The sequence below is a fragment of the Nonomuraea africana genome, assembly GCF_014873535.1.
GTDB lineage: Bacteria > Actinomycetota > Actinomycetes > Streptosporangiales > Streptosporangiaceae > Nonomuraea > Nonomuraea africana.
In genome coordinates, this window is sequence record NZ_JADBEF010000001.1 from 8514746 (window position 1) to 8571180 (window position 56435).

Consider the following 56435-nt stretch of genomic DNA (forward strand, 5'->3'; position numbering starts at 1 on the left):
TACGACTGGTCGGGCTTCACCACGCGGATCGACTGCGGCGAAGGGCTGCTCCGCAAGCCGGGCAACTGGGACCTGTGGGTCACGGTCGAGTCGCACGGGCTCAAGCGGGTGAACCGCGTGCCGGGACCCGTCCACGGCTATCTCGACGTGTGGATGGACAACGAGCTGCGGCTGCGCGTGCCACCGAAGGGCGGACAGCGCTTCCAGATCAGGGTGAACACCCCGGTGGCCCGGGTGGAGCGGGTCGTGGCGGGCGCGTCGGGATTCGAGCTGAGCTGCCGGATCGGGTCGCGCCCCGGCAGTACGGCCGAGGTCACCGTGCGCGGCGCCGGCGACCTGAGGTTCCCCGTCGAGCTGGACGCCGAGGGCGCCTTCGACGTCGTGATCCCCTACGAGTCGCTGCTGCGGCACCCGCGCGGCGACGCGCCGACCTGGGAGATCGTCGTGGCGGGCGGCGGCGCGAGCTCCCGCCTGGCCGGTTCCGACGGGCTGGCGGCGCGATGGATCGCGCCCTCAGGCGCCGAGCTGGCGCTGGAGTGCACCCGCCACGGCTTCCTGTACGCCACATGGCGTGACGCGCGCCCGGTCGTCGACGAGCTCGAATGGGACGAGGGGGGCGGCCTCGTCCTGTCCGGTGAGCACGCACGGGACGCACGCCCGTCGAGGTTGGTGGTCCGCCGCCGCCGTTCGACGGCGACCAGGTCGGTGCCGCTGGTATGGCGGGGCGCGCGCTTCCACGCGCGGCTGCCTGTGGCGGCGCTGCCGTCGCAGGGCGGCGAGCTCCCGCTGGCGACCGGGCTCTGGGACGTCCTCATGGAGGTCGAGGACGGAGCCGTCCCGCTCAGAGTGGGGCACGCGACGCTCGGCACGCTGTCGGAGTGGCACGTGGCCGGATCGCACACCTTCTCCGTGACCTCGCAGGAGGGAGACACGCTCGCGGTGCGCTCACGCGTGGCGCTGGGTCCCGGCGAGCGCGGCAAGTACGCCCAGCGCGTGCTGCGCGAGGGGACCGCGGCCCGGCCGCTGAAGCGCGACCTCGTGCTCTTCCACAGCTACGAGGGAAGGCAGTACTCCTGCAACCCCAGGGCCGTCTTCGAGGAACTGCGCCGCAGGGACGTGGGCGCCGAGCTGGTGTGGGTCTCCAGGGACGGCCAGTTCGCCCCGCCCGAGGGCGCCGAGGTCGTCATGAAGGGCTCCCGCCGCCATCACGAGGTCCGCAGCTCCGCGGGCCTCGTCGTCAGCAACTGGTCGCAGCGGGACCTCGAGGCTAAGCCGGACGGCCAGCTCTACCTGCAGACCTGGCACGGGACCCCGCTCAAGAAGCTTGGCTACGACCTGAAGGTCACGCCGTTCAGGCGGGCCGAGTCCTTCAGGTGGATCAAGAACGACGTGCCGCTGTGGGACTTCCTGGTCTCTCCCAGCGCCTTCGCCACGGGCATCATGCGCCGCGCCTACGACTACCGGGGCGAGGTCCTGGAGGTCGGCTATCCGCGCAACGACCTGTTCCGGGCGGCCGACCGCGACGAGCGGGCGGCGGCCGTGCGCAGAAGTCTCGGCATCGAGCCCGGCAAGAAGGTGGTGCTCTACGCGCCCACCTGGCGCGACGACCAGCACGTCAGCGCCGGCAAGCGGCTCTTCCACCTGGAGCTCGACCTGGAGCGCGCCAGGCAGGCGCTGGGGGAGGACCACGTCATTCTCGTGCGCGCCCACTATCTGGTGACCGACCGGCCCTCCTTCCCCAAGGGGAACTTCGCGATCGACGTCACGCACTACCCGGACATCGCCGAGCTGTACCTGATCTCCGACGTCCTGGTCACCGACTACTCCTCGGCGATGTTCGATTACGCCAACACGGGCCGGCCGATGATTTTCTTTGCCTACGATCTCCAAAACTACCGGGACGATGCGCGCGGCTTCTATCTCGACTTCGAGGCGACGGTTCCCGGGCCGATCCTGGAGGAGTCGGATCAGGTGATCGAGGCCATCGCCGGCCTGCCGGAGACCGCGGACGCCTTCGCCGGCAGGTACGCGTCGTTCCTGCGCACGTACTGCCCCCACGACGACGGAAAGGCCACGCGGAGGGTGGTCGATCGCATTCTCTCGACCGGAATCCTCTGATAGGCGATCTACCTTGGCTATGGTCCGTGCCCGGTTGGTCAAGAAGCGGCATGAACATTCTCCAGTAGTTCCAGAGAGTAATCGAAGAACAACGTTGTGTCGTCATGCTGGTACCCATGAGGACCTACTCGCTCGATGACGTCTACGCGACATGCAAGCGGAGAGACTCCTGGTGGACCGTGTACTTCGTCGACCCGGTCGCCTGCCGGGCCGCTTTGCTCGTCGGGAACCGAACGAACATCACGCCGAACGCGATCACGGTCTTCTCGCTGGTTCTCGGCATGGCGTCCGCAGGGTGCCTGGCGGCCGGTCAGCTCGCCGCGGGGGCGGTGCTGTTCTACCTGAGCTTCATGGTCGACTGTGTCGACGGCAAGATCGCCCGCCTCAAGGGCACGGGGACGCCGTTCGGCCTGTGGCTCGACTTCATGGGTGACCGGATCAGGGAGTTGTGCTGTGCCACCGGGCTGGCCTACGGACAGTACGCGGCGACGGGGAACGTCGACTTCATCGTGCTCGGCGTCGCCGTGGTCGTACTCGACCTTTTCAGGTACGTCAACGCGCCGCAGATGAAGCGGGTCAGGGATGCGATCAGGGAAGCCAACGCCGCCAGGACGCCGCCCCCGCCGGGACCACATGAGCCACTGCCGCACCAGTCGTTCTCGCACTCGCCGGTGCCGCACCAGCTGGGGGCGCTGACCGTGCGGTCGCACCCTGTGGCGGCACAACCTTCGCGGCCGCCGCGGTCCCGCAAGTCGCGGCGTCGGCTGCTGCGCAGGTTCAACAAGGCCCTCGCCAGGCGGAGGGTCAGAACGCACCTGATCAGCGGCATCGAGTTCCACGCGGCGGTCTTCGTCATCGCGCCGCTGCTGGGGCAGGCGGCACTCATCCCTGTCACGTCGGTCATAAGCGTCCTGTTCGTGGCCAACGAGATCTTCCTTATCTATCGGATGTGGCTCTTCACCCGCAGCTACAGCGCGGTCCCCAAGCCGGAGAAGAGCCGAGAGCACGCGCCAATCGGGGGTTCACCAAATGTCTGACAGGCCGGTATTCGTCGTTGGCTGTCCACGTTCGGGCACCACGCTGCTGCAGCTGATGCTTCACTCGCACTCGAGGATCGCGGTGCCGCCAGAGACCAGGTTCGTCGGGTCCGCATACAACAAGCGTCGCACCTTCGGCGACATGCGGCTGGCCAGCAGGCGTCTCGCGCTGGCCGAGTGGATGACTGGCGAGCGAACGAAGTTCCGTGAGCTGGGCGTTGACAAGGACGAGTTCATCAGGCAGGCGGTCGACGGGCCCGGCTCGCTCGGCTCGGTGATCGGCACCGCGTTCAAGATGTACGCCGACCGCTTCGGCAAGGCCAGGTGGGGCGACAAGCGCCCAAGTTACGTCAAGCAGGTGGACATACTGGTCAGGCTGTTCCCTGACGCGCAGTTCGTGCACCTGATCAGGGACGGCCGCGACTGCGTCTCCTCGCTGAAGGAGATGCCGTGGTTCACGCACGACTCCTTCCACGCGATGTCCATCTGGGCGGAGGCGATCGACGCCGGCCGGAGGCTGCGCAAGATCATGCCGGAGGACAGCTACTACGAGCTGCGCTACGAGGACCTGACCGATGACCCCGCGACGGAGCTGAAGAAGCTCTGTTACTTCCTCGAAGAGGACTTCGAGCCCGCGATGTGCTCACCGCATGAGGTGGCCAGCGTCGCCGTGCCCGTCCACAAGGTGTGGCACAGCAACACGCACGGCGAGGTCACCAAGGCACGGGTGGGCAGTTGGGCCAACCGGCTGGACGCCTGGGAGATCAGGCTGGCCGAGCAGGTGCTCGGTGAGAGGCTTGAGGACCTCGGCTACGAGCTCTCTGGCGCGCCGAAGCCGGCCAAGGAGCACCTGCTGACCTTCCAGAAGACCGTACAGAAGCGGCGCAGGGCGCGGCTGCGCAAGCACATGCGCGACCGTTTCATCAGGCTGCGCGAGCCCGGCCCGGTGGCGGCGCTGCTGACCTCTGGTCAGCGCGCGGTGGCCGGACTCCCGCAGCAGCGCATCGAGTCGGAGCTGCCTCAGCGCGTCATGTGAGCGAAGAGCTGTTCCCAGCGGTCGAGGACGTGTTCGAGCCCGAACGCCTCGGTCCTGGCCCGAGCGGCGGCGCCCAGGCGCCGCCGCTCGTCGGCCGACCGCATCAGCTCGCCGAGCCTGTCGGCGAAGGCGGCCACGTCACCGGGCGGGGCCAGCAGCCCGCCGGTGGCGCGCACCCCGCCCGATACGTCGAAGGCGACGGAGGGCAGCCCGTGCGCGGCCGCCTCCAGCATCACCAGCGGCAGTCCCTCGTGCTCGCTCGACAGCGCGAGGATCGACGCGGACCGGTACTCCCGCGTCATCGCGGCGGCGGGCAGCCGCCCCCTGAACACCACCCGGTCCCCGACGCCCTCCCGCGCGGCGTGCGAGCGCAGCCGCTCCTCCTCCGGGCCGTCGCCGATCAGGTGGAGCTCCCACGGTGCGGCCGAGGCCATGGCGAAGGCGCTGATCAGCCGGTCGAACCGCTTGACCCCCGCCAGTCTCCCCACGCCCAGTACCCGGGGAGCCTCCAGGGAGGAGACGGCGTCGGGCCAGAGCGTCAGCGGGTTCGGCAGGCTCCAGGTGTTGGGCAGCAGCGCGTGCTCCGAGAACAGCCACGCGTCGTCCTCGCTGAGGAAGACCGCCTGGTCGAGCGCGCCGTAGTGTCTCCTGATGGCGCCCAGGTGCGAGCACATGCGGGCGTGCTCGTAGGAGCCGTGATACTGCCCGATCAGCCGCATCCTGCCGGGCAGCCGCCCGGACAGACGCGTCACCACCCCGGGTGAGGTGAGGACGGCGAAGCCGGGCCCGATCCGCCCGAGCACCCTGTCCAGCCGGCGCTTCTCGAAGCGGGAGCGCCGCGCGGACCTGTTGATCACATGCCGCCGGTACAGCGGCCGCGAGACGTAGCGGAACGGGTCGGCCGCCCTGTGCAGGCCCACCACGTGCACGTCGTAGCCGCGGCCCGCCAGTCCCTGGGCGAGGGTGTGGGTGACCCGCTGGATCCCGCCGAGGGTGTCGGCGTCCATACACGCGAAGACCAGCGACCCCCTCACGGCACTCCCCGCAGGACGGGTCGCTCGGGGACGCCGGCGGCCAGCGGCGCGCCGAAGAAGTCCGCCACGACCTTCGCGGAGGCGTCGCCGCGCTCGTCCGCGCACCACAACGCGCGGAAGGCGGCGTACTTGCCGGCGAAGGAGGCGTGGACGGCAGGCAGGTTCCGCAGGCACTCGATCAGCTCGGCGTCGGTGGTGACGCAGGGGCCGGGCGCGATCGAGGGCAGGTCGGTGTTGACGCCGCGCTCGGTCAGCCGGTACTCGTCCCAGTCGTCGATGAAGAACAGCATCGGCTTGCCGGTCACCGCGTAGTCGCACATGACGGAGGAGTAGTCCGTCAGCAGCGCGTCGGAGAGCAGCATCAGGTCGTTGATCTCGGAGTACGACCCCACCGGCCGCACGAAGTGCCGAACGTGCTGGGGCACCCTGAAGCGTTCGACCGGATGGGTGCGCAGCAGCAGCACCCACTCGTCGGCCAGCGCCTCGGCCAGCGCCTCCAGGTCCACCCGCACCGAGATGCCCGAGCTCTTGGCGCCGTCGCGGTAGGTGGGGGCGTAGAGGAGGATCCGCCGGTCCGGCGGGATCTCCAGGCGCTCGCGCAGGCCGGACGGGGGGCTGCCGTGCACGAGCGCGTCGCAGCGCGGCGAGCCGTACCGCAGGACCGGGCCCGTGTAGCCGAGGGCGGGCACGAAGTAGCGGGAGAACTCGGCGCTGGGCGAGATCAGCGCGTCCCACCTGGCGACCGCCCTGCGCCACTGCTCGCGCGGGCCGGGGAAATCGGCGCGTAGGTCGGGGGCGTCGAAGCCGATCGACTTGATGCCCTGGCCGTGCCAGGTCTGCAGGTAGCGGGTGCCGCGTGGCTTGGGGTAGTCGAGGGGGAAGCCGTGGCTGTCGACCCAGATGCCGGCGCGGGCCATGGTCCAGACGTAGCGCCAGCTGCCCCGCCGTACCAGCGTGGCGTCCCTGGGGAAGGCGGCGCGTCCCCGCGCGACCGACCAGACCGCGCTCACCGGCAGCCCGCGTCGCCGTATCTCCTCGTAGACGGCGCGCGGACTGCCGGTGTATCCCTTACCGCAGTCGGCCTCGAACAGCGCGAGATCCTTGCGCGGCGGCACTACCCTGATCAACGCCTTGTACACGTTCAGCTTGATCCGCGGTGTGCTCAGCCGCCTGAACGCGGCGCGCTTGACCCTGGCCAGGACCGCCTTCGCGGTGGGCCTGGGGCTCAGCCGCAGCACCCCCGCCGTGCCCTCGGCGGTGACCCGCACGTGGCCCAGCTCGATCGCTTCCATGGTGGGGTCGGCCAGCAACTGGTCGGTGGTGGTCAGCCCGTCGGGCCTGGTGAACGCGATGCGCGGATGGCAGCGGCCGCGCAGCCGCGCCAGGTCGACGGTGACCTCGCTCTCGTAGCCGCCGTCGGGCGAGGGTCGTACCTCCATCGGCACGCTGAGACCGCCGCACCTGAGGGCGGCGGTCCACTCGCTCAGCACGCCGAAAGGGTCGTAGGTGCGCACCGCCAGCCGCAGGCGCGTGCCCGCGCCGGTGATCGCGACCACCTCGTGCCGCAACCTGGAGGCGGTGTAGGGCAGCTCCGCCATGCGCAACCTGGTGATGTCCGTGCCGGGGGCGGCCGTGCTGCCCCAGTAGGTGCGCCCCTCGCACATGATCGCCTCGCGCGGGGGCGCCATGGGCCCGTTCAGCGACCTGGCCGCCACCCGGAGGTCCTCGATCCGGTCCGAGCGGATCAGGTGGCAGCACACCTTGACCATCGGGTCGATCCGCTCCATCACCTCCTCGGGAATCCGCTCCAGGTACGGCCGGACGACCGAGGCGAACTCCTTGGCCCAGAGCAGGTCGCGCGAGGGCATCGGGTTGAGGTAGACCCGCAGGTCCTGGCGCAGGAAGCGGCGCTGCCTGTGGGGGACGAGGTCGGCCAGCCCGTGCGCGCGCAGGATGTCGTCGCTCCGCTTCGCCGCCTCCACCCGGTGGCGGACGTTGACCATCTCCTTGATGCTCAGCGAGATCGAGCCGGCCGCGGGCTCCCTGTGCCAGTGGTAGACCACCCACGGCACCACCGCGAACCGCCGGGCCACGGCGTACATGCCGGCGGCGAAGACGTGGTCCTCGTAGAGGATGTCCTCGGGGAAGCGCAGCGCGTTGCGGCGCAGGAAGCGCACGTCGAACAGCTTGTTGGTGCAGAAGCAGTCGAGGAAGAGCTCGGGCTCCTCGCGGATCCCCTCGACCACCCTGCGCTTCCTGAACAGCTGCGGGTAGTAACGCTGCTGCCGCCCGCTCGGTTCGAACACCCTGGAGATCTGCCCCGAGACGAAGTCGGCCCCCGTCCGCTCGATCTCGGTCAGCAGGCTCTTGCACGCATGCCTGGGCAGGGTGTCGTCACTGTCCAGGAACAGGATGTACGGCGACAGCGCCGCGTCGAGCCCGTCGTTGCGCGGCGCGCCGCACCCACCGGAGTTCACCTCCCGCCGCACGTAGCGCACGCGGGGATCGGCGCGTATGAGCTCCCCGGCGACCCTCGGGGTGTCGTCGGTGCTCGCGTCGTCGCAGATGATCACTTCGAGGTCGCGCAGCGTCTGGCCGAGCACGGAACGGACGGCCCTGGGCAGGCGGTCTGCGTCGTTGTAGACGATCACGACAACGGTGCACTCCGGCATGCCTGTTCTCCCCCGAGATCTCGACACTCGAAGGCAGACATTCCCTCAGGAGTGATGATGTGTCCCGACTTGAGTGGCTTTTTACCGGATGATTCGCCTGATCAGCCACACAAGGAACAGAAGACCAGCAATCGCGCCGGCGATCGGGGCCACCCGTTTGAGCAGCGGTGTGCCGGCGATCTCCAGGAGGTCGAGCGCCTCCTCGTCGGGCGTCCGCGAGGTGCGCAGGGTGCCGCTCGGCCTGACGTCCTCCTCCTCGTCGAGTTCGGGCACCGCGGCGAGATGGCGCTCCTCGGACTGGCTCTCGCCCAGCAGCCCCGCCAGATTCTCGGCGAACCTGTCGATGAGCTTGCCGCCCACCTCGGCCATGACGCCCCTGCCGAACTGCGCGGGCCTGCCCGTGACGTTGAACGCCGTCTCCACGCTCACGGCGGTCGCGTCGTCGGCGGGGAGCAGGCGCGCCGTGACCGTCGCGCTGGCCGTGCCCGAGCCGCGGGCCTCCTTGCCCGAGGCGTTGAGGGTGAGGGTGTAGGCGTCCTTGTCGACGTCCTCGAACCGGGCCGTGCCCTTGTAGGTGACGGTGATCGGGCCGACCTTCACCTTCATCCGGCCGGTGAACTCCTCCCCTTCGACGATGTCGAGCGTCGCCCCCGGCAGGCACGGGGCCACCCGCTCGACGTCGAGCAGCGCCGCCCACGCCTGCTCGATCGGGACAGGGACGGTGAACTCGTGCTCGAACCGCATCGCCATTGATCCGCTCCTTCCACCTGTCTGTGGTCTCAGCGTCGTCCTTGGGACACCCGCTGGCTACCCCGTGTTGTGGGCGTCCCCGAAGGGACGCCCACACGACGTCAGGGCCGGCCGGCCGCGGCGGTCACCGCCCTGTGGGTCAGCACCTGGGCCAGGTGCCTGCGGTAGTCGGGCTGGGCGTGCAGATCGGCGGTGGGCGAGGTGCCCTCTGCCGCCTCGGCGCATGCCTGCCGCGCCGCCTCGCCGAGTTCGGCCCCCTGCAGCGCGGCCTCGGTCGCGTGCGCCCGCAGGGGAGTCGGGCCCATGTTGGTGAGCCCGATCCTGGCCTCCTGGATCGTGCCGTTGTCGCGGCGGACCGCCGCCGCCACACCGACGATCGCCCAGGACTGCGCGGTGCGATGGAACTTCTCGTAGTGGAAGCCCCAGCCGGGTCCGAGCTTGGGCACCCGCACTCCCACCAGGATCTCCCCCGGCTCCAGTGCCGTCTCCAGGTAGTCGACGAAGAAGTCGGCCGCGGGGATCTGCCTGGTGGAGGTGACCATCACGCAGTCCAGCGCGAGTGCCACGGCGGGCAGGTCCCCCGCGGGGTCGGCGTGCGACAGCGAGCCGCCGAAGGTGCCGCGGTGCCGTACGGCGGGGTCGGCGACGGTGGCGGCGGCCAGGGCCACGAGCGGGCAGCCGGAGGTGACCATCGGCGAGCGCAGGACCTCGTCGAGGGTGGCCGTCGCGCCGATGAAGACGTGGTCGCCCTCGTCGCGGATGCCGGTCAGCTCGCCGAGGCGGCTGACGTCGACCAGCAGCGAGGGGTAGGCCAGGCGCAGGCGCAGCAGCGGCAGCAGGGACTGGCCGCCGGCCAGCACCTTCGCCTCCTCGTCGGCGGCCAGCGCCTCGCCGGCCTCCTGCAGCGAGCCTGGCCTGAGGTAGTCGAACTGGGCCGGGATCATCGGATGGCCCTCCAGATCCGTTCGGGCGTGCAGGGCATCTGGATGTCGTGGACGCCGTGCGGGCGCAGGGCGTCCACGATGGCGTTGACGACGGCCGGGGTGGAGGCGATGGTGCCCGCCTCCCCGACGCCCTTGACGCCGAGCGGGTTCGAGGTCGCGGGCGTCTCCGTCCTGTCGGTGACGAAGTCGGGCAGATCGGCGGCCGAGGGAAGCAGGTAGTCGGCCATCGTCGTCGTGAGCAGGTTGCCCTCGGCGTCGTGGACGGCCTCCTCGTACAGGGCCTGCGCGATGCCCTGGGCGAGTCCGCCGTGCACCTGGCCCTCGACGATCAGCGGGTTGACGACGTGGCCGACGTCGTCCACCGCGACATACTTGCGGATCCTCGCCATGCCCGTCTCGGTGTCGACCTCGATCGCGCACAGGTGGGTGCCGTGCGGGAAGGAGAAGTTCTCCGGATCGAACGTGGCGTCGGCGTCGAGCCTCGGCTCCACCCCTTCGGGCAGGTCGTGCGCGGCGAAGGCGGCCAGCGCCAGCTCCTGGATCGTCTTGCTCGACCCGGTCCCCTTGACCCTGAACGTGCCCTCGACGAACTCGAGATCGTCCGGCGAGCACTCCAGCATGTGCGCGGCCAGCTTCCTCGCCTTCTCCTTCACCTTCTCGCACGCCTGCAGGACGGCCATGCCGCCGACGACCAGCGAGCGCGAGCCGTAGGTGTCCATGCCCTTGTGCGAGATCGCGGTGTCGCCGTGGACGACCGCGATGTCGTCGAACGGCACGCCCAGCGCGTCGGCCACGATCTGGCTCCACGCGGTCTCGTGGCCCTGCCCGTGCGGCGACGTGCCGGTGACGACCTCGACCTTGCCCGTGGGCAGCATGCGCACCGAGCCGTGCTCCCAGCCGCCCGCGCCGTAGCTGAGCGAGCCGAGCACCCTGCTGGGCGCGAGGCCGCACATCTCGGTGTAGGTGCTGACGCCGATGCCGAGCTGGACGGGTTCGCCCCTGTCGCGCCGGTCGGACTGCTCGGCGCGCAGCTTGTCGTAGCCGAACAGTGACAGCGCCTTCTCCGTGGCCGCCTCGTAGTTGCCCGAGTCGTAGGTGAGCCCCGCGACCGTGGTGTACGGGAACTCCTCGTGCCTGATCCAGTTGCGCCTGCGCACCTCGATCGGGTCGAGGTTCAGCTCGGCCGCGAGCTCGTCCATGACGCGCTCGATGGCGTAGGTCGCCTCGGGACGGCCGGCGCCCCGGTAGGCGTCGGTCGGCATCTTGGTGGTGAAGACGCCCGTGCAGTCGAAGCTGTAGGCGTCCATCTTGTAGATGCCGTTGAACATGAAGGCCCCGAGCAGCGGCACGCCCGGCGTGACCAGCATGAGGTAGGCGCCCATGTCGGCGAGCAGTTCGACCTTCAGGCCCCTGATGCGCCCGTCGGCCTCGGCCGCCAGCGCGATGTGCTGGATCTGGTCGCGGCCGTGGTGCACGGTCAGGTTGCCCTCCGAGCGCGACTCGGTCCACTTGACCGGCTTGCCGAGCCTTCTGGTGAGCAGCAGGCAGAGCACCTCCTCGGCGGTGACCTGCAGCTTCGAGCCGAACCCGCCGCCCACATCGGGGGCGATCACACGCAGCCGGTGCTCGGGGATGCCGGTGGTCAGCGCCAGCATCACGCGCAGCACGTGCGGGATCTGCGTCGAGGACCACAGCGTGAAGCTCTCGCCGTCGGTCGTGGCGGTGACCGCCCTCGGCTCCATCGCGGTCGGGATCAGGCGCTGCTGAACGTAGGTGCGGTCGATGAGCACCGGCGCGTCCCTGAAGGCTGCCTCGATGTCCCCCTGGGCGAAGTTCCAGGTGAAGGCCCGGTTGCCGCTCTCGTGCACCTTCGGGCTGGCCTCGGTGAGCGCCTCGGTCATGTCCAGGACGGGAGGCAGCGGCTCGTAGTCGACGTCGATCGCGTCCAGCGCGTCGGCCGCCAGGTAGCGGTCGGTGGCGACCACGCAGGCGACCGCCTCACCGGGGTAGCGCACCTCGCTCACGGCCATCGGCGGGTGGTCGGGGATGACGATGTCGTCGCTCACCGGCCACGCGCACGGCAGGCTGCCCTGCTCGTCGGCGACGTCCTGGCCGCTGAAGACGGCCACCACGCCCGGCATGTCGCGCGCGGCCGAGACGTCGACGCCTGCGATGCGCGCGTGCGCCATCGGGCTGCGCTTGAAGGCGACGTGTAGCAGCCCGGGGAGCTGGATGTTGTCGGTCCAGGTGGTGCGCCCGGTCAGCAGCCTGGAGTCCTCCTTGCGCCGGCGGGCCTTGCCGACCTCGCGCTTGCCCTCGGGCTCGGACACCTGCCCGCTCTCGGCGATCTGCTGGGCCACCAGGCCCGCGTCGAGTTCTTCGGTCATGGCGTCGTCACCGCCTGCCCCATGCTCTGCGCCCCCCGCCGTACCGCTCTGACGATGTTGCAGTAGCCCGTGCATCTGCAGAGGTTGCCCTCCAGGCCCTTCCTGATGGCCTCCTCGGACGGGTCAGGATCCTCCCTGAGCAGGTCGATCGCGGCCATGACCATGCCGGGCGTGCAGTAGCCGCACTGGAGCGCGTGCTCCTCGTGGAAGGCGCGCTGCATGGGGTGCATGTCCCCGTTGGCCGACAGGCCCTCGACCGTGACGACGTCGCTGCCGTCGGCCTGTACGGCCAGCACGGAGCAGCTCTTCACGCTCTTCCCATCGAGCATGACCGTGCAGGCGCCGCAGTTGCTGGTGTCGCATCCTACGGGGGTGCCGGTCTTGCCCAGCCGATCTCGGAGAAGGTGGACGAGAAGGAGCCTGGGCTCCACGTCCTCCTCGTAGCGGATTCCGTCGACGGTGACGGCGATTCGTGGCATACGTCCTCCCTCGATAGCGGGGATAATTGGAACGTACGCCTACGAAACGGCCGGTCACAAGCGCCTGATGGACCTCGCGACGACGGCGGTCACGCCCGCGAGTCCCAGCCCGCCGACGACCAGCGCCGACAGCAGCAGCGCGTCACGGATCACGCCGGTCACCAGCAGGATGCCGAGCACGACGAACAGGATGCCGCTGAGCAGGGCCATCCAGTCGGTCCTGTGCAGCAGCCGCTGCTGCTGCTGGGTGTTCACCTCACGCGCCAACGCGCACCCCCAGGTCGCCGACGCCGCCCTTGAGGTTCAGCACGATCGTGGGGACCGCGCCCTCGGGCCGGACCTCCGGCTCGAGCACCTTGTTCACCACGAGGTCGGTGCCGCCCTCCACCGACTGGCCGATGGAGATGTCGCCCACCCTCGAGGTCGCGTGCACCTCGACCCGCGCCGTCGGCGGCACGATGACCACGAGCTCGCCGACCGAGAGCCTGGCCTTGAAGGAGACTTTTCCTCCTGGCGGGAGCTCCAGCTCTGTCAGATCGAGCGTGCCGTCGCCGATGCCCACCTCGTAGGTACGGTCGGCCTCGGCCACGCTCGTCGGGGTCCACGTGTAGGTGCCGATCTGTTTCGGCAGGTGGCCGAACATCAGGCCCGCCGCGATGACCAGGGCCAGGACGGTGCCCAGCGCGACGAGCCCGGCCCCCCTGCCGAACCAGGTGGCCACCAGCAGCCCTGCGCCGACGGTGATGAGCATGGCACCACCCACGGCGGTGAGGCTGGGGGTGGCGGATCCAGAGGTGGCTTGGGCCGCCACGACGATCCCTCCAACGATCATTGCGAGCAGGACGGTGACGGCGCCGGTGAACGACCTGCGTCGCCTGGGGCGCGGAGTGGGGACCTGCTCGCCGTAGTGGCTCAGGTCGTAGGGCGAGTACCCGGCCCGCCGGCGGGGGTCGAGCGGCCGGTAGGGGCCGTGCGGCGCGAACGGCGCGCCGGAGGAGTAGGCGGGCGGCGCGGGCTGGGGCCGGAACGGCGGCGCCTGGTTCACCATCGTGGGCGCCTCGTTCTCCTTCGTGGGCGCCTCGGCGGCCTCGGGCATCTTCGACACCTCGGGAGCCTCGGGAGGCGCGGGAGTTCTGAAGGCGGCCGTCTCGGCGGCGGGCTGCTCCGCGCCCGCGGCGGCGGGGCCCGGCACCCGGGGCTCCAGGTGGGGCTCTGGGTGGGGCCCGGGGTAAGGCTCGTGGTGGACGGCGGGCGGCTCGTGCCGTACGGGAGCCGCCTCCCTGCGGACGGCGGGCGGCTGGGGCCGGACCGGCATCGGGTCGGGGACTACCGCCTCCGGCGCGATGGGCTCGGTTCTCCTGTTGAGCCGCTCCGGCAGCGAGCGGGCGAGCGCCGGCAGGTCGACCCCGCGGGCGTGCGCGGTCAGCAGCGTGATCGCCATCAGCGTGGCGACCACCAGCGTGGGCGTGCCGAGCCACACCGTGACCACATTGATGATGAGGCCGAAGCCCGCGACGCCGGTCAGCAGCGCGAACACGGTCTCGGCGTCGAAGTCGCGCCTGGTCCACGTCTCGACGTGGCCCGGGCGGCCGTTGGTCTCCTTCATGAGCAGGTAGGCCGCGATGTAGAGGAACAGGCCGATGCCGGAGCCGAGCACGAGCATGGCGAATCCGATGCGGTAGACCACCGGATCGATCCGCGTATAGCGGCCGAGCCCCGCGCACACACCAGTGACCATCCGGCCCTCGGCGCTGCGCTTGAGCACCCGAGGTGGGGCTGCCTGGTCGGTGGGCGGTGCTTCGGTCATGGCACCATCGTGGCGTGGACGGCCAGGATGCGCATCCGGGACTCCCCTGAGGCGACCCTGGGGCCGCTCCCTGATGTCCGGCACGCCCGCGACGTGTGACTATGGCCATGTTATGGCTGACCAACAGACTCTGCGCGAGACAGACGACGCGCCCTTTCCCCGGCTGACCCGTTCCATGGAGGGACGGCTGGTCGGCGGCGTCGCCCAGGGGCTCGCCGCCCAGCTCAAGCTGGATCCGATCGTGATCCGGCTGAGCTTCGTCCTGCTCAGCGTCGTGGACGGCGTGGGCATCGTCGCCTACGCCGTGCTGTGGATGATCACGCCGCGCAGGCAGGCGGAGGGGGCGCCGCCCACTCGCGACTGGAGCCAGCTGGCCGCCTTCACCGCGATCGGCGTGGCGCTGTTCGCCTTCGGCTGGCTCACCGGCGCCTCCCAGGGCGGCATCGGCATGCTGCCGTTCGCCGTCGGCGGGATCGGCGCGCTCATCCTCTGGCAACAGGCCGACCCCGAACGGCGCAAGGGCTGGGTCAGCGACGCCACCAAGGGCATGCGCCAGAACCGCGTGCGCACGCTGCTCGGCGTGGTGCTCGTGGTGGTCGGCGCGATCGGCTTCCTCGTCGCGGAGGGTCAGCTGCGCGAGGCCAGGACGGGGCTGCTGTTCACCGCGGTGGTGGTCGGCGGCATCGCGGTCATCGCGGCGCCCTGGCTCGCGGGCCTGTGGAAGGAGCTGCAACTCGAACGGCGCGAGCGCATCAGGCAGGAGGAGCGGGCCGAGGTCGCCGCGATGGTGCACGACTCCGTGCTGCACACGCTCACGCTCATCCAGCGGGTGGCGCACGATCCCCGCGAGGTCACCAGGCTGGCCCGCTCCCAGGAGCGGGAGCTGCGCAACTGGCTGTACCAGCCCGCGCAGGACGCCGACGCCACGCTCGCCGCGGCCGTACGGCGGATCGCGGCGGAGGAGGAGGACGCGCACGGCGTGCCCATCGAGGTCGTCTGCGTGGGCGACACCGAGCTCGACTCGGGCGGCAGGCTCGGGGCGATGCTCAACGCGTCGCGGCAGGCGATGGTCAACGCGGCGAAATACTCCGAGAGCCCGGTCATCTCCGTCTATGCGGAGGTCGAGGGTGAAGAAGTCACCATTTTCGTGAAGGATCGGGGCAAGGGCTTCGATCTGGATGAGGTACCCCTGGACCGGATGGGGATCAGGGAGTCCATCATCGGAAGGATGGAACGCCACGGCGGCAGCGCCAGGGTGCGTACCGAGCCCGGTGAGGGCACGGAAGTGATGTTGACGATGAAGGTGGAGAAATGATTCGCGTGCTGATCGTCGATGACCATCGGCTGTTCCGATCGGGCGTGCGCGCCGAGCTGGGCGACTCGATCCAGGTCGTAGGCGAGGCCGAGGACGTCGAGTCGGCGGTGAAGGCGATCGCCACGCTCGAACCGGACGTCGTGCTGCTCGACGTCCACATGCCGGGGGGCGGCGGCCAGGAGGTGCTGCGCCGCGTGCTCGGCGCGGGCTCGCAGGTGCGCTTCCTCGCGCTGTCGGTCTCCGACGCCGCCGAGGACGTGATCGGCGTGATCAGGGGCGGCGCCCGCGGTTACGTCACCAAGAACATCAGCGGCCGCGAGCTGACCGACGCGATCCGCAGGGTGGCCGACGGCGACGCGGTCTTCTCCCCGCGGCTGGCGGGGTTCGTGCTCGACGCGTTCGCCTCGACCGAGGCGCCCTCCATCGACCCCGAGCTCGACTCGCTGACGCAGCGCGAGCGCGAGGTGCTGCGCCTGATCGCGCGCGGCTACGCCTACAAGGAGATCGCCAAGGAGCTGTTCATCTCGGTCAAGACCGTGGAGACGCACGTGTCCTCGGTGCTGCGCAAGCTCCAGCTGTCCAACAGGCACGAGCTGTCCCGCTGGGCCACCGCCCGCCGCCTGGTGTGACCGGCCCGGCCGGAATGTGGAGGATTTTGGGGAGGTCGTGGACGGTCTGTCCTTGAAGGTCTCCTAGTCGCGTGCGACATTCCCAGGTATGGGCAGAGACGTACCAGTCGTCGCCTTCAGCCGGGACGACCGCCGGAACTATCGGGACAAGGTCCGGCGCAATCTGGACGTCTTCGCGCAGATGCTGCGGGAGTCCCGCTTCGAATTCGATCGGCCGCTGGCCGGGCTGGAGATCGAGCTCAACCTGGTCGACGCGAGGGGCGACCCCGCCATGCGCAACGCCGAGGTGCTGGCCGCCATCGCCCAGCCCGACTGGGCGACCGAGCTCGGCCAGTTCAACCTCGAGATCAACATCGCGCCGCAGGGCCTGGACGGCGACGGCGCGCTGCGCCTCGAGGAGTCGGTGCGCGCGCGGCTCAACCACGCCGAGGAGCGCGCCCGCTCCGAGGGCGGCCACCTGGTCCTGATCGGCATCCTGCCGACGCTCAGGCAGGAGGACACCCACGAGGGCACGCTGTCGGCCAACCCCCGCTACAAGCTGCTCAACGAGCAGATCTTCGCCGCCAGGGGGGAGGACCTGCACCTGTGCATCGAGGGCGTCGAACGGCTCGACACCTACGCCGACAGCATCACCCCCGAGGCCGCCTGCACCAGCGTCCAGCTGCACCTCCAGGTCAGCCCCGAGGCGTTCGCCGCCCACTGGAACGCCGCGCAGGCCATCGCCGGCCCCCAGGTCGCCATCGCGGCCAACTCGCCGTACCTGTTCGGCAGGGAGCTGCACAGGGAGACCAGGATCGCGCTGTTCGAGCAGGCCACCGACACCCGCCCGACAGAGCTCAAGTCACAGGGGGTACGGCCGCGCGTGTGGTTCGGCGAGCGCTGGATCACCAGCGTCTTCGACCTGTTCGAGGAGAACGTCCGCTACTTCCCCGCGCTGCTCCCTCTGTGCTCGGACGAGGACCCCGCCGCCGAGCTGGCGGCCGGGCGGATCCCCTCGCTGGACGAGCTGACCCTGCACAACGGCACCGTCTACCGGTGGAACCGGCCGGTGTACGCGGTCGTCGACGGCACCCCGCACCTGCGCGTGGAGAACCGCGTCCTGCCCGCGGGGCCCTCGGTGCTGGACATCGCGGCCAACGCGGCCTTCTACTACGGGCTCATGCGGGTGCTTCCGCACGCCGAGCGGCCGGTCTGGAGCCAGATGTCCTTCAGCACGGCCGAGGAGAACCTGTCGAGCGCGGCGCGGCACGGGATCGAGGCGCGGCTGTACTGGCCTGGACTCGGCGAGGTGCCCGCGGCCGAGCTGGTCCTGCGCAGGCTGCTGCCGATGGCGGCCGAGGGACTGGCGCTGTGGAGGGTCGACGGAGCCGTCGCCGACCGGCTCCTCGGGGTGATCCAGGGTCGCTGCCTGACGGGCAGGACGGGCGCCACGTGGCAGGTGGAGGCCACCGAGGCCATCGGAGGGGAGCGTCGGGAGGCGCTGCGCAGGATGACGCTGGCCTACATCGAACGCATGCACACCAACGAACCCGTCCACACCTGGGACCTCTGACCCCTCTGGGGGTATGCGTCTCCAGGGGACCGCCCACCGGTGGGCCAGGGCGTAGGGGCAGAGGGGGGAGTCAGCCGAGGCCGGCCTCCCGGGCGCGGATGATGGCCTGGGCGCGGTCGGCCACGTGCAGCTTCATGAAGATGTTCGACACGTGGTTCCTGATGGTCTTGGAGCTGAGGAACAGGATCGAGGCGATCTCGTTGTTGTTGCGGCCCTGGGCGATCAGCTCCAGGACCTCCCGCTCCCGCTCGGTGAGCTCGGGGAAGGCCGTGCGCGCGGGCTCGGCCATTCCCGCGAAGAAACCGAGCACCCGCCTGGCGATCCCCGGGCCGTAGATCGCCTCACCCGCGGCGACGGCCTGCACGGCCCGGGAGATCTCCTCCACGCCCGCCTCCTTCAGCAGGTAGCCCCTGGCGCCCGCCCTGATCGCGGCGAACACCGAGTCGTCGTCGTGGAACATCGTCAGCACCAGCACCCCGATCCTGGGACTCACCCTGGTGATCGTGCGCGTGGCGTCCACGCCGTTGCCGCCGGGCATGTGCAGGTCCATGACCACGACGTCCGGCTGGAGCTCGGCCGCCAGCCGTACGGCCTCGGCGCCGTCCTTCGCCTCACCGGCGACCTCGATGTCGAGCGCGGACAGCAAACCGCGCAGCCCTGACCGGAAGACCGGGTGGTCGTCGACGATGAGAACTCGGATCATGTGCCGATCGTCCCACCATCGCGGGGCCCCGTCCCGGGGCGCGTGTCCCGACTCTCCCGGGCAGGATGGAGGGATGACCCTCCGCCGATTCCTCGCCGCGTCGCTGGTCGTCCTGCTCACCGCGTGCGGCGGGCCCGCCACCTCCACCCGTGGGCTCGAGGGCGACACCTTCGAAGAGGACGTGCAGCTGGCGAGGGTCCACACCGAGGCGTTCTGGAAGGCGCAGTTCGAGGCGCTCGGCCGTACGTACGAGCCGGTCACGGAGTTCGTCGCCTACAGGGGCGACGACGGGCCCTCGTGCGGAGGCGAGCCCGCCGTGCCCAACAACGCCTTCTACTGCTCCGACGGGCACTTCATCGCCTACGACGTGGACTGGATGGCGGCCTTCTGGAACGAGATGGGCGACGGCTCCACCTATCTGATCATCCCGCACGAGATCGGGCATGCCGTCCAGGCGCAGCTCGGCACGGAGTTCGCGCTCAACGTGCAGCGGGAGCTCCAGGCGGACTGCTTCGCGGGAGGCGCGCTGGCTGGGCTGGTGCGCGCGGGCGTGCTGCAGGCCGAGGAGGGCGACGACACCGAGCTCCTGCTCAACCTGGAGGCCGCGGGCGACCCGAGCGACGACTGGTTCAGGCCCGACGCGCACGGCACGGCGGCCCAGCGGCAGCAGGCGTTCGCGACCGGATACAACGAGGGTGTAGGAGCATGTACGCCGCAAGGGTGATGCGGGCCACCGGCGCGGCGGTCTAGCTTGGGCGCATGCCAATGGGGAACGTCAGAGAGATCAGCTGGCTGCGGCGGGGAGCCTGCAGGACCAGCGACCCCGACCTCTTCTTTCCTCCCGCGCCCTCCCCCGCCCAGGAGGCGCGGGCCAAGGCGGTCTGCTCGGGCTGCCAGGTGCTCGACGACTGCAGGGCCTACGCGGTGCGGTCGGGGGAGTCGGAGGGGATCTGGGGCGGGCTCACCCCCGACGAACGCAGGCGGCTGCGCTTTCCCGCCGGATGGCGGCAGCGCAGCGCATAGCCTCAAGGGGTGCTGCTTCGCTCCCTCGCCGTGCTCGTCGCGGCCAATGTCGTCAACAACCGCCTAGCCCCCAGGCTCGCGCCGCTCACCTCGGCCGCGGCCACCGGCGCGCTCGTCGCGATGGCCCGCCGGTCGGGGCTGTCGTGGGAGGAGATGGGCTTCACCCGCGGGCGGAAGGGCGCGAAGGCGGGCGCCGCCCTGGCCGCGACCGTGGCCGCCGGCTACAGCGCGGGTGTCGCCATCCCGCAGACCCGGCGGTTCTTCCACGACGAGCGCGCGCTGTCGCTGTCCAGGGCGGAGGTGCTGGAGGCGGCGCTGCTGCAGGTGCCCGTGGGCACGGTCCTGCTCGAGGAGGTCGGCTTCAGGGGCGCCCTGTACGGCATGCTCCGCCGCGCCCACGGCACGGCGGCGGCCACGGCGATCTCGTCGGCGCTGTTCGGGCTCTGGCACATCCTCCCCGCGATGGAGATGGCCCGCGCCAACCCCGCGCTCGGCGAGCTGACCGCGGGCAGCACGGACGTCACCAAGGTCGTGGTGGGCGGCGTGCTCTCCACCACGGCGGCGGGCGTGCTGTTCTGCGAGCTGCGCCGGCACGGCGGGCTGCTGGCCCCTTCACTGCTGCATCTGGCGACTAACTCGCTGGGGTACCTGTTCGCCCGAATCGCCCCCGCGCCACCAGCTCGACCGTGACGAGCACCGCGATCGCCTCGGCCGCGAGCAGTCCCACGAGCACGACGAGCTGAACCACGCCCGCCTGGAGCGGCGACGCGCCGCCCAGCAGCATGCCCACGAACGCGCCTGGCAGCGTGACCAGGCCGACGGTCCTGGTCTGGTCGAGCGCGGGGACCAGCGCCTGGGCGGCGGCGGGGCGGCAGATCTCCAGGTTGGCGTCCCTGTCGAGGAGGCCGAGGGCGAGCGCGGCCTCGACCTCGCCCCTGCGCTGGCGCAGCTCGTCGACGGCGCGCCGGCCCGCCAGGGCGGTGGCCGTCAGGCAGCCGCCGAGCAGGATCCCCGCGATCGGGATGAGGGTGACGCCCCGCATGGGGGCCACGCCGCTGCCGAACAGCGCCAGCAGCACCGGCAGCGTGCCCGCGGCGATGGGCAGGGCGGCGGGCCACGGGCGGTCCTTGGTGATCCTGCGGCCCGCGGTGACGGTGGCGACGCCGTACATGACGAGCAGGAAGGCGGCGACGCCCGGCGGCGCGCCGAGGACCCAGGCGATCACCAGCGAGACGGCGCCCAGCTGGACGGTGGCTCGCAGGCTCGCGGTCAGGACGGCGCGGGCGTGCCCCAGCTCACCCAGCCACGCCACGGCCGCCCCCGCGACGGCGAGCAGGACGACGACGACGGCGAGCGCGGGGGTGAGCGTGAGTCCCATGCGGAAGTTCTACAGGGAGACCCGTCTCAGGCGGTGGGGACGACCTGGAACGCCTCGGCGTAGCGGCCCTCGCCGTAGCCCGCCTTCAGCGCGATGCCCGACCAGCGCTCGCGGACGAAGTCCTCGAATCCCTCGCGGTGGCCGACCTGGCTCACGTGGGCGGCCAGCGCGGTGATCTTGCGGTCGATCTGGTCAGTGATGTCCACGAAGTGGTTGGGGTCCGTGCCGCCGATCAGCCAGACCTCGCTGACCGTCCACGCCTCCAGGTCGGCCAGCTCGGCGTAGGCGTAGGGGTTGCGCGCGTCGGGGTAGACGGCGTCGAGCGTGGCGGCGCCGACCGCGCGGTGGTCGGGGTGGCTGGGGCCGATGAACTGGTAGTTGCGCTCAGGAGTGCTGGTGATCACCACGTCGGGACGCACCTGACGGATCACCCTGGCGATGTCGCGCCGCAGCTCGATGGTGGGCTCCACCCTGCCGTCGCGGTAGCCGGACAGGAACCGCACGTCGGTGACGCCGACCGCCTTGGCGGCCGCGGCCTGCTCGGCCCTGCGCAGCTCGGCCATGCCCTCTCCGTCGACCTCACGTTCGTTGCCTCCCGCGTCGCCTGAGGTGACGAGCAGGTAGGTCACCTCGACGCCCTTGTCGACGAACTGCGCGATCGTGCCGGCGGCGCCGAAGTCGACGTCGTCGGGGTGCGCGGTCACCACCAGAACTCGGGCGATCTCCATGGTCTCTCCTTTACGAAGGGGGCTCGTTCTCGGAACCAGACAAGGCTGCGGGGCATTCCTGGACGCGTTTGTCGGTGGCGCGCTTTAACCTAGGTCCGTGCCCACCCAAGTCTCTGTTGACCACCCCTTGCTCGACGGCCTCAACCCGCAGCAGCGCGAGGCCGTGATCCATCACGGCAGCCCGCTGCTCATCGTCGCGGGGGCGGGTTCAGGCAAGACTCGGGTGCTCACCCACCGCATCGCCTATCTCCTGGCCGAGCGCGAGGTCCATCCCGGCGAGATCCTCGCGATCACCTTCACCAACAAGGCCGCCAAGGAGATGAAGGAGCGCGTCGACCGGCTGATCGGCCCCCGCTCCAAGGCCATGTGGGTGATGACCTTCCACAGCGCCTGCATGCGCATCCTGCGCAAGGAGGCCAAGCGGCTCGGCTATCCCTCCAGCTTCTCCATCTACGACCAGGCCGACTCCCAGCGGCTCATGGCGATGGTCTGCCGCGAGATGGACCTCGACCCCAAGCGCTACCCGCCGCGCTCGTTCTCCGCCCAGGTCAGCAACTTCAAGAACGAGCTGATCGACTACGAGAGCGCCATCGACAGGGCGGGCTCGCACCTCGAGAAGACGCTCGCGCAGGCCTACAAGGCCTACCAGCTCAAGCTGACCGAGTCCGGCGCAATGGACTTCGACGACATCATCATGAACACGGTGGTGCTGTTCCAGCTCTTTCCCGAGGTGGCCGAGCACTACCGCATGCGCTTCAGGCACGTGATGGTCGACGAGTACCAGGACACCAACCACGCCCAGTACATCCTGATCAGGGAGCTGGTCGGGCGGCCACAGCTGACCACCGTCGACGGCGAGCCCGTGCGGTCCGGGGCCGACCAGTCCGAACTGTGCGTCGTCGGTGACGCCGACCAGTCGATCTACGCCTTCCGCGGCGCGACGATCCGCAACATCCTCGAGTTCGAGCGCGACTACCCCGACGCGCGCACGATCCTGCTCGAGCAGAACTACCGCTCCACCCAGAACATCCTGGCCGCCGCCAACTCGGTCATCTCGCGCAACGAGTCGCGCAAGCCGAAGAACCTCTGGTCCGACCAGGGCGACGGGCCGAAGATCGTTGGCTACGTCGCCGACAACGAGCACGACGAGGCGATGTTCGTCGCCCAGGAGGTCGACAAGCTCACCGACGAGGAGGGCGTGCGCCCCGGCGACGTGGCGGTCTTCTACCGCACCAACGCCGCCTCCCGCGTGTTCGAGGAGATCTTCATCCGCACCGGCCTGCCGTACAAGGTAGTCGGGGGCGTGCGCTTCTACGAGCGCAAGGAGGTCAAGGACCTGCTGGCCTACCTGCGGGTGCTGGCCAACCCCAACGACGTGGTCTCCCTGCGGCGCATCCTCAACGTGCCCAAGCGCGGCATCGGCGACCGCGCCGAGGCGCTGGTCGAGGCGCTTTCCTCGCGTGAGCGCATCTCCTTCTGGGAGGCGCTGCGCAGGGCGGAGGAGGCGTACGGCATGGCGACCAGGTCGCTCAACGCCATCCGCGAGTTCGTCGCGATGATCGACGACCTGATCGGCAAGGCCGAGGGCGTGCCGCCGTCGGCGCTGGCCGAGGAGATCCTGGTGTCGACCGGCTACCGCGCCGAGCTGGAGGCCTCCGAAGACCCGCAGGACGAGTCGCGCCTCGAGAACCTCAACGAGCTCATCTCGGTCGCCTCCGAGTTCGAGGAGGCCAACCCCGAGGGCACGCTGGTGGAGTTCCTCGAGCAGGTCTCGCTGGTGGCCGACGCCGACCAGATCCCCGAGGGCGACGGCGGCCAGGGCGTGGTGACGCTGATGACCCTCCACACCGCCAAGGGCCTCGAGTTCCCCGTCGTCTTCCTCACCGCGATGGAGGACGGCGTCTTCCCGCACATCCGCTCGCTGGGCGAGCCGAAGGAGCTGGAGGAGGAGCGCCGTCTGGCCTACGTCGGCATCACCCGCGCCGAGAAGCGCCTCTACCTCACCAGGGCCGCGGTGCGCAGCTCGTGGGGCTCGCCGTCGTTCAACCCCGCCTCGCGCTTCGTCAACGAGGTGCCGGCCAAGCTCATCGAGTGGCGCACCGACCCCGAGAAGTCGGCGTGGAGCGCGGCCACGACGCGCAAGGAGGCCCCCGCGCCCGCCGCGCGCCGTCCGGGCGGCAAGCAGCTGCCCTCGCTCACGCCGGGTGACCGGGTCACGCACGACGCCTTCGGGCTGGGCACGGTCGTGTCGGTGGACGGCGTGGCGGAGAAGACCAAGGTGAAGATCGACTTCGGCAGCGGCGGCGAAAAGACCCTGCTCCTCGCCTACGCTCCGCTGGAGAAGCTCTAGGAAACGGGTCCGCCTAGGGCGTGTCCCGTGGATCTTTGATGGTGGTTTGGTGTAGATCAGTCCAGTGGAAGATCGCCTGAAGCGTCATGATCTGACCGATGCCGAGTGGGAACGGCTGGCGCCGCTGCTGCCGGTCAACCCGCGGCAGGGCGGCCGATGGGCCGATCACCGAACGGTCATCAACGGGGTCTTCTTCCGGGTCCGGACCAACATCACCTGGCGTGACCTGCCGCCCTGGTACGGGAACTGGAAGACCGTCTACAACCGGCATCGCCGCTGGTCGATGGATGGCACCTGGGAGAAGATCCTGGACGGGCTGCGCGCTGGATGCGATGAGGCCGAGGGGGAGGACTGGACGGTGAGTGTGGATTCCACTGTGGCGCGCGCTCATCAGCATGCCGCCGGAGCTCGTCGTGAGCCGCCCGCCGACATCCCGTCAAAGGGGACGGCGTAGATCACAAACCGGGCACGGGCCGGGAGGCGCTGGGCCGCTCACGGGGCGGGTGGAGCACGAAGATTCACCTGGTCGCCGACCGGCGCTGCCGGCCGATCGCCCGGATCATCAGCCCCGGTCAGCACGGCGATAGCCCGTACTTCCGGCGCATCCTGGAGCGGGTGCGCATCCGGCGTCGCGGTCTGGGCCGTCCTCGCCGGCGTCCGATACGTGTGCTGGCCGACAAGGCCTACTCCTCGCGCGCCAATCGCTCCTACCTGCGCCGACGCGGCATCCAGGCGGTCATCCCGATCAAGAAGGATCAGCAGGCCAACCGACTCAACCGGGGGCGTAAGGGCGGGCGACCGCCCGGCTTCGACGCCGAGCGGTACAAGGAGCGCAATACCGCCGAGCGGTGCGTCAACAAGCTCAAGGGCCACCGCGCGGTGGCCCTTCGCACCGACAAGCGCGAACGCATCTACGAGGGCACCATCGACGTCGCCTCGATCAGGATCTGGCTCCGTGACCCTGTCCTATGATCCACGGGACACGCTCTAGTCCCAGTTGATCGTCTTGCTGACCTGGCTCGCGGGCGGTGGCGTCACCGTGACGGCGCCGCCCCAGCCGGAGTAGCTCGCGCTGCAGCACCTTCGCGCCGGTCTTCGAGAGCAGGGCGGTCTGCTCCTTGACCGCGAAGCCGCGGCCGGCGGTGACCTTGCCCTTCAGCGCGCTGACCGGATCGGGGGGCGTCGCATGGGCGGGGGCGGCCACCAGGACGACGGCCATGATCATGCTTTTCACCCGCAGCATCCTACGGACGGCGATCTTCCTGCGGCGGAGCCACCCAGATCCTGGAAGGGCGGCCGGTCGCCAGGTCCCTGCCACGCAACACCTGGATCCGCCACGGGTCCATGCGCAAGAGGTGGTAGCCGGGGTCTTCCGGCCCCCGCCGCCAGTAGGACTGGGGGTCGTAGCCGACGCCCGGCGGGCTGCCCTGCCGGTAGAGCTCCCACACCGCCTTCTTCACCGCCTCGTCGGTCTCCCACCTGGCCACGGTGTCGACGGCCACGGTGTTCTGCGCGGGGCTCCAGTAGGAGAAGGTGGCGTGCGGATTGCCGGCCAGATGCGCCCGCTTCACCGGGGTGTCGAAGGTGGCCAGCCAGCCCACGGGGCTGTCGCCGGTCATCTCCCAGATCGGCAGCAGCACCCGCGAGCGCGGCCTGCCCTTGGCGTCGACGGTGGTCATGGTGGCGTACACCACGTCGCCGACGATGTCCTCGAAGTCCTGTCTGATCGCCGAGAACGCGGCGACCCTGTGCGCGGCCACGGCGCTCAGACCCTTTCCAGGACGACGACGGGGATCTCCTGCCTGGCCAGCGCCGCGTAGCGCCGGTAGACGGGGGCCACGGAGGTCATCAGCCGCCACAGCCTGTTGCGCTCGGCGCCCTGGGCGGTGCGGGCGCGCACGGCGAACCGCTCGGCGCGGACCTGCACCTCGGCCTCGGGGTTCGCGCGCAGGTTCAGGTACCAGTTCGGCAACCCGGGGGCGCCCGGGACGCTGCCCGAGGCCACCAGGATGTAGCGCTCGCCGTCCTGGCCGAAGAACACTCCGGTACGGCGGCGCGTGCCGCTCTTCCTGCCCACGGTGGTGAGGACGAGGTTGGTCACGCCGCCTTCGAGGAAGCCGTCCTCGCCGCCGGAGTCGAGGTAGCGGCGGACGTGTTCGGCGACCGAGAGGTCGGGGCTGTCGGTGACGTCTGCGTTCATGGCGTCATCGTGCAGCCCCGGACTTCAGTGTTCCTTCGGAAGCGCTTCGGTGAGCTTCATGGCCGCCTCACCGGGGAGTTCGAGCTCGGGAAGGTCGTCCTGCGACATGACCAGGTCCGCGGGCGGCGGCTCGACGGTGACCCTGGCGCCCCAGCCCGTGAAGCGCTGGTCCGAGTTGATGCCCAGCATCATGTCGTCGTTCGTTTTGTGCGAGAGCCTGGTGGCAAGGCGGGTGACCCGGCCCTTGGCGTCGAACCAGAGCGCCCACGCCAGCTTCGGGTCGCTTCCCGGCCTTCCGCCCAAGGGGAGGCCAGGGATCTTGGAGACGCGAATGGAGCCCTTGGCGGTGCGGGGGGTGACGGACGAGGCGGTGGCGAGCAGCGCCTCCAGCGTGCCGGGGTGGAAGAGGTCGACCCCGAAATCCGCGAAACTTTCCTCGCGATAGTCGGTGTACACCCACTTCTTGTCCAGCGGGAGCCTGCCGATCAGCCGGCCGCCCGAGGTGTAGCTCTTGCCCTTGGCCCTGATGAGCAGCGTCGGAAAGCGGAGGTCGTCTTCGATGAGCTCGCTCTTGAGCGGCGTGTAGAGCGAGGTCGAGTCGTCGACGTCCACGCGCCATCCCTTGCGGAACCCGGCGACCCTCGTGGTCCTGGCGGTGAGGAAGTGCTTGCCGTCGCCCGACATGCGGGTGACCACGGAGACGGTGACACCTCGGCCGGGCACGACCTGCGCCTTGAGCGCCTTGACGGGATCGGGCTTGGGCGCGGGCTGGGTCGGGACGGCGGTGGCGAGGGCGAGCGCGATGAGGAGTGGCTTCATGGGGGGTCCTCGAAGTGCGGGGGTGGTAGAGGGAAGGGGGACTTCGGTGTCTGTTACGAGGTGCTCTCATCGAGGGGGTCGGCCGGCGTGTCCGCTTCCTCCTGGGGGTCCCACACCTGGTCGGCGGGCGGCGGGTCGATGACGACCGTGGAACCCCAGCCGGTGTAGCGAACGTCGACGTGCGCGCTCAGCGCGGTGTCGTGGACGACATGCCTCGAGACCAGACGCGTGACCAGCCCTCTCGAGTCGAACCAGAGCGTCCAGGAGATCTTCGGGAAGTCCTTGTACGGACAGTTCGCCTCGGCAAGCCCCTCCAGCCGGCAGGTCGTCGTCACGCCGCCGGCCGTGCCGTCGCGCCGGAAGGTGGCATGTGCGAGCAGAACGCGCAGGTGCTGCGGATCGAGGACCTCGATGGGAGAGTTGCTCGAGGAAGGACCGAAACCCTTGATGCGGAGCCATCTCTTGCCATCGGGGAGCTCGTCCGTCCAGATGCCTCCGCTGCGGTAGACGGTCTTGCCGACCACGATCTCGCGGCTGGGCTGGAAGAAGGCGGCCTCGTCGGCGTCCATCTTCCGGAGCGGACGGATCTTCTCGCTCTTGTCCGTCGCGGCGATTCCTCGACGGGAGAAGGCGATCTTTCCCTTCTCGTGCGCGATGGCATATGTCTTGCCGTTCTTGGCGCTCTTCCTCGTTTCGGACATCCTGACGCCCTTGCCCGGCACTAGCTGCGCGATCAGTGCCTTGACCGGGTCGGCCTTGGGGGCGGCCTGTGCGGGGACGGCCGTGATCAGCGCCACGCCGGTGGTCAGGGCGAGGCCGATGGCGACGTGCTTCATGCGATATCGATCATTTCTCGAGGAGGCGCGAGGCTGGCGCGCGCTGGACGTGCTCGCGGGCGAGTGAGCCCGCATCCCGGAAATGCGTGCCGTCCCTTCGGTGACGATCACGTGCACCGGCTCGGCGACGTCGCAGACCGGGCGGGCGCCACGCAGGGAATGCGTGACGCCCGCTTTGTCGGCTGGCTACTACTGCTTGACCTCGTTGAGGACGTCGGGCAGGCCGGGGGTCGGCGCGTCCTCACCCAGGTCCTTGGAGTCGACCACCTGGGCGGACGGAGGAGCGCTGATGGCGACCTTGGCGCCCCATCCGCTGAACCTGGAGTCCTGGGTCATCTCGAGGGTCACGCCGCGCATCGGGACGGCCATCTTGGCGCTGACCCTGGTCACCTGGCCCTTGGCGTTGATCCAGAGCGCCCAGGTGATCTTCTTGGCACCGATGGAGTCGCCGCCCGAGCGGAAGGTGCGCGAGACCGAGCGGAGCTTCGCGGTGCTGATCGTGCCCTTCGCCACACCGTTGCGGTAGGAGGAGGCGCCGGCCACGAGCGTCTTGAGCGTGGCCGGCTCGAAGACGTCGAGGAAGGCTCCCTCGCCGCGGTTGGTGCTGGCGGCGCCCGTGTACCGCACCCACGTCTTACCCTCGGGCAGCACTTGGGCCACCATGCTGCCGGAGACGTAGGTCTTGCCCTTGACGCTGATCGTCCGAGTGGGCTTGGCCAGCACCGCGAACGAGGCCTGGTCCTCCTCCTCGAGCAGCGCCTTGAGGGTGGGGTCGAGCTGCATCTTGAACGTGATGTCAGAGGCGGCGGGGCCGCTCTTGTCGAAGCCGATCGTGCCGTTCTCCCTGGTGGTGATCAGCGTCTCGCCCGAGCCGCCCATCCGGACGACGGAGGAGAACGTGACGCCCTTGCCGGGAGTGAACTGCGCCTTCAGCGCCTTGACGGGGTCGGCCTTGGGCGCCGCCTGCGCCGGAGCGGCGCCGACGAGCGCCACGCCCGTGGTGAGGGCGAGGCCGATGATGATCCGCTTCATGCGATTTCCTTCATGGTTTTGGAGGGGGAGGAGAATCTTGCCAAGCGCACATCACGAGGCTGTATCGATCATGAGCGTGCCAGGCAGAGATCACGAATATCGGGAGCCCGCGCACACAGTTCGTGAAATTTCGGTGCAGAACGCCCATGGCCGGGACCTCGTAGCGGGGAGGGTTCGGCAAGGTGTCACCAGGCTCCCGCCAGGCGCCGACGATGGTCTGCCTTGGCGCCCAGGCCGGGGATGTCCTTGGCGCCCCAGCCGGGAAGCTCGGCGGCGAGGTGGGAAGGGGCGGGAATGAGGTCTTGGTAGGCGCGAGTTCTCAGGAGACGCCTTTGGGGAGGTGCCGCCAGGGAGTTCCTGCCTTGGGCGAGAGACCCGCTGCGCGAACTACTCCAAACGGGAGGCCCGGCGCGGGGGCGCCGGGCCGTACAGGAGCTACTGGGCGGCCTCGTTGAGGACGCTGGGGAGGTCGGGGACGTCGGTGCCGAGGTCGGCGGCGTCGACCACCTCGTCCTCGGGCGGGGCCACGATCGAGACCTTGCTGCCCCACGCCGTGTACTTCGTGTCGGCGGTCATGCTCATGACGCCCAGCACCCCGAAGTCCATCTTCACCGCGCTGGTCACCCGGGTGACGAGCTGCTTGGAGTTCAGGGTGACCGCGTAGTCGACCTTGACCTTGCCGAACTTGCCCGGCATCGGGCCGCCGCCGGAGGCCTTGCTCAGGTCGCTGAGCGTGATGGCGCCCTTGTGGACGCCGCCGCGCACGCTCTTGGCACCCTTCAGGATCGTCTTGAGCACCGAGGGGTCGAAGACGTTGATCACCTGGCTGCCGGACATGCTGGCCTCGGGCGTGCCGGGGAGCCGCACCCACTTCTTGCCCTCGGGCAGGTCCTGGGCGTAGATGCCGCCCTTGGCGTACGTCTGGCCCTTGACGCTGATGTACCGGGTGGGGCTGAACAGGGAGGCGAGCTCGTCGTCGGGCTTGACGTCGATGCCCTTGCTGCGCCTGGTGAGGTCGGAGGAGACGACACCGGACTTGCCGAACTCCAGCACGCCGGTCATCCGGCCGACGGGCCCCGCGGACTTGCCGTCGGCGTACATGCGGGAGGTCTCGGAGACCCGGACGCCGTGGCCGGCGACGAACTGCTTCTTGAGTGCCTCGACCGGGTTCTTCGGCGCCGAGGCGGGGGCCGAGTATGCGAAAGCGGGGGTGGCGACCGCGACTACGGATACCGTGAGTGCGGTGGCGGCGATCAAACGCCTCATGGTGGTGTGTGCCCCTTCGGTCAGATGTGCGGGCCATCCTAGATCCATAAGGGGACAATCGGGCGATTTACCGCACACTGGTGTAGCTGGCAAGAGATATCAGTGACCCGATGACCTGGGCAGCTCAAGCTTGGGACTAGGCTTCCTTGGCGGAAACGCCCGGCACACGGGGTGGGCCCGGGCCGTCGTACATCAGCGACCAAGGAGAAGGACGGACCCTCGTGGACCTGTTCGAACATCAGGCGAAGGAGCTCTTCGCGGACTACGGCATCCCGGTGCCGCGTGGCATCGTCGCGCACACCGTGGAGGAGGTGCGCGCGGCTGCCGAGCAGCTGACCGGCCGCGTTGTCGTCAAGGCCCAGGTCAAGACCGGGGGTCGCGGCAAGGCCGGTGGCGTCAAGGTCGCCGACGACGCAGCCGACGCCGTGGCGAAGGCCACCGACATCCTCGGCATGGACATCAAGGGCCACACGGTCCACAAGGTGCTGGTGGAGGAGGCGAGCGCGATCGCGGAGGAGTACTACTTCTCCTTCCTGCTCGACCGCGCGAACCGCACCTTCCTCGCCATCTGCTCCGCGGCCGGTGGCATGGACATCGAAGAGGTCGCGCACAGCACGCCGGAGAAGGTCGCCAAGGTGCCGGTCTCGGCGCTGACCGGCATCGACCGCGCCAAGGCGCGTGAGATCGCCGTCGCGGGCGGTCTTCCCGAGAAGGCCCTGGACGGCGCGGCCGAACTCATCGAGAAGCTGTGGTGCTGCTTCGTCGACGAGGACGCGTCGCTCGTCGAGGTCAACCCGATGATCCTGTCGGCCGACGGCCAGGTCAAGGCGCTCGACGGCAAGGTCACGCTGGACGACAACGCCACGTTCCGCCAGGCCGATCACGCCGCCTTCGAGGACAAGGCGGCCGAGGACCCGCTCGAGGCCGCGGCCAAGGAGAAGGACCTCAACTACGTCAAGCTCGACGGCAACGTCGGCATCATCGGCAACGGCGCGGGCCTGGTCATGTCCACGCTCGACGTGGTCGCCTACGCGGGCGAGGCCTTCCCCGGCAAGCCCAAGCCGGCCAACTTCCTCGACATCGGCGGCGGCGCCAGCGCCGAGGTCATGGCCGCGGGCCTGGAGATCATCATCTCCGACCCCGCCGTGAAGTCGATCTTCGTGAACGTCTTCGGCGGCATCACCGCCTGCGACGCGGTCGCCAACGGCATCGTCTCGGCGTTCAAGCTGCTGGATGAGCGCGGCGAGGCCGTGACCCGTCCGCTGGTCGTCCGCCTCGACGGCAACAACGCCCTCCTGGGGCGCCAGATCCTGCGCGACGCCGGGCTCAAGGGCGTCGAGCTGGTTGACACGATGGACGACGCGGCCAAGCGTGCCGCCGAACTCGCTGCGGTAGGTGCGTAATGGCTATCTGGCTGACCGAGAACAGCAAGATCATTGTTCAGGGCATGACCGGCGGCGAGGGCACCAAGCACGCCAAGCGCATGCTCGCCTCCGGCGCCAGGGTCGTCGGCGGCGTCAACGCCCGCAAGGCCGGCACCACCCACCTCGACCTGCCGGTCTTCGGCACCGTCAAGGAGGCCATGGAGCAGACCGGAGCCGACGTCTCCGTCGTCTTCGTGCCCCCGGCCTTCACCAAGGACGCGGTCATCGAGGCGATCGACGCGGGCATCCCGCTCTGCGTCGTCATCACCGAGGGCGTGCCGGTCCACGACACGACGGCCTTCTGGGCCTACGCCGTCTCCAAGGGCAACAAGACCCGCGTCATCGGTCCGAACTGCCCTGGCATCGCCTCGCCCGGCGCTTCCAACGCCGGCATCATCCCGGCCGACATCACCACCGCCGGCCGCATCGGCCTGGTGTCGAAGTCGGGCACGCTGACCTACCAGCTCATGTACGAGCTGCGTGACTTCGGCTTCTCGACCGCCGTCGGCATCGGTGGCGACCCCGTCATCGGCACCACGCACATCGACGCGCTGCAGGCCTTCCAGGAGGACCCCGGCACCGACGCGATCGTGATGATCGGTGAGATCGGCGGCGACGCCGAGGAGCGGGCCGCCGCCTACATCGAGCAGCACGTGACCAAGCCGGTCGTGGCCTACGTGGCGGGCTTCACCGCCCCGGAGGGCAAGACGATGGGCCACGCGGGCGCGATCGTGTCCGGCTCCGCGGGCACGGCGCAGGCGAAGAAGGAGGCCCTGGAGAAGGTCGGCGTCCGCGTCGGCAAGACCCCCTCCGAGACCGCCCGCCTCATGCGCGAGATCATGCAGTCCCGCTAGATCTCCATTCTTTTACCTTTACGGCGTAGCACGGAACGGCCACCGGGGTCACCTGGTGGCCGTTCCGTCTTTCACGGCACTCGAGCCGACTCCGGTGCCCGCCGTCACGTCAGGGTTCTTGGCCGGCTTCTTCGATCTTTCCGGCCGCCGTTCTCGCGGAGCTCTCCGCCTGCGGATGGCGTGGGCAGGGCGGTGCCCGTGTACAGGATCATGGGCGAGATCCGGCGCGGCTGCGGGGTTCTTGACTGAAAACTTGAGAACATCGAGCACTGTGACGGCCCTTCTCGACCAACTCCGGACAGCCCCCCGGACTGTGCTCAGCAAGATCTCCGGTGACGATGACGAGACGAGGCGGCCGCTGCCCGTCTCGGGGATGCTCGCGGCGGCCGCCACTCTGGGCGTCGGGCTGGCCGTCCTCATCACGCTCACGCTGGTCGGCTGGATCGCGGCGCCCAGGGGCGCGCTCGGTGCGGGGCTGCCTGGCGTGTTCCGCACGGCGGCGCAGATCTGGCTGGCCGCGCACCACGCCGGCTTCTCCTGGCCGGGAGGGCAGCTCGGGCTGCTGCCGCTGGGGCTCATGGTGCTGCCCGCCGTGCTGCTCTACCGGGCGGCGCGGTGGATGGCGCGCGATGCCGACCTCCGGCTGCGGCTGCCCGCCAGGCTGCCGAAGAACAGCCCCAAGGAGCAGGCCAACGCCCGTCGTCGCGCGCAGCTGGTACTGGTGGCGCAGGCGGGGATCTCGCTGGCCGCGCCGTACGCGCTGCTGGCGGGGTTGATCGCGCTGGTGGCGCGGAACGAGATCACCCAGCCGTTCATCGGCGAGGCGCTGCTCAGCCACTTCGTGCTGGCGTTCCTGGCGGGGATGCTGGCCACCGCGCGGACCATCGGGTCATGGCGTTCGATGCTGCGGCTGCTGCCCGAGCGGGTGCGGGCCGTCACGGTCGGCACGGCCGTCGCCGTCGCGCTGCTGCTGGTGGCGGGGCTGGTGCTGGTGCTGGTCGCCGTGGTGGTCAACTTCGGGCAGGTGCGCGAGCTGACGAACGCCCTGGCCCCCGGGTTCGTCGGCGGGCTGCTCCTCCTGCTGGTCCAGGGTCTGTACCTGCTCAACGCCGTCATCTGGGGCATGTCCTACATCGCGGGACCCGGCTTCGCGGTGGGCACCGGCACGCTGGTCGCGCCCACCGGGGTGCAGCTCGGCTACGTGCCGACGCTGCCGCTGCTCGGCGCGCTGCCCGAGAGCGGTCCCGCGCCCGCGCTGATGATGGCGGTCATCGCGCTGCCGTTCGCGGCGGGCGCCGCGGCGGGCGTCGTGGTCGTCAGGATCGCACCCTCGCCGTCGTACGAGGCGGCGCCGCTCTGGGGGTTCGTCACCGGCGTCACGACCGGGCTCGCGGCGGGGCTGCTCGCCGCGCTGTCGGGCGGGCCGATCGGCGGGGCCAGGCTGGCGGCCGTCGGCCCTTCGCCGTGGGAGGTGGCGCTGTCGGTCTGCCTGGAGGTGGGCGTCGCCGCCGGCATCTCGGCGGGCCTCGCGAACTGGTGGCTGCTCTACCAGGGCGCGCGCGGCCGCGGGCCGATCGCCCGCAAGCTGAACAGCGCCCGCAAGGCGGGCGCGGTGATCGCGAAGGCGGCGAGCAAGGTCGGCCTCGCCGAGCCCGAGGGCAAGGCGCTGCCGGGACACTGGATGGACGCCACGGAGGCCGACACCCAGCCGATCCCGGTGATCCGCGACGACTGGCAGGACGAGCACGCCTCAGCGGCCGCCGAATCGCTGTCGCAGACCGGCTCGCGCCGCGCCGAACCCCCCAGGCAGCCCCGCCGCGACATCGTCGACGAGTCGGACGATCGCGGCGGCCACGTCATCTACCTCGACCCCTACGCCTGGGACCGCGACGACTAGGCCGTACGGCTAGGGCTGCACCGAGCCCAGCATGTCGATCACGCCGGGTGGCAGCTTGGCCGCGGCCGCGTCCCTGAACTGCGAGAAGCAGACCTCCTTGGCGGCCACCGTGCCCGCGCCCCTCATGCACTCCTGGTAGGCGGAGTATTCGTCCATGAGGTAGAGCTGCATGGCCGTGGCGCCCGCCGAGAGCATCAGCGCGAGCGAGGAGACCACGATGCCGCCCACCGCCACGCCCGCAGACCGTCCCGCGGCGCGCAGGATCGGCAGCGCGCGGATCCCCGCGACGAGCGCGAAGATCGCCATGACCAGCCCCGCGAGCGGGAGCATGAACGTCATGGCCAGCGCCGCGATGGACAACCATATGGCCTTGCGGCCCGCCGACTCCGCGAGCTGCTGGCTGCCCGGTGCCTGCACCGGTGTCGTCACCTGACCTCCTCAACGTTGCCGGACGAGAAACAGATACCCTGGCAGCCCCACCCAAGCATGTGAATGGAGTGCGCCTGTGTCCCAGGCAGGTCGGCTTGTGGTTCTCGTCTCCGGCTCTGGAACCAACCTACAGGCCCTTCTGGATGCCGTTGCAGATCCGTCCTACGGAGCAGAGGTCGTGGCGGTGGGCGCCGATCGCGACGACATCGAGGGCCTGGCCAGGGCGGAGCGCGCGGGCGTGCCGACGTTCGTGGAGAAGCTCTCCTCGTACGGCTCCCGCGCCGACTGGGACACCGCCCTAGCGGCGCGGATCGCCGCGTACGAGCCCGACCTGGTGGTCGCGGCCGGATTCATGAAGCTCATCGGAGCGCCCACTCTCGAGGCCTTCCCCGTGCTCAACACCCATCCCGCGCTGCTGCCCTCCTTCCCCGGCGCGCACGGCGTGCGTGACGCCCTGGCCCACGGCGTCAAGGTCACCGGCTGCACGGTCATGCTGGCCGACGCAGGCGTCGACACCGGGCCCATCGTCGCTCAGGAGGCGGTGCGCGTCTTCGACGGAGACGACGAGCACCAACTGCACGAGCGCATCAAGACCGTCGAACGAGGGCTGCTCGTCGACACTGTCGGCCGGATGGTCCGCGAGGGCTGGACCATGACCGGCCGTACCGTCCGCCTCGGATCTGGAGGAATGAAGAAGTGACCGAGCGCATTGCCATCCGGCGCGCGTTGATCGCGGTGTACGACAAGTCCGGGCTCGAGGAGCTGGCCCGCGCGCTCGACGCCGCGGGGGTGGAGATCGTGTCGACCGGCGGCACCGCGGCGGCCATCGCGTCGTACGGCGTGCCCGTCACCAAGGTCGAGCAGCTGACCGGGTTCCCCGAGTGCCTCGACGGCAGGGTGAAGACGCTCCACCCGCGCGTCCACGCGGGCCTGCTGGCCGACCTCACCAAGCCGCACCACGTCACCCAGCTCGAGGAGCTGGAGATCGACCCGTTCCAGCTCGTGGTCGTCAACCTCTACCCGTTCCAGCAGACGGTGGCCTCCGGCGCCTCCGACGCCGAGTGCGTCGAGCAGATCGACATCGGCGGGCCCGCCATGATCCGCGGCGCCGCCAAGAACCACGCCACCTGCGCGGTCGTCATCGACACCGGCTCCTACGGCGAGATCTTCAAGGCGCTGGAGGAGGGCGGGTTCACCCTCGACGAGCGCAAGCGCCTGGCGGGCCACGCCTACGCGCACACCGCCGCCTACGACGTGGCCGTGGCCAACTGGTTCTCCTCGACGTACACCGGCGACAACCAGTTCAGCGGCGCGGCGGGGCAGCTCAAGAGCGTCCTGCGCTACGGCGAGAACCCGCACCAGCGGGCCGCGCTGCTCGTCTCGGAGAGCGGCGGGCTCGCCAACGCCGAGCAGCTGCACGGCAAGGAGATGTCCTACAACAACTACCTCGACGCCGACGCCGCGTGGCGCGCCGCATGGGACTTCGACGGCCCGTGTGTCTCGATCATCAAGCACCAGAACCCGTGCGGCATCGCGGTCGGCGCCGACGTCGCCGAGGCGCACCGCAAGGCGCACGCCTGCGACCCCGTGTCGGCCTACGGCGGCGTCATCGCGGTCAACGGTGAGGTGAGCGTCGAGCTGGCCGAGCAGATCGCCGAGGTGTTCACCGAGGTCGTGGTGGCTCCCTCGTTCGCCGCGGAGGCGCTGGCCGTCCTCACCCAGAAGAAGAACCTCCGCCTCCTGCGCTGCCCGGACCGGCCGGCCAACCGCAGCGAGTTCCGCAGGATCGACGGCGGCCTGCTGGTGCAGACGGCCGACAGGATCGACGCGCCGGGCGACGCGCCCGCCGCGTGGGAGCTCAAGACGGGCGAGCCCGCCTCGGCCGAGCTCCTGGCGGAGCTCGACTTCGCCTGGCGGGCCTCCCGTTCGGTGAAGTCCAACGCGATCGTGCTGGCCTCCGGTGGGGCGACGGTCGGCGTCGGCATGGGACAGGTCAACCGCGTCGACTCCTGCCGCCTCGCGGTCACCCGGGCGGGCGAGCGGGCGGCGGGGTCGGTGGCCGCCTCCGACGCCTTCTTCCCCTTCGCCGACGGGCCCGAGGTGCTCATCCAGGCGGGCGTGCGGGCCATCGTCGAGCCCGGCGGCTCGATCAGGGACGACGAGGTCATCGCGGCCTGCCAGAAGGCGGGAGTGACCCTCTACTTCACCGGCACCCGCCACTTCTTCCACTGACCTCCTGTACGGCTACCGCCCCGGCATGGGGCGGTAGTCGTGCCGGGGGCAGGAAAAGTGGCGGAAGAGGGAGGTTTGGCTTCTCCCCGCCATGAATGACGGGGATTCTCCCGCCTCGCGACGGGGTGGTTACTGCTGCTTCTACGCCGCTTGAGCGGTGGAGGTTTCGGGCGGTGCCAGGCTCGGGATTGCCGTGCCTGGTCTTACCTGCCCTTCACAGTCGTTTCGGGTGTCCGCCAGCCCGGCGGCCACGTCGTTCAGGGACCGAAGGCGGATGCCTTCGGCCAGGATGTTGAGCGCGGCCGCGATGTCGCGGTCGTGGTGCTCGCCACAGCAGGGGCAGTCCCATTCACGGACGTCTAGGGCGAGTCTCCCGATCTTCCAGCCGCAGCAAGGACACAACTGGGAGGAGGGATACCAGCGATCAATGGTGATGAACTCGCGCCCGTACCGGGCTGCTTTGCCTTCCAGGAGCCGCAGGAACGCGCCCCAGGCGGCGTCGTTGACGCTCTTGGCGAGCATGCCCCGTGCCAGACCCCGCACGGCCAGACTTTCCACATGCACTGCTTGATTCTCGCGGAGCAGTGTGGTGCTGGTCTGGTGGAGGAAGTCTCGGCGGGCGTCGGCGAAGGCATGCTGACGGGCGACTTCGATCCGGGCCTTGGTGCGGTTGGCGCTCCCCTTCTGCTTGCGCGACAGGGCACGCTGGGGTTTCTTGAGCTTGCGCTCCCGGCGGCGCAACCACTTCGGATTCGCGATCTTCTCGCCCTCGGAGGTCACCGCGTAGTGGGTCAGCCCCACGTCGATCCCCGTCTCCGCCTCCGTCGCGGGAAGGGTCTGGCTGTCGTCTGGCACGTCGATGACGAACGAGGCGAAGTATCGGCCCGCGGCGTCCTTGATGACCGTCACGCTGGACGGTGGAGCGGGTAGCTCGCGCGACCACCGGACCTCGATCTCGCCGATCTTCGCAAGATACAGAGCGCCTCCGGAGGGGAGCTTGAACGCGTTGGTGTTGAACCGGGCCGACTGGCGGGGATCATGGCGGGATTTGAACGCGGGCAGACCCATCTTCGGGCCTTTCCGCTTGCCCGACACCGAGTCGAAGAAGTTCTTGTATGCCGCATCCAGGTCCCGCAGTGACTGCTGCAACGGCACCGGGGACACCTGACCCAGCCACTCCCGCTGAGGGGTCCGCTTCGCGGCGGTGATGCAGATCTTCTGCAACTGCGTGCCGCTGATCCGTGTCCGGCCGGCCTTCCAGGCGGCTTTGCGCCGTGCGAGCGCGTCGTTCCACACCGCGCGGACACACCCGAACGTCCGGGCCAGCGACTCCCGCTGGGGCGGGTCCGGATACAGCCGGTAGTTGTAGCGCAGCTTCACCGAACACCACCCCCTCACGGCACCTGACGTCCCACGAACTCGAACACGTTATCGTCTGGCCTGTGACCGTGTCAGACGAATACCGGCACGGCAGACACGTGGTTTCCGCGATGCACGCCCATCTGGTCTTTGTGGCCAAGTATCGGCGGAATGTGTTCAACGAGGAGATGCTGCGCCGCTGCGAAGAAATCATGATCGAGGTGTGAGACGGCTTCGAGGCCGAACTGCGCGAGTTCAACGGAGAAGACGACCACGTCCACCTCCTGGTCCACTATCCGCCCAAGATGGCGGTCTCCAAGCTCGTCAACTCGCTCAAGGGCGTCTCCTCGCTCTACGTGCGCAAGGAGTTCACCGGCCGTGTCAACCCGGCCATCATGCACGGCCACTTCTGGTCACCCAGCTACTTCGCCGCCTCCTGCGGCGGAGCCTCACTGGCTGTCATCAAGGCCTACACCGAACAACAGCGCCGACCAACGTGACCGTCCCGGGTCCGCGCTCCGGGCTGCCCCGTCTACCGGCGGGCTATCCCCTGACGGGGACCGCATTCATCCCCGGCCTGAAGTTGAAGGCCGAGGCTTTCTGCGGACCTTCGGTAAAGCGCTCCGACCATCCGTAGGCGGCGGTTAAAGTGAGTGCTTTACCGCCTGATTCTCCCCCGGAGTCCGCATATGCCGATTTTCGATGCGATGCTGCAGGTTTTCGTGACCATGAATGGGATCTCCTCGAGCCCCTTCGTTCTCATCCTGCTCGCGTTCGCGGGCGCCTTCCTCGGGGCGAAGATCGTGGAAGTCATTCCCTACACCCGGCGGATCATCGAGCGTCGTGAGGCCCAGGCGGCGGAGCGGCAGTAGTCGCTCCACGTGACCAGGCCAGCTTGGCGGCTCCCGCGAGCGCGGCCTGGACTCCCAGCTTGGAGCGGCGGATCTCGACGGCCCTGACGAACGCGAAGCCCGCCAGCTCGTCCATCGCCCGCTCCAGCGGGTCGAAGAGGACGGGGCCGGCGTTGGCCACGCCGCCGCCGATCACCACGTGCGTGACCTCGGTGGCCGCGGCCGTCGAGACGATCATCGCGGCCAGCGCGCGGGCGCCCCGTTCGAAGGCGGCCAGGGCCACGGGGTGCCCCGAGGCGGCGTCCTTGGCCAGCATGGCGCCGTCGGGCGAGCGGCTCGCCTCGGGGCCCGCCGTCGAGTCGTCGGGCGAGGGGTTCGGCGTCCAGCCGTTGGCGAGGGCCCAGCGGACCAGGTTGGGTCCGCTGGCGTAGCTCTCGACACATCCCCTGCTGCCGCAGGGGCACGGGTCGCCATCGGGGTTGACGGTCATGTGGCCGACATGCCCGGCGTTTCCGGTGGGGCCGAGGAGCGGCGCGCCGCCGATCACCAGGCCGCCGCCGATCCCGGTGGACACGACGATGCCCAGCATGGACGGGCTCTCTTCGGCCATGCCCAGCCAGTGCTCGCCCAGCGCGAAGCACTGAGCGTCGCCCGCGAGCACGGTGGGCAGGCCGGTCAGCTCCCGCACCCGCTCGCGCAGCGGGAAGTCGCGCCACGTGGTGATGTTGACGGGGCTCACCGTGCCGGAGGCGAGGTTGAGCGGCCCCGCGCAGCCGATGCCGACCGCGACAGGGGCGGGGCCGTCGGCGACGACCCCGGTGACGAGACGGGCGAGGGCGCCGAAGACGTCCTCGCGCGGGGTGGGCACGGTGGCTGACCGCAGGACGGTCCCCGCACGGTCGACGAGGGCCGCGGCGAGCTTGGTGCCGCCGATGTCAATGGCGAGTACGTGAGTCATCAGTGCTTGTGGTGGTTGTCGGGCTGGCGGGGGTCGCCAGGATGTTCGAGGCCGTGGACGAGCCGCACGCGAGTGGCGCGCTGCACATCGAGCCATTGGACGAAGACCCGCCTCGCGGCAGCGGCGACCAACGAAGCCGCGACCGATGGGGCCGCGACTGATGGGGCCTGCGACGGCTGCCCGTCCATCGGGGCCTGCGGCGCGTGGCGGTCCAGCGGGAGCTGCGACGCTTGCGGTGCCATCGGTGGCCGGGGTGGCTGCGGTGTGCTCTCGGGCTGGGTGAGGGAGTCGGCGTCGGCTAGGGCGTCAGTGTCGGTATCGGTGTCGGGGTCGCCGACGGCATGGGCGATGGCGACGTGCCAGCCGAGGGCGTCACGGACGGGCCCGGCGAGCGTGCCGTACGGCCGGTCGCGCAGCGCCTCCGCGATCATGGTCGGCAGCGACCCGAGCGGGATCGCGCCGAGCGGCTCCAGGTCGTCTGGCGTCGCGGCCGTCGCGGCCGCCCGGTCGGCGAAGAGCGCGTGCCGTACCAGGTGGAGGGTTGGGGTGGGCGCCGGAGGGGCGGCCGACCAGGCGGACGGCACCCGCGCCGAGGCGGTCACGGCCTGGTAGACCGCGCGCACCCACGGGCTGCCGTTGTAGGCGGCGGCGTTGATGGAGCCCAGCTCGACGGCGGCGAGCCGGTCGAGCGGGGGGCCTTCCAGCGGGGTCAGCCCCCTGGCCAGCGCCTCGCGCTCGCACAGCACCTCGGTCAGGATCACCTGGGTGACCCAGCGGGCCATCTGGCGCGCCTCCGAGCTGCCGGGGACGGGGAGGGCCGCGTGGAGCGGACCCTCCCTCAGCTCGCGCAGGCGGGCGTCGAGGACGTCGTGGGGGACGGTCTGCCCGTCGACGAGCCCGATCATCGGGCGACCTCCAGGGGAACGGCGGGAGCGTACTGGCAGCGGCCGAACCACATGACCTTGGCCAGCGCCCACGAGCGGATCTCGGGCGCGTCGGCCGGGACCGTGACGGGGAAGGAGACCTCCACCTCGGCGCCGGGCGCGACGGTGAACCCCTGGATGACCGAGGGGAGCAGCTCCCACGTGCCCCAGGGGGAGGCCAGCTGCGCCTCGCCGCGGATGGTCCCCGCGGTGGTGTTCGCCAGCCGTACGATCAGGGCGGTCGTGTCACCGGGGCACAGGGCGAGCGACTCGGTGACGGGAGTGACGGACAGCCCCGTGGGCAGGGCGGTCTCGGTGGCGGCGCCCTGGGCGGCGACGCCGTCCTCGGGGACGGTCGTGATCGGCGCGGGCAGTTCGGGGGCGTCGCCGAGGGCGACGGTGACGACGTCCTCGACGAGCTGCTCGCCGACCCGCGTGCGCACCGCGACGAAGTGCAGGCCGCTCCCCGCGCCGGGGTCTGGGGTGACGGTGACGGGGAAGCGGACGTGGCCGCCGGGTTCGAGGCGGAAGACACGAGTGGCGGGGGTGGCGCTCCAGCCGTCGGGGAGCTCCACGGTGACCACGCCTTCGTGGGCGGTGTCCACCAGGTGGGAGGAGAGCACGACGTCCACCTCGAACGGCTGGTGGGAGGTGACCAGTCCGGGCGCGGCGGCGATGCTCACGGGCAGGTAGCCGAGCGGCGCGGGGCCCTTGTTGTGGAGCCAGTAGCGGCTGTAGACCGGCTGGGCGATCTCGGCGGTCCCGCCCAGCTCCTCGCCCTCCGCGTCGAGCGGCGCGGCGGCCAGGAAGGTGGCGACCTCGGAGCCCGCGAGCTCCAGGCCGCCCCGCTCGGCCCGCGCCTCGAGCAGGTCCGAGCGGACCAGGCCGTCGAGGTCGAGTACGGGCGAGTGCAGTGCGGCGGTCGTGCCCAGGCCCGTGGACTCGGCGAGCCTGATCGTCACCCCGTCGCCGGGCGTCGTCGTGCCGTGGGCCAGCGGGTTCCCCGCGGCCTTGACCGCGCTGAACAGCACCTCACGCGGCGGGTCCGCGCGCAGCAGCGAGTGCGTGGACGGCAGGTCACCGTCCTGTGCGGCGACCAGGCGGGGCAGCAGCGGGGTGATGAACTCCTGTCCGGCCGCGGGCAGCGTGAGCGCGCGCCAGTCGCCGATTCCGGCGACCAGCGCGTAGGAGAACTCGTGCGTCCAGTGCTGGAGTTGGAAACCCGACCCGTCAGGCGTCGTACGGCGCGGCGGATCCACCCACACCCCCGAGGGCCATCCCGTGCACGACCGCATCAGCGACAGGTGCAGCGCTCCCGACGGATCGACGGCGAAGCCCGGCAGGCCGTAGGTGAGCAGCGCGACCGTCCTGTCCTCCAGGACCTCCTCGCCCAGCGGGCAGGTGGCGCGGATGACCGTGCCGTCCAGCAGCGGGTCGCCGGGGTCGGCCACGATCAGCGCGGGCAGGGCCCGCAGGTCGCGCAGGTCGGCGCTGGGCTGCCAGACCTCGGCGAGCGGCCGCTCCGCGGGCACCCACACCCGGGTCGCGCCCGACTTGAGCGCGTCGAGGTAGGCGGGGTCGCTGCGCGCGAGCAGCTCGGCGGCCAGCGGGTTCTCGTCGGGTCCGCCGAGGACGATCCGCACGTCGGGCAGGTTGGAGTCGACGTCGAGCCAGCCGTACCTGGCGCCGGAGGCCGTCGAGGTGGTCGCGGTGACGCCCACCCTGGCCAGCGCCACGACCAGGTCGCGGGCCTCGGGCGCCGCGGTGGCCGAGGCGACGACGATCTCCGCGACGCCGATCGCCCGCGCGCCTGCCGCGCCGAGATCCACCCTGGCGGTGGAGGACAGGCCGAACCACGTGTTGGCCGGGTTGTCCAGCGTCCACGGGTGCTCGGCGGCGTCGGCGTCCGGCAGCGCGAAGCCCCTGCCCACGACCGCGCCCGCCACGTCGGAGACGGGCAGCGCGCCGGGGACATGGGCGGGGAAGCGCACGCGAAGCAGCCGGTCGGCCCCCGAGTAGTCGAGGACGCGGGTGGCGAACTCGACCCGGTCGGCGACCAGGGTGACGGTCTGCTCGTAGGTCAGCTCGCCGAGTGCGCCGGTGACGACCAGGCGGCTGCCGAGCGGGCTGGTCTCGGCCCTGACCGTGGCGGTGGTGTCGCCCGAGGCGGCGACCCGGCCGGTGGGCATCAGGTGCCAGGGACCTTCGCCCATGTCGGGGTGCTGTGCGTACTCGTCGTAGAGGCGGAGCTCGTTGCCGAGCCCGGTGAGGAGCTCGCGCCCGTCGCGCAGGACGGAGGTCAGGGCGCCACCTCGGGTGGGGTCGGCGGTGAGGCGCCAGAGGTCGTTCTCGATCGTGTGGCCCTCGACGGCGGTCCAGCTCTCGGCCGCGCCCTCGACGATCGGGTAGGTCTTCCAGCCGAGTGACGGCACGTCCTTCGCCAGGAAGACCTGCGTGCCGTCCTCGGTGACCGAAGGGGCGTCGACCCGCAGGCCCGGCTCCAGCCGGACGCGGACCAGGCCGTCGCGGGCGAAGGAGAGCGTGTTGGTGACGACCACGGCGCGGCCGTCCGCCTCGATCCGCGACACGAGCGCGTCGAGCGCCCTGTCGCGGGCGTCCGCGGCCAGGTCGTACGCCTCGCGCCAGCCGGTGAGCAGGTCGAGGTAGACCTGGTCGGACTCGGAGCCGGTGATCGCGTCGTGGTGGGCGCCGTAGGCCAGCTGCCGCCACACCTTGTCCAGCGCCACGTGCGGGTAGCGGCCGAGGCCGAGCAGGGACGCGAAGGCGGAGAGCCGTTCGGCGTCGAGCGCCGCGACCTCGGCGGCCCGCTGGGCCTGCTTGGTGTCGATGTACGAGACGTCCTTGCCGGTGTAGACCGGGTTCATGTCGCGCGTCTGCGGGCTGAAGGCGCCGGTCTCGGCGCACACCGCGGCGAAGAAGTCGTGCGGCACGGCGCACACGAACCTCGGCCAGACGTAGCGCTCCGCCCACGACCGGTGGATCTCGGTGACCCACTTGTTCGGCGGGGTGTAGTCGGTGCCGACGGGCAGCAGGACGTTCCTGGTGGCCGCGACCGGTTTCAGCGCCCTGAACAGCTCGTAGACGGCCTGGCTCGCCTCCTCCAGGGTCGCGGAGGAATCCATCCACCAGCCCGCCGAGTAGTGGGCGGGCATGTAGTGGGTCACGACGCCGAGCCCCGAGGGCGAGATCCACTCGAACTCGCTCGGGAACTGCATCAGGGTGGCGTCGTTGTGCGCCTCCCTGAAGTTCTTGTTGATCGGGCCCCACTGGTGGAAGGGCCCGCGCGCCCACGCGCTGCCGGTCAGGCCCGCCGCGGCGAGGTAGCCGGGGAACTGCGGGTCGTGGCCGAACGCGTCGAGCTGCCAGGCGGTGCGCGGCACGCCGCCGAGGATGTCGCGCTGGTAGCCGATGCCGTACACGATGTTGCGGATCGTGGTCTCGGCGCCGGTCAGGTTGGTGTTGGGTTCGTTGTAGGTGCCGCCCATCAGCTCGACCCTGCCCTCGGCCATGAGGCGGCGCAGGTCGGCCCTGCGCTCGGGGTGGAGGTCGAAGAACGGCTTGAGATAGTCGATCTCGGCGAGCACGAATTTGTAGTCGGGGTCGCGGTCGGCCAGCGCCAGATGCGCCTCGACCAGCGCGAACGCGTTGCGTTCCCACAGCGGCCTGGTGGTTGAATCGCCGGAGAGGAACTCCCACGGGCTGGTGTAGGCCGCCTGCGTGTTCCACCACACGGGGTCGTAGTGGAAGTGCGACACCATGTGCATCGTCCAGCCGGGCTCCTCGACGGTGACGTCCACGGTGAGCGAACTGTCACCCGCCGACACGGCGCACGGCACCACCGCTCCCACGGGGGCGCTCACCGCCAGCGGGACCTCGACGACGACGGTCGCGCTTCCCTCCGGCACCACCGCGCGGCCCGCCACACCCTCGCCGCGCACCACCACCTCGGCGTCGCGTTCGCCCTGCTCGGCGGTGACTTTCAGCACCTGATGAGGCTGCGCCTCCGTCCCCACGAACAGGTCGGTCGACTCGGCTGACAACAGGCGTACGGGCACGGACTCTCCCTCGGGGGCGGGGCGCTGTCGCCGTCACCCTAGGTCTTCGGAAGATCAATGGCAACGTTGTCATAAGGGCCGCCGATGTTGACGAGATCCGGAGGAAGAGATACGTTCCGGTAGATTTCGCGGCGAATCAGGGGAAATCCGGTGAGATGCCGGTGCGGACGCGCCACTGTATCCGGGGCCACAACCCCGGGAGCCAGGTCACCTGACCGCTGCGACCTCACCTAGCGGGACGCGTCATCCCTGAGGAGGCTCTACATGAGTGGTCTGTCCACGTCTGTCAACCCCATTCCGCTGCACCGTCTTGCGCGCTGGCTGCTGGCCGTGCCCGTTCTGATGCTGCTCGCGTACCTCGTCCTGATGGACAACGGCGCGATCTCGCAGACCGGCACGTTCCTGCACGAGCTGATGCACGACGGGCGTCACCTGCTCGGCGTGCCCTGCCACTGAGGCCTGGCCGTGATCAAGACCCTGCTGGTCAGGGGACTGCTCGTCGGGCTGCTCGCGGGGCTCGTCGCCGGTGCCTTCGCCTTCTTCCTCGGCGAGCCGCACGTCGACAGCGCCATCGCGCTGGAGGAGGCCGCGCCGACCGGTCACGCTTCCGGCGAGCCCGGTCACGACCATGGCGAGGGCGCCTCGGAGGGGCACGGTCACGGCGATGAGGCCGTGGTCAGCAGGCCGGTGCAGCGGGCCGGGCTCTTCCTCGCGACCGGCCTGTACGGCGTGGCGGTGGGCGGCGTGTTCGCCCTCGCCTTCGCCGGACTGCGCGGCCGCGTGGGTCCCAGGTCGGAGCCCCTGCTGGCGGTCGCCGCCGCCGCGACCGCCTTCGCCGCCATCGTCCTCATCCCGTTCCTGAAGTACCCGGCCAACCCGCCCGCGGTGGGCGATCCGGCGACCATCAACGCCAGGACCCTGCTCTACGTCGTGATGGTCGTCGTCGGACTCGCCTCCGTCGCGATCGGCGTCGCCGCCACGCGCAGGGTCACGGTGCGGGAGACGTGGGCCAGGGCACTGGTCGGCGGGGTGTGCTTCCTGGTTCCCGTGGTGGCGGCGTGGGCGCTGCTGCCCACGGTGGACGAGGTGCCCGCGGGCTTTCCCGCGTCGCTGCTCTGGGACTTCAGGGTCGCCTCCCTCGGCACCCAGCTGGTCTTCTGGGCGGCCTTCGGCGCGCTGTTCGCGGTGGCGGGCGAGCGCGCGAAGGCGCGGGTCAGCTGACCGGCGTGCTGTTCGTCCGGCACGCCTCGACACCCGCGATGCGCGGCGCGCGCTTCCCCTCGGGGGAGGAGCCCGCCGACCCTTCGAGCCTGGAGGCGGCGGCGCGCCTCGCGGCCTCACTCGGGTCCGCCGACGCGGGGGTCGCGTTCGTGTCGCCCGCGCGGGCGGCGTGGGAGACCGCCGTGGCGATGGGCTTCGCGCCCGTGGTCGTGGCGGCGCTGGCCGAGCAGGACCACGGTCGGTGGCGCGGCATGCCGTACGAGGAGGTGGCCGTGGCGGAGCCGGAGTCCTTCGCGCGCTGGCTCGCCGATCCGGGGGCGGCGCCGCACGGCGGCGAGTCACGCACCGGCGCCGCGGCGCGGGTCGCGCGCTGGCTGGACGGCCTCCGCGAAAGCGGTGGCGAGTACGCGGGGAGAAGCGGCGGCAAGGGGAGGGTGGTCGCCGTCTGTGATGTAGGCGTCATCAGGGCCGCGCTCGGCCACGCGCTCGGGGCCGATCCCACGCCTTTCGACCTCGCGCCCCTCTCCCTCACACAGGTGTCCGCTGCCCGAGAGGGATGGCGGATCGGCTACGTCAACCGAAAGGCCGCCTCGTGACCTATCCCTTCAGCGCCGTCGTCGGACTCGACGATCTGAAGCTGGCGCTGGTGCTCAACGCCGTCTCGCCCCGCGTGGGCGGCGTGCTCGTCAGGGGCGAGAAGGGCACGGCCAAGTCGACCATCGTCAGAGCGCTCGCCGCCCAGCTGCCCGCCGTGGACGTGCTGGCCGGGTGCCGCTTCGCCTGCGACCCCTCGCTGCCCGACCCGCAGTGTCCCGACGGGCCGCACGAGCCGGGCGAGCAGATCGTCAGCAGAGCCGCCGCACTGGTGGAGCTGCCGGTGGGCGCGTCGGAGGACCGCCTGGTGGGCTCGCTAGACCTGGAGCGGGCGCTGACGGAGGGGGTCAAGGCGTTCGAGCCCGGTCTGCTGGCCGCCGCGCACCGCGGCGTCCTCTACGTGGACGAGGTCAACCTCCTGCACGACCACCTCGTGGACCTGCTGCTCGACGCGGCGGCGCTCGGCACCTGCTACGTCGAGCGCGAGGCCGTCTCCGTGCGGCACGCGGCCAGGTTCCTGCTGGTCGGCACCATGAACCCGGAGGAGGGCGAGCTCCGTCCGCAGCTGCTCGACCGCTTCGGGCTGACCGTGGAGGTGCGGGCCTCGCGCGATCCCGCGGAGCGGGCCGAGGTGGTACGGCGGCGCATGGCCCACGACGGCGACCCCGAGGGGTTCGCCGCCGGGTGGACCGCGCAGGAGGCGGCGCTGGCCAGGGGGATCGCGGCGGCGAGGGAGCGGCTGGCGGCGGTGGAGCTGCCCGACGCGAGGCTGCGGCAGATCGCGGAGGTGTGCGCGGCCTTCGAGGTGGACGGCCTGCGGGCCGACCTGGTCACGGCGCACGCGGCGGTCGCGCACGCGGCGTGGCGCGGGTCGGCGGTGGTGACCACGGAGGACGTGCGGGTGGCGGCCAGGCTGTCGCTCCCGCACCGCCGCAGGCGCGACCCGTTCGACGCGCCGGGGCTGGACGAGGAGCTGCTGGAGGAGCTGCTGTCCAGGACCTCCGACGACGAGGACCCCGCCCACCAGGACCCCGACGAGGATCCCGACGACGACGGCCCTGGCGGCCCCGACAACCCGGACGGCTCCTATGACGGGCCTTCCGGAAGCTCAGGGCGCTCCGATGGGACCCAAGGCGCTGAAGGCGCGGATGCCCCCGGCGCTCCCGACGGCGCTCCCGGTGGTGCGGACTCACGGCGTGGCTCCGGCGAGGCGGGCGCTGACGGTGGCGCGTCACCTGACGCCTCCACCGGCGAGGGCCGTGGATCTCCCGAGCGGGCCTCCGCCGGCGGGGAAGGGCCGCTCCAGGTGGCCGGGGTGGCGGCGCCGTACCGGGTGCCGTGGTTGAAGGTGCCGGGACTCGGCCACGGCGCGTCCGGGCGGCGGTCGAGGGCGCGCACCCCGCACGGCCGCACCACGGGCGCGCGCACCCCCGAGGGACAGCTCCGCTCGCTCCACCTCACCGCCACGGTCGCCGCCGCCGCGCCGCACCAGTGGCGGCGCGGACGCACGGGTCCCGGCCTGCTCCTCCGTGATGAAGACCTGCGCGAAGCGGTGAAGGAGGGCAGGGAGGGCAATCTCGTGCTCTTCGTCGTCGACGCCAGCGGCTCGATGGCCGCGCGCAAGCGGATGACCACCGTCAAGACCGCCGTCCTGAGCCTGCTGCTCGACGCCTACCAGCGGCGCGACAAGGTCGGCCTGGTCACCTTCAGGGGCACGACCGCCGAGGTGGCGCTGCCGCCGACCTCGTCGGTCGAGGCGGGCGCGGCGCGGCTGCGCGCGCTGCCCACCGGCGGGCGCACCCCCCTCGCGGCGGGCCTGGCCCGCGCGGCGGAGGTGCTGCGGGTGGAGCGCCTGCGCGACCCCGACCGCAGGCCGCTGCTGGTGGTGGTGACCGACGGGCGTGCCACCGCCGGAGGCGACGTGGAGCGCGCCGCCGCCCTGCTCACCGGTACGGCCGGCGTCGTCGTCGACTGCGAGAGCGGCCCCGTACGGCTGGGCCTGGCCGGACGCCTGGCCGCCAGGTTGCGCGCCCACCTCATCCCGCTCGACGGGATGGACGACCTCATCCGCGACTACAGGAAGGCCGGTTGACATGCCGCAGGGCAAGCCGGAGCGCGTCCCCGACGACGGCCTCACCACCCGCCAGCGCAGGAACAGGCCGTTGCTGATCGTCCACACGGGCCCCGGCAAAGGCAAGTCCACGGCTGCGTTCGGGATGGCGCTGCGCGCGTGGAACCAGGGCTGGCCGATCGGGGTGTTCCAGTTCGTGAAGTCGGCCAAGTGGCGCATCGGCGAGGAGCGGGCGCTGCGCGTGCTGGGCGACTCGGCCGAGGGCGGCCCGGTGACCTGGCACAAGATGGGCGAGGGCTGGTCGTGGATCCAGCGTCCCGGCAGCGAGGACGACCACGCCGCCGACGCGCGCGAAGGCTGGGAGCAGATCAAGCGCGACCTGGCGGCCGAGGCGTACCGGTTCTACGTGCTCGACGAGTTCACCTACCCGCTCAAGTGGGGCTGGCTGGACCTGGACGAGGTGGTGGAGACGCTCGCGGGCCGTACGGGACACCAGCACGTCGTGATCACCGGCAGGGAGGCGCCGGAGAAGCTGCTCTCGGCGGCCGATCTGGTGACGGAGATGGGCAAGGTCAAGCACCCCATGGACGCGGGCCAGAAGGGGCAGAAGGGCATCGAGTGGTAGTCCCGCGCCTGGTGATCGCCGCGCCTGCGTCGGGCAGCGGCAAGACGACCGTGGCGACCGGGCTCATGGCGGCGCTGCGGACGCGCGGGCTGCGGGTGTCGCCGCACAAGGTGGGCCCCGACTACATCGATCCCGGCTACCACGCGCTGGCCACCGGACGGCCTGGCCGCAACCTCGACCCGTGGCTGACCGGCGAGTCGGCGGTCGGGCCGCTGTTCCTGCACGGCGCCCGCGACGCGGACCTCGCCGTGGTCGAGGGCGTGATGGGCCTGTTCGACGGCAGGGGCGACACGGACTTCGCCTCGACCGCGCACGTCGCCAGGCTGCTGGACGCCCCTGTCGTGCTCGTGGTGGACGCGGCCCGCCAGAGCCGGTCGGTGGCGGCCGTCGTGCACGGTTTCGCCACCTTCGACCCTCGGGTGCGGGTGGGCGGCGTCATCCTCAACCGGGTGGGCTCCGACCGGCACGAGGAGCTGTGCCGTTCGGCCCTGGACGCGGCGGGGGTACGGGTCCTGGGCGCGCTGCGGCGCGACGACGCGGTCTCCACCCCCTCCCGCCACCTGGGGCTGATCCCCGCCGCCGAACGCGAGGCGGAGGCGGTGGCGGCGGTGGAGAGACTGGGTGAGCTGGTGGCCCGCTCGTGCGACCTGGAGGCGCTGGTACGGCTGGCGCGAACGGCTCCCGCGCTGCTCGAACAGCCGTGGAGCCCCGGCGAGGCGCTGGCGACTCCTGCGGGGCGCATGCCCGAGGCTTCGCGGCGCAGGCCCGAGGGCAGCCGGGCGGAGACCTCCGCGGGTGCTCCGCGAGGCGGTCGCGACAGCGGGCCGGTGGTCGCGATCGCCGGAGGCGCGGCGTTCACCTTCGGGTACGCCGAGCACGCCGAGCTCCTCCAGGCGGCAGGGGCCGAGGTGGCGACCTTCGATCCGCTGCGCGACGAGGCGTTGCCGGAGGGGACGGCGGGCGTCGTGATCGGCGGCGGCTTCCCCGAGATGTACGCCGCCGACCTGGCCGCGAACGTGCCGCTCAAGCGTCAGATCGCGGCCTTCCGAGGACCGGTCGCCGCCGAGTGCGCGGGACTGCTCTACCTGTGCGAGAGCCTCGACGACCACACCATGTGCGGAAGGATCGCGGCCAAGGCGGAGATGACGCCCAGGCTCACCCTCGGCTACCGCGACGCCGTCGCCACCCGCGACTCGCTGCTCACCCGCGCGGGCGAGCCGTACCGGGGGCACGAGTTCCACCGGACGGCCGTGACCACGGCGGGCGAGCCGCTCTTCCGGTGGGAGGGCGGCGGAGACGGCCACGGCGACCCGCTCCTGACCGCCTCCTACCTGCACCTCCACTGGGCGGGCACGCCGAGCGCCGCTCAGCGGCTGGTGTCGTCCTCCAGGTCGCCCTCCGCCTTGAGATAGGCCTCCTGCAGGTCGCGCAGCACGTCGGGGTCCGGGTGCGCCCACATCCCGCGCTCGGCCGCCTCCAGCAGGCGCTCGGCGATCCCGTGCAGCGCCCACGGGTTCGACCGCTCCATGAACTCCCTGTTCTCGGGGTCGAGCACGTACGCCTGGGTGAGCTTGTCGTACATCCAGTCGGCGATGACACCGGTGGTCGCGTCGTAGCCGAACAGGTAGTCGACGGTCGCGGCCAGCTCGAAGGCGCCCTTGTAGCCGTGGCGGCGCATCGCGGCCAGCCAGTTCGGGTTCACCACCCGCGCCCTGAAGATCCGCGAGGTCTCCTCCGAGAGCGTGCGCGTCCGCACGGCGTCGGGGCGGGTGCTGTCACCGACGTAGGCCGCGGGCGCGCGTCCGGTCAGCGCCCGTACGGTGGCCACCATCCCGCCGTGGTACTGGAAGTAGTCGTCGGAGTCGGCGATGTCGTGCTCGCGGGTGTCGATGTTCTTCGCGGCGACCGCGATACGGCGGTAGGCGCTCTCCATGTCCTGGCGGGCGGGCACGCCGTCCAGGTCGCGGCCGTAGGCGAAGCCGCCCCACACCGCGTACACCTCGGCCAGGTCGGCGTCGTCGCGCCAGTTGCGGCTGTCGATGAGGGGGAGCAGGCCCGCGCCGTACGCGCCGGGGCGCGAGCCGAAGACGCGCATCGTGGCCCTGCGCTCGTCGCCGTGCCCGGCCAGGTCGGCGGTCACGTGGGCGCGGACGTGGTTGTCCTCGTCCGGCTCCTCCAGGGCGGCCACCATGCGCACCGCGTCGTCCAGCAGGGCCACCACGTGCGGGAAGGCGTCGCGGAAGAAGCCGCTGATGCGGACCGTCACGTCGATGCGCGGGCGGCCGAGCTCCTCCAGCGGCACGGGCTCCAGCCGGGTGACCCGCCTCGACGCCTCGTCCCAGACCGGGCGCACACCGAGCAGCGCGAGGACCTCGGCCACGTCGTCGCCCGCCGTGCGCATCGCGCTGGTGCCCCAGACCGACAATCCCACCGAGGTGGGCCACTCGCCCGTCTCTGCGCGGTAGCGGGCCAGCAGCGACTCGGCCATCGCCTGGCCCGTCTCCCAGGCGAGCCTGCTCGGCACCGCCCTCGGGTCGACCGAGTAGAAGTTCCTGCCGGTCGGGAGGACGTTGATCAGGCCGCGCAGGGGGGAGCCGCTCGGTCCCGCGGGGACGTAGCCGCCGTCGAGCGCGTGCAGGAGGTGGTCGATCTCGTCGGTCGTCCTGGCGAGCCTGGGGACGACCTCGGTGGCGGCGAACTCCAGGATCCGCGTCACCATCTCCCACCCGGCCCCCGGCTCCCCGTCGAGGGCGGGGTCACGTTCGGAGAGGTCAGCCGGCTCTGTCGTACCGAGGACCGATTCGGTCACCTCGGCGGCCGCGGCGGGGTCCCAGCCCCTGGCCTCCATGCCCTCGACCAGTGCCCTGGCCGTCCCCTCCGCGGCGTCCACGTCCGCCAGGCCCGCGGTGCCGTCCTCGGCCAGGCCCAGCGCCTCCCTGAGCCCCGGCAGCGTCTGCGCGCCCGCCCACATCTGGCGGGCGCGCAGCATCGCCAGCACCAGGTCCACCCGCACCGGACCCGCGGGCGCGGACCCCAGCACGTGCAGGCCGTCGCGGATCTGCGCGTCCTTCACCTCGCACAGCCAGCCGTCCACGTGCAGCAGGAAGTCGTCGAACTCCGCGTCGTGCGGCCGATCGGCCAGCCCGAGATCGTGGTCGAGCCTGGCGGCCTGGATCAGCGTCCAGATCTGTGCCCTGATCGCGGGCAGCTTCGCGGGGTCCATCGCCGCGATCGAGGCGTGCTCGTCGAGGAGCTGCTCCAGCCTGGCGATGTCCCCGTACGTCTCCGCGCGGGCCATCGGCGGCACCATGTGGTCCACCAGGACGGCGTGCGCCCTGCGCTTGGCCTGCGTCCCCTCGCCCGGGTCGTTCACCAGGAACGGGTAGACCAGCGGCAGATCGCCCAGCGCCGCGTCGGGACCGCACGCGGCCGACAGCCCCGCCGACTTGCCAGGCAGCCACTCCAGGTTCCCGTGCTTGCCGACGTGCACCATCGCGTGCGCGCCGAACTCCGCCGACAGCCACCGGTAGGCGGCCAGGTAGTGGTGGCTGGGCGGCAGGTCGGGGTCATGGTAGATCGCGATCGGGTTCTCGCCGAAGCCGCGCGGCGGCTGCACCATCACCACGACGTTGCCCGCCCTGAGCGCGGCCAGCACGATGTCGCCCTCGTGCGTGAACAGCTCGCCGGGCGGCGGGCCCCAGTGCCGCTCCATCGCCTCGCGCAGTTCCTCGGGGAGCGTGCCGTACCACTCCAGGTAGGTGGCGGACGGGATGCGCACCGGGTTGGCGGCCAGCTGCTCCTCCGTCAGCCACTCCTGGTCCTGCCCGCCCGCCGCGATGAGCGCGTGGATCAGCGCGTCGCCGTCCTGGTCGGCCACGCCGGGCAGGCCCTCGCCCAGGTCGTAGCCCGCCTCCGCCAGCCTGGCCAGCAGCTTCACGGTGCTCGCGGGGGTGTCGAGGCCGACCGCGTTGCCGATCCTCGCGTGCTTGGTCGGGTAGGCCGACAGCATCACCACGAGCTTCTTGCTCGCGTTCGGGACGTGCCTGAGTTTCGCATGCCGTACGGCGATGCCCGCCACGCGGGCCGTGCGCTCGGGATCGGCCGCGTAGACGGTCAGGCCGTCCTCGTCCACCTCCTTGAACGAGAACGGCACCGTGATGATCCGCCCGTCGAACTCGGGGATCGCCACCTGCGAGGCCGCGTCCAGCGGGGACAGGCCGTCGTCGTTCTCCTCCCACGCCTGCCTGCTCGTGGTCAGGCAGAGGCCCTGCAGGATGGGGATGTCGAGGTCGGCCAGCGCGCCGACGTCCCACGCGGCGTCGTCGCCACCGGCTCCCGCGGTCGCCGGCCTGCTGCCCCCGGCGGCCAGGACGGTCACCACCAGCGCGTCGGCCTGCCCCAGCACGGAGAGCAGTTCGGGCTCGGCCGTACGCAACGAGGAACAGAAGACGGGCAGCGCGCGCCCGCCCGCCTCCTCGATCGCCTCGCAGAGAGTGCGGACGAACGCGGTGTTTCCCGCCAGATGATGCGCCCGGTAGTAGAGCACCCCCACCACGGGCCGCCCGTCGCCGGCCGCCGGCCCTTCGCCGAGCAGTCCCCAGGTGGGGGTCGGCTCGGGGGCGGCGAACCCGTGCCCGGTCAGCAGCACCGTGTCCGACAGGAAGGCGTGCAGCTCGGCCAGGTTGCCGGGGCCGCCGTGGGCGAGGTAGGCGTGCGCCTCGGCACACGTGCCGCCGCTGACGGTGGACAGCTCCATCAGTTCGGCGTCAGGCGCCTGCTCCCCGCCCAGCACCACCACCGGCCTGGGACCCGCGAGCAGCCGGTCGAGGCCCTCCTCCCACGCCCTGCGCCCGCCGAGCAGCCGCACCACCACCAGGTCGACGCCTTCGACCAGCGCGGGCAGCTCCTCGGGGGTCAGCCGTGCGGGGTTCCCCAGCCGGTACGCGGCGCCACTCGCCCTGGCGCTCAGCAGGTCGGTGTCGGAGGTGGAGAGCAACAGCACCACCGTCTGGGCACCAGAGGTCGCCTGTGACGGGGTTTCGGGGGTCGCCTCGGGCACGGCGGAACTCCTCCCTCGGGGTCCTCGCCCCGGTCGCGGGTGTCACGAGAGCGGGAGTCTCCTGGCTTCCGGATCGACGCTCACCCCGGCCTTCCCGTCCGTTGCCGGACAGTGGCCTGTGGTGGGGTTCGCTCCCCGGTTACAGTGGCGGGACCGCGCCGGCATCACACCGGCTTCCTCCGTTCGCCCTCGTCTGCGATCAGCCTAGAGGGTTTTGAACGGGTTACCATCCTCCCCGTGGACATAGCCGACTTTTACGGACATGTGCGCCCTGACGCCTGTCCGGGGGCGCTACAGGTCCACACCGCCGCAGACGGCGCCCTCGCCCGCATCCGCATCCCGGGCGGCGCGCTGTCCGCGACCCAGCTGCGAGAGGTGGCCGCCTGCTCCGCCGAGCTGGGCTCGGGCGTCATCGAACTGACCTCCCGCGCCAACGTCCAGCTCAGAGGCCTCCCCTCCACCCCCGCTCCATCGGCAACGGAAGCGGGGGCGTTCCCCGCTCGGATCGCCGCAGTGGGGCTGCTGCCGTCGGAGACGCACGAGCGGGTGCGCAACATCCTCGCCTCGCCGCTCGCCGGGCGGGTGGACTCGTCTCTGATGGACGTGCGTCCGCTGGTCACCGCCTTGGACCGGGGGTTGTGCGCGAGTTCGGAGCTGGCCGGGCTGTCGGGCCGGTTCCTCTTCGCGCTGGACGACGGCACGGGCGACGTGCTCTCCATCGGCGCCGACGTGACCTTCCTGGCCACCTCGCCCTCCGACGGCCTCCTCCACCTCGGCGGGGCGACGGCCGGAATCCCGGTGCTCGTGGACGAGGTGGTCCCGTCAATGCTCGCGGCCGCCTCGGCCTTCCTCGAGCTGTCCGGTGGCACGGCCTGGCGCGTCAGTGACCTTCCCGACGGCCCCGCCCTGCTCGCTTCCCGCCTGCTCCACGGTGGGCCGGCTGCATCGAAGGACGAGGGCGTGTCATCGGGCCGTCCCTCCCGAGAGATCGCGGGCCCATGGGTGCCGGACGCGAGGGTGGTCCCGCAGCGGGACGGGCGGGTCGCCTTGGAGGTGGTGGTCCCGCTGGGACGGCTCTCCGCGGACCAGGCCGTGGCGCTCGCCGACGTGGCCGGTGAGGTGCGGATCACGCCCTGGCGGACGGCCGTCCTTCCCGACCTCCGTCCCGAGGACGTCGGGCGGGTCGCCGACGAGCTCACCCGGATGGGACTGGTCACCGGGTCCGGCACTGCCTGGGCGGGGCTCAGCGCCTGTACCGGGCGTCCGGGGTGCGCCAAGTCGCTCGCCGACGTCCAAGGCGATGCCAGGCGATGGGCGGCGGGCACCGGAGAGCTGTCCACGCCCGCTGTCCCCGACGGTGTCCTCGTGCACTGGGCCGGGTGCGAGCGGCGGTGCGGGCGTCCGAAGGGGGAGGTCGTCGACGTGGTCGCCACCCCGACCGGCTACCGGGTCGGCCATGGCAGGAAGACAGAGAAGACAGAGACCAGAGGGGACATGTGAGCGACTACATCCGTGACGGCGCCGAGATCTACCGGCGTTCGTTCGCCACCATCCGTGCGGAGTCCGATCTGAGCGGTCTGCCGCAGGACGTCGCGCAGGTGGCCGTTCGCATGATCCACGCCTGCGGCATGACCGACCTGGTGGCCGATCTCGGCTACTCGGGGAAGGTCGTCGCCGACGCCAGGCGGGCGCTGCTGGACGGCGCGCCCATCCTCTGCGACGCGATGATGGTCGCCTCGGGCGTGACCAGGAGCCGCCTGCCGCGCG

Annotated in this window: 49 protein-coding genes, 1 pseudogene and 2 riboswitches (2 of these 52 running past the window's edge); of the genes and pseudogenes, 26 read left to right on the forward strand and 24 right to left on the reverse strand. The window is 70.9% G+C overall.

The genetic code is table 11. From position 1 onward, the window contains the following. The 3 genes from H4W81_RS40860 to H4W81_RS40870 all read left to right on the forward strand — a co-directional run. Positions 1–2118 carry the 3' portion of a bifunctional glycosyltransferase/CDP-glycerol:glycerophosphate glycerophosphotransferase gene (locus H4W81_RS40860; protein WP_192779684.1) on the forward strand. It extends 1323 nt beyond the left edge of the window, so only the last 2118 of its 3441 coding nucleotides appear in the window; its start codon lies off the left edge, out of view; its stop codon occupies positions 2116–2118. A gap of 116 nt (positions 2119–2234) precedes the next feature. Further along, positions 2235–3155 carry a CDP-alcohol phosphatidyltransferase family protein gene (locus tag H4W81_RS40865; protein WP_225959033.1) on the forward strand — a complete coding sequence of 307 codons (921 nt, stop codon included), beginning with the start codon at positions 2235–2237 and terminating at the stop codon, positions 3153–3155. Next, positions 3148–4191, forward strand: a complete 1044-nt coding sequence (locus H4W81_RS40870; protein ID WP_192779686.1) for a sulfotransferase family protein — start codon at positions 3148–3150, stop codon at positions 4189–4191. The genes H4W81_RS40865 and H4W81_RS40870 overlap by 8 nt, the downstream gene beginning before the upstream one ends. On the opposite strand, the gene H4W81_RS40875 is transcribed toward H4W81_RS40870, so the two are convergent. The 8 genes from H4W81_RS40875 to H4W81_RS40910 all read right to left on the reverse strand — a co-directional run bounded on the left by H4W81_RS40875 (position 4176) and on the right by H4W81_RS40910 (position 14264). Next, positions 4176–5198 (reverse strand): glycosyltransferase, encoded by a 1023-nt coding sequence (locus H4W81_RS40875; protein WP_192779687.1) that lies wholly within the window; start codon positions 5196–5198, stop codon positions 4176–4178. The two genes, H4W81_RS40870 and H4W81_RS40875, sit on opposite strands and share 16 nt — an antisense overlap. A gap of 23 nt (positions 5199–5221) precedes the next feature. Further along, positions 5222–7897: a bifunctional glycosyltransferase/CDP-glycerol:glycerophosphate glycerophosphotransferase gene (locus H4W81_RS40880; RefSeq protein WP_192779688.1), complete on the reverse strand. Its 2676-nt coding sequence runs from the start codon at positions 7895–7897 to the stop codon at positions 5222–5224. A gap of 81 nt (positions 7898–7978) precedes the next feature. Then, positions 7979–8647 (reverse strand): SRPBCC family protein, encoded by a 669-nt coding sequence (locus tag H4W81_RS40885; RefSeq protein WP_192779689.1) that lies wholly within the window; start codon positions 8645–8647, stop codon positions 7979–7981. A gap of 101 nt (positions 8648–8748) precedes the next feature. Then, positions 8749–9591 carry an FAD binding domain-containing protein gene (locus H4W81_RS40890; RefSeq protein ID WP_192779690.1) on the reverse strand — a complete coding sequence of 281 codons (843 nt, stop codon included), beginning with the start codon at positions 9589–9591 and terminating at the stop codon, positions 8749–8751. Beyond that, positions 9588–11978, reverse strand: a complete 2391-nt coding sequence (locus H4W81_RS40895) for a xanthine dehydrogenase family protein molybdopterin-binding subunit (protein ID WP_192779691.1) — start codon at positions 11976–11978, stop codon at positions 9588–9590. Before H4W81_RS40895 ends, H4W81_RS40890 begins: the two co-directional genes overlap by 4 nt. After that, positions 11975–12457 carry a (2Fe-2S)-binding protein gene (locus H4W81_RS40900; protein ID WP_192779692.1) on the reverse strand — a complete coding sequence of 161 codons (483 nt, stop codon included), beginning with the start codon at positions 12455–12457 and terminating at the stop codon, positions 11975–11977. The genes H4W81_RS40895 and H4W81_RS40900 overlap by 4 nt, the downstream gene beginning before the upstream one ends. Positions 12458–12511: 54 nt before the next feature. Beyond that, complete coding sequence (locus H4W81_RS40905; RefSeq protein ID WP_192779693.1) at positions 12512–12724, reverse strand: hypothetical protein; 213 nt, start codon at positions 12722–12724, stop codon at positions 12512–12514. After that, on the reverse strand, positions 12714–14264 hold the full coding sequence (locus H4W81_RS40910; protein WP_192779694.1) for a PspC domain-containing protein: 1551 nt from the start codon (positions 14262–14264) through the stop codon (positions 12714–12716). Before H4W81_RS40910 ends, H4W81_RS40905 begins: the two co-directional genes overlap by 11 nt. 112 nt (positions 14265–14376) lie before the next feature. Between H4W81_RS40910 and H4W81_RS40915 the strand changes: the two genes are divergently transcribed. The 3 genes from H4W81_RS40915 (at position 14377) to H4W81_RS40925 (ending at position 17760) form a co-directional block, all read left to right on the forward strand. After that, a complete protein-coding gene (locus tag H4W81_RS40915) occupies positions 14377–15579 on the forward strand; it encodes an ATP-binding protein (protein WP_192779695.1) in 1203 nt (400 codons plus the stop codon). Continuing rightward, complete coding sequence (locus H4W81_RS40920; protein WP_192779696.1) at positions 15576–16208, forward strand: response regulator; 633 nt, start codon at positions 15576–15578, stop codon at positions 16206–16208. Before H4W81_RS40915 ends, H4W81_RS40920 begins: the two co-directional genes overlap by 4 nt. Positions 16209–16296: 88 nt before the next feature. Further along, on the forward strand, positions 16297–17760 hold the full coding sequence (locus tag H4W81_RS40925; RefSeq protein WP_192779697.1) for a glutamate-cysteine ligase family protein: 1464 nt from the start codon (positions 16297–16299) through the stop codon (positions 17758–17760). 70 nt (positions 17761–17830) lie between these two features. On the opposite strand, the gene H4W81_RS40930 is transcribed toward H4W81_RS40925, so the two are convergent. Further along, on the reverse strand, positions 17831–18463 hold the full coding sequence (locus tag H4W81_RS40930) for a response regulator transcription factor (protein ID WP_192779698.1): 633 nt from the start codon (positions 18461–18463) through the stop codon (positions 17831–17833). A gap of 73 nt (positions 18464–18536) precedes the next feature. On the opposite strand from H4W81_RS40930, the gene H4W81_RS40935 reads away from it, so the two are divergent. The 3 genes from H4W81_RS40935 to H4W81_RS40945 are packed head-to-tail and all read left to right on the forward strand — an operon-like array spanning position 18537 to position 20176. Then, positions 18537–19187, forward strand: a complete 651-nt coding sequence (locus H4W81_RS40935; protein ID WP_192779699.1) for a neutral zinc metallopeptidase — start codon at positions 18537–18539, stop codon at positions 19185–19187. A gap of 35 nt (positions 19188–19222) precedes the next feature. Next, the gene (locus H4W81_RS40940; RefSeq protein WP_264083226.1) at positions 19223–19486 is read left to right on the forward strand and encodes a WhiB family transcriptional regulator; all 264 of its coding nucleotides are present in this window, start codon (positions 19223–19225) and stop codon (positions 19484–19486) included. 9 nt (positions 19487–19495) lie between these two features. Then, entirely contained in the window at positions 19496–20176 is a 681-nt protein-coding gene (locus tag H4W81_RS40945; protein ID WP_192779700.1) for a CPBP family intramembrane glutamic endopeptidase, read from the forward strand. Here the strand turns inward: H4W81_RS40945 and H4W81_RS40950 are convergent. Together H4W81_RS40950 and H4W81_RS40955 are read right to left on the reverse strand one after the other, a co-directional pair. Then, complete coding sequence (locus H4W81_RS40950) at positions 20118–20864, reverse strand: ABC transporter permease (protein ID WP_192779701.1); 747 nt, start codon at positions 20862–20864, stop codon at positions 20118–20120. The genes H4W81_RS40945 and H4W81_RS40950 overlap by 59 nt on opposite strands. Before the next feature lie 26 nt (positions 20865–20890). Next, positions 20891–21592, reverse strand: a complete 702-nt coding sequence (locus tag H4W81_RS40955; RefSeq protein WP_192779702.1) for a PIG-L deacetylase family protein — start codon at positions 21590–21592, stop codon at positions 20891–20893. Between the two features lie 97 nt (positions 21593–21689). On the opposite strand from H4W81_RS40955, the gene pcrA reads away from it, so the two are divergent. Then, positions 21690–23942 carry a DNA helicase PcrA gene (gene pcrA / locus H4W81_RS40960; protein ID WP_455566441.1) on the forward strand — a complete coding sequence of 751 codons (2253 nt, stop codon included), beginning with the start codon at positions 21690–21692 and terminating at the stop codon, positions 23940–23942. A gap of 76 nt (positions 23943–24018) precedes the next feature. Continuing rightward, positions 24019–24914 (forward strand): IS5 family transposase gene (locus H4W81_RS40965; RefSeq protein WP_420538764.1). Its coding sequence is split into 2 segments (ribosomal slippage): positions 24019–24394 and positions 24394–24914, totalling 897 coding nucleotides; the frame shifts between segments, so codons are not numbered across the junction. Here H4W81_RS40965 and H4W81_RS40970 read toward each other — a convergent pair. The 7 genes from H4W81_RS40970 to H4W81_RS41000 form a co-directional block, all read right to left on the reverse strand. After that, positions 24883–25176, reverse strand: a complete 294-nt coding sequence (locus H4W81_RS40970) for a hypothetical protein (protein ID WP_192779703.1) — start codon at positions 25174–25176, stop codon at positions 24883–24885. The genes H4W81_RS40965 and H4W81_RS40970 overlap by 32 nt on opposite strands. A 10-nt stretch (positions 25177–25186) precedes the next feature. Beyond that, positions 25187–25702, reverse strand: coding sequence for a pyridoxamine 5'-phosphate oxidase family protein (locus H4W81_RS40975; RefSeq protein WP_192779704.1), 516 nt, complete (start codon positions 25700–25702; stop codon positions 25187–25189). A 5-nt stretch (positions 25703–25707) separates the two neighbouring features. Beyond that, the gene (locus H4W81_RS40980; RefSeq protein ID WP_192779705.1) at positions 25708–26142 is read right to left on the reverse strand and encodes a nitroreductase family deazaflavin-dependent oxidoreductase; all 435 of its coding nucleotides are present in this window, start codon (positions 26140–26142) and stop codon (positions 25708–25710) included. Between the two features lie 24 nt (positions 26143–26166). After that, positions 26167–26961, reverse strand: a complete 795-nt coding sequence (locus H4W81_RS40985; RefSeq protein WP_192779706.1) for a hypothetical protein — start codon at positions 26959–26961, stop codon at positions 26167–26169. Between the two features lie 53 nt (positions 26962–27014). Beyond that, the gene (locus H4W81_RS40990) at positions 27015–27797 is read right to left on the reverse strand and encodes a hypothetical protein (RefSeq protein WP_192779707.1); all 783 of its coding nucleotides are present in this window, start codon (positions 27795–27797) and stop codon (positions 27015–27017) included. Between the two features lie 189 nt (positions 27798–27986). Continuing rightward, the gene (locus H4W81_RS40995; protein WP_192779708.1) at positions 27987–28829 is read right to left on the reverse strand and encodes a hypothetical protein; all 843 of its coding nucleotides are present in this window, start codon (positions 28827–28829) and stop codon (positions 27987–27989) included. Between the two features lie 435 nt (positions 28830–29264). Then, positions 29265–30095 (reverse strand): hypothetical protein, encoded by an 831-nt coding sequence (locus tag H4W81_RS41000; RefSeq protein WP_192779709.1) that lies wholly within the window; start codon positions 30093–30095, stop codon positions 29265–29267. A gap of 221 nt (positions 30096–30316) precedes the next feature. On the opposite strand from H4W81_RS41000, the gene sucC reads away from it, so the two are divergent. From sucC to H4W81_RS41015, 3 genes are all read left to right on the forward strand, one after another. Then, entirely contained in the window at positions 30317–31498 is a 1182-nt protein-coding gene (gene sucC / locus H4W81_RS41005) for an ADP-forming succinate--CoA ligase subunit beta (RefSeq protein ID WP_192779710.1), read from the forward strand. Beyond that, the gene (gene sucD, locus H4W81_RS41010; RefSeq protein WP_192779711.1) at positions 31498–32373 is read left to right on the forward strand and encodes a succinate--CoA ligase subunit alpha; all 876 of its coding nucleotides are present in this window, start codon (positions 31498–31500) and stop codon (positions 32371–32373) included. Before sucC ends, sucD begins: the two co-directional genes overlap by 1 nt. Before the next feature lie 313 nt (positions 32374–32686). Continuing rightward, entirely contained in the window at positions 32687–34270 is a 1584-nt protein-coding gene (locus H4W81_RS41015) for a cell division protein PerM (RefSeq protein WP_318782392.1), read from the forward strand. A 9-nt stretch (positions 34271–34279) separates the two neighbouring features. Here H4W81_RS41015 and H4W81_RS41020 read toward each other — a convergent pair whose 3' ends face one another. Continuing rightward, positions 34280–34699, reverse strand: coding sequence for a hypothetical protein (locus H4W81_RS41020; protein WP_318782393.1), 420 nt, complete (start codon positions 34697–34699; stop codon positions 34280–34282). Positions 34700–34775: 76 nt separating this feature from the next. On the opposite strand from H4W81_RS41020, the gene purN reads away from it, so the two are divergent. Together purN and purH are read left to right on the forward strand one after the other, a co-directional pair. Continuing rightward, positions 34776–35399: a phosphoribosylglycinamide formyltransferase gene (gene purN / locus H4W81_RS41025; RefSeq protein WP_192779713.1), complete on the forward strand. Its 624-nt coding sequence runs from the start codon at positions 34776–34778 to the stop codon at positions 35397–35399. Then, entirely contained in the window at positions 35396–36931 is a 1536-nt protein-coding gene (gene purH / locus H4W81_RS41030) for a bifunctional phosphoribosylaminoimidazolecarboxamide formyltransferase/IMP cyclohydrolase (protein ID WP_318782394.1), read from the forward strand. The genes purN and purH overlap by 4 nt, the downstream gene beginning before the upstream one ends. Positions 36932–37072: 141 nt before the next feature. Here the strand turns inward: purH and H4W81_RS41035 are convergent, their stop codons facing one another. Continuing rightward, the gene (locus tag H4W81_RS41035) at positions 37073–38311 is read right to left on the reverse strand and encodes an RNA-guided endonuclease InsQ/TnpB family protein (RefSeq protein ID WP_192779714.1); all 1239 of its coding nucleotides are present in this window, start codon (positions 38309–38311) and stop codon (positions 37073–37075) included. A 62-nt stretch (positions 38312–38373) separates the two neighbouring features. Between H4W81_RS41035 and tnpA the strand changes: the two are divergent. Both tnpA and H4W81_RS41045 read left to right on the forward strand, forming a co-directional pair. Further along, a pseudogene (gene tnpA / locus H4W81_RS41040) lies at positions 38374–38790 on the forward strand (IS200/IS605 family transposase). A 189-nt stretch (positions 38791–38979) separates the two neighbouring features. Continuing rightward, positions 38980–39162, forward strand: a complete 183-nt coding sequence (locus H4W81_RS41045; protein ID WP_192779715.1) for a hypothetical protein — start codon at positions 38980–38982, stop codon at positions 39160–39162. Here H4W81_RS41045 and H4W81_RS41050 read toward each other — a convergent pair. From H4W81_RS41050 to H4W81_RS41060, 3 genes are read right to left on the reverse strand one after another with little or no spacing between them, the layout of a single operon-like run. Further along, positions 39122–40099, reverse strand: a complete 978-nt coding sequence (locus H4W81_RS41050) for an ROK family protein (RefSeq protein WP_192779716.1) — start codon at positions 40097–40099, stop codon at positions 39122–39124. The two genes, H4W81_RS41045 and H4W81_RS41050, sit on opposite strands and share 41 nt — an antisense overlap. Further along, positions 40099–41004 (reverse strand): DUF7158 domain-containing protein, encoded by a 906-nt coding sequence (locus H4W81_RS41055; RefSeq protein ID WP_192781486.1) that lies wholly within the window; start codon positions 41002–41004, stop codon positions 40099–40101. Before H4W81_RS41055 ends, H4W81_RS41050 begins: the two co-directional genes overlap by 1 nt. After that, complete coding sequence (locus H4W81_RS41060; protein ID WP_192779717.1) at positions 41001–45098, reverse strand: glycoside hydrolase family 38 N-terminal domain-containing protein; 4098 nt, start codon at positions 45096–45098, stop codon at positions 41001–41003. The genes H4W81_RS41055 and H4W81_RS41060 overlap by 4 nt, the downstream gene beginning before the upstream one ends. Positions 45099–45202: 104 nt before the next feature. Continuing rightward, a riboswitch (cobalamin riboswitch) is annotated at positions 45203–45331 on the forward strand. A gap of 31 nt (positions 45332–45362) precedes the next feature. Between H4W81_RS41060 and H4W81_RS41065 the strand changes: the two genes are divergently transcribed. The 6 genes from H4W81_RS41065 to H4W81_RS41090 are packed head-to-tail and all read left to right on the forward strand — an operon-like array spanning position 45363 to position 51021. Then, positions 45363–45554 carry a CbtB domain-containing protein gene (locus H4W81_RS41065; RefSeq protein WP_192779718.1) on the forward strand — a complete coding sequence of 64 codons (192 nt, stop codon included), beginning with the start codon at positions 45363–45365 and terminating at the stop codon, positions 45552–45554. Between the two features lie 9 nt (positions 45555–45563). Beyond that, entirely contained in the window at positions 45564–46319 is a 756-nt protein-coding gene (locus H4W81_RS41070; protein WP_192779719.1) for a CbtA family protein, read from the forward strand. A gap of 5 nt (positions 46320–46324) precedes the next feature. Continuing rightward, on the forward strand, positions 46325–46915 hold the full coding sequence (locus H4W81_RS41075; protein WP_192779720.1) for a histidine phosphatase family protein: 591 nt from the start codon (positions 46325–46327) through the stop codon (positions 46913–46915). Further along, the gene (locus H4W81_RS41080; protein ID WP_192779721.1) at positions 46876–49005 is read left to right on the forward strand and encodes a VWA domain-containing protein; all 2130 of its coding nucleotides are present in this window, start codon (positions 46876–46878) and stop codon (positions 49003–49005) included. Before H4W81_RS41075 ends, H4W81_RS41080 begins: the two co-directional genes overlap by 40 nt. Before the next feature lies 1 nt (position 49006). After that, on the forward strand, positions 49007–49609 hold the full coding sequence (cobO, locus tag H4W81_RS41085; RefSeq protein WP_192779722.1) for a cob(I)yrinic acid a,c-diamide adenosyltransferase: 603 nt from the start codon (positions 49007–49009) through the stop codon (positions 49607–49609). Between the two features lie 8 nt (positions 49610–49617). Further along, entirely contained in the window at positions 49618–51021 is a 1404-nt protein-coding gene (locus H4W81_RS41090; RefSeq protein ID WP_192781344.1) for a cobyrinic acid a,c-diamide synthase CobB, read from the forward strand. Here H4W81_RS41090 and cobN read toward each other — a convergent pair. After that, entirely contained in the window at positions 50976–54614 is a 3639-nt protein-coding gene (gene cobN / locus H4W81_RS41095; protein ID WP_192781343.1) for a cobaltochelatase subunit CobN, read from the reverse strand. The two genes, H4W81_RS41090 and cobN, sit on opposite strands and share 46 nt — an antisense overlap. Before the next feature lie 89 nt (positions 54615–54703). Beyond that, positions 54704–54894: riboswitch (cobalamin riboswitch) on the reverse strand. A gap of 11 nt (positions 54895–54905) precedes the next feature. Here cobN and H4W81_RS49640 point away from each other — a divergent pair. Next, complete coding sequence (locus tag H4W81_RS49640) at positions 54906–56168, forward strand: precorrin-3B synthase (RefSeq protein ID WP_318782395.1); 1263 nt, start codon at positions 54906–54908, stop codon at positions 56166–56168. Next, positions 56165–56435, forward strand: partial view of a precorrin-8X methylmutase gene (locus tag H4W81_RS41105; RefSeq protein WP_192779723.1) — the beginning only. 350 nt of this gene lie beyond the right edge of the window; only the first 271 of its 621 coding nucleotides appear in the window; the start codon lies at positions 56165–56167; its stop codon lies off the right edge, out of view. The genes H4W81_RS49640 and H4W81_RS41105 overlap by 4 nt, the downstream gene beginning before the upstream one ends.

What these genes read in the sequence shown, in the direction of transcription:
- H4W81_RS41065 (WP_192779718.1), top strand. Translation starts at nt 45,363, where the DNA reads ATGAGTGGTCTGTCCACGTCTGTCAACCCCATTCCGCTGCACCGTCTT.
- H4W81_RS40940 (WP_264083226.1), top strand. Translation starts at nt 19,223, where the DNA reads ATGCCAATGGGGAACGTCAGAGAGATCAGCTGGCTGCGGCGGGGAGCC.
- H4W81_RS40990 (WP_192779707.1), bottom strand. Translation starts at nt 27,797, where the DNA reads ATGAAGCACGTCGCCATCGGCCTCGCCCTGACCACCGGCGTGGCGCTG.
- H4W81_RS40880 (WP_192779688.1), bottom strand. Translation starts at nt 7,897, where the DNA reads ATGCCGGAGTGCACCGTTGTCGTGATCGTCTACAACGACGCAGACCGC.
- H4W81_RS41045 (WP_192779715.1), top strand. Translation starts at nt 38,980, where the DNA reads ATGCCGATTTTCGATGCGATGCTGCAGGTTTTCGTGACCATGAATGGG.
- H4W81_RS40870 (WP_192779686.1), top strand. Translation starts at nt 3,148, where the DNA reads ATGTCTGACAGGCCGGTATTCGTCGTTGGCTGTCCACGTTCGGGCACC.
- H4W81_RS41080 (WP_192779721.1), top strand. Translation starts at nt 46,876, where the DNA reads ATGGCGGATCGGCTACGTCAACCGAAAGGCCGCCTCGTGACCTATCCC.
- H4W81_RS40895 (WP_192779691.1), bottom strand. Translation starts at nt 11,978, where the DNA reads ATGACCGAAGAACTCGACGCGGGCCTGGTGGCCCAGCAGATCGCCGAG.
- H4W81_RS40875 (WP_192779687.1), bottom strand. Translation starts at nt 5,198, where the DNA reads ATGGACGCCGACACCCTCGGCGGGATCCAGCGGGTCACCCACACCCTC.
- H4W81_RS41000 (WP_192779709.1), bottom strand. Translation starts at nt 30,095, where the DNA reads ATGAGGCGTTTGATCGCCGCCACCGCACTCACGGTATCCGTAGTCGCG.
- H4W81_RS41055 (WP_192781486.1), bottom strand. Translation starts at nt 41,004, where the DNA reads ATGATCGGGCTCGTCGACGGGCAGACCGTCCCCCACGACGTCCTCGAC.
- sucD (WP_192779711.1), top strand. Translation starts at nt 31,498, where the DNA reads ATGGCTATCTGGCTGACCGAGAACAGCAAGATCATTGTTCAGGGCATG.
- H4W81_RS40865 (WP_225959033.1), top strand. Translation starts at nt 2,235, where the DNA reads ATGAGGACCTACTCGCTCGATGACGTCTACGCGACATGCAAGCGGAGA.
- H4W81_RS40930 (WP_192779698.1), bottom strand. Translation starts at nt 18,463, where the DNA reads ATGATCCGAGTTCTCATCGTCGACGACCACCCGGTCTTCCGGTCAGGG.
- H4W81_RS40950 (WP_192779701.1), bottom strand. Translation starts at nt 20,864, where the DNA reads ATGGGACTCACGCTCACCCCCGCGCTCGCCGTCGTCGTCGTCCTGCTC.
- H4W81_RS40980 (WP_192779705.1), bottom strand. Translation starts at nt 26,142, where the DNA reads ATGAACGCAGACGTCACCGACAGCCCCGACCTCTCGGTCGCCGAACAC.
- H4W81_RS40910 (WP_192779694.1), bottom strand. Translation starts at nt 14,264, where the DNA reads ATGACCGAAGCACCGCCCACCGACCAGGCAGCCCCACCTCGGGTGCTC.
- H4W81_RS40900 (WP_192779692.1), bottom strand. Translation starts at nt 12,457, where the DNA reads ATGCCACGAATCGCCGTCACCGTCGACGGAATCCGCTACGAGGAGGAC.
- H4W81_RS40920 (WP_192779696.1), top strand. Translation starts at nt 15,576, where the DNA reads ATGATTCGCGTGCTGATCGTCGATGACCATCGGCTGTTCCGATCGGGC.
- H4W81_RS40955 (WP_192779702.1), bottom strand. Translation starts at nt 21,592, where the DNA reads ATGGAGATCGCCCGAGTTCTGGTGGTGACCGCGCACCCCGACGACGTC.
- H4W81_RS40985 (WP_192779706.1), bottom strand. Translation starts at nt 26,961, where the DNA reads ATGAAGCCACTCCTCATCGCGCTCGCCCTCGCCACCGCCGTCCCGACC.
- H4W81_RS40925 (WP_192779697.1), top strand. Translation starts at nt 16,297, where the DNA reads ATGGGCAGAGACGTACCAGTCGTCGCCTTCAGCCGGGACGACCGCCGG.
- H4W81_RS40935 (WP_192779699.1), top strand. Translation starts at nt 18,537, where the DNA reads ATGACCCTCCGCCGATTCCTCGCCGCGTCGCTGGTCGTCCTGCTCACC.
- H4W81_RS40890 (WP_192779690.1), bottom strand. Translation starts at nt 9,591, where the DNA reads ATGATCCCGGCCCAGTTCGACTACCTCAGGCCAGGCTCGCTGCAGGAG.
- H4W81_RS40885 (WP_192779689.1), bottom strand. Translation starts at nt 8,647, where the DNA reads ATGGCGATGCGGTTCGAGCACGAGTTCACCGTCCCTGTCCCGATCGAG.
- H4W81_RS40915 (WP_192779695.1), top strand. Translation starts at nt 14,377, where the DNA reads ATGGCTGACCAACAGACTCTGCGCGAGACAGACGACGCGCCCTTTCCC.
- H4W81_RS40995 (WP_192779708.1), bottom strand. Translation starts at nt 28,829, where the DNA reads ATGAAGCGGATCATCATCGGCCTCGCCCTCACCACGGGCGTGGCGCTC.
- H4W81_RS41050 (WP_192779716.1), bottom strand. Translation starts at nt 40,099, where the DNA reads ATGACTCACGTACTCGCCATTGACATCGGCGGCACCAAGCTCGCCGCG.
- cobO (WP_192779722.1), top strand. Translation starts at nt 49,007, where the DNA reads ATGCCGCAGGGCAAGCCGGAGCGCGTCCCCGACGACGGCCTCACCACC.